The sequence below is a fragment of the Helcococcus kunzii ATCC 51366 genome (genome assembly GCF_000245755.1).
Lineage (GTDB): Bacteria > Bacillota > Clostridia > Tissierellales > Peptoniphilaceae > Helcococcus > Helcococcus kunzii.
Window position 1 is genome coordinate 157,265 of sequence record NZ_JH601088.1, and the last position, 53,714, is coordinate 210,978.

The 53,714-nt window shown below is 29.8% G+C and carries 50 protein-coding genes, 1 tRNA gene and 1 other RNA gene (1 of these 52 cut by a window edge); 42 read left to right on the forward strand and 10 right to left on the reverse strand.

Annotation, left to right across the window (positions count from 1 at the left end):
- Positions 1-129: the final stretch of a hypothetical protein gene (locus HMPREF9709_RS00680; RefSeq protein WP_005396970.1), read on the forward strand. The gene continues 1,539 nt to the left of window position 1, outside the view; 129 of the gene's 1,668 nt are visible here — the last part of the coding sequence; its start codon lies beyond the left edge, outside the window; its stop codon occupies positions 127-129.
- 183 nt (positions 130-312) lie between these two features.
- Complete coding sequence (locus HMPREF9709_RS00685) at positions 313-1,869, forward strand: glucosyltransferase domain-containing protein (protein ID WP_005396971.1); 1,557 nt, start codon at positions 313-315, stop codon at positions 1,867-1,869.
- A gap of 51 nt (positions 1,870-1,920) precedes the next feature.
- Here HMPREF9709_RS00685 and HMPREF9709_RS00690 read toward each other — a convergent pair whose 3' ends face one another.
- A complete protein-coding gene (locus HMPREF9709_RS00690) occupies positions 1,921-3,516 on the reverse strand; it encodes a glucosyltransferase domain-containing protein (RefSeq protein WP_005396982.1) in 1,596 nt (531 codons plus the stop codon).
- 191 nt (positions 3,517-3,707) lie between these two features.
- On the opposite strand from HMPREF9709_RS00690, the gene HMPREF9709_RS00695 reads away from it, so the two are divergent.
- From HMPREF9709_RS00695 to HMPREF9709_RS00780, 18 genes are all read left to right on the forward strand, one after another.
- Positions 3,708-4,616, forward strand: a complete 909-nt coding sequence (locus HMPREF9709_RS00695) for a DnaJ domain-containing protein (protein ID WP_005396985.1) — start codon at positions 3,708-3,710, stop codon at positions 4,614-4,616.
- 508 nt (positions 4,617-5,124) lie between these two features.
- Complete coding sequence (locus HMPREF9709_RS09420; RefSeq protein ID WP_005396988.1) at positions 5,125-6,384, forward strand: MSCRAMM family protein; 1,260 nt, start codon at positions 5,125-5,127, stop codon at positions 6,382-6,384.
- 49 nt (positions 6,385-6,433) lie between these two features.
- A complete protein-coding gene (locus HMPREF9709_RS00705; RefSeq protein ID WP_005396990.1) occupies positions 6,434-7,378 on the forward strand; it encodes a class C sortase in 945 nt (314 codons plus the stop codon).
- Positions 7,375-8,217, forward strand: coding sequence for a class C sortase (locus HMPREF9709_RS00710; RefSeq protein WP_005396992.1), 843 nt, complete (start codon positions 7,375-7,377; stop codon positions 8,215-8,217). Before HMPREF9709_RS00705 ends, HMPREF9709_RS00710 begins: the two co-directional genes overlap by 4 nt.
- Before the next feature lie 1,169 nt (positions 8,218-9,386).
- Positions 9,387-11,960 (forward strand): ATP-dependent chaperone ClpB, encoded by a 2,574-nt coding sequence (clpB, locus tag HMPREF9709_RS00715; protein ID WP_005396994.1) that lies wholly within the window; start codon positions 9,387-9,389, stop codon positions 11,958-11,960.
- A 119-nt stretch (positions 11,961-12,079) separates the two neighbouring features.
- The gene (locus tag HMPREF9709_RS00720) at positions 12,080-12,592 is read left to right on the forward strand and encodes a GNAT family N-acetyltransferase (RefSeq protein WP_005396997.1); all 513 of its coding nucleotides are present in this window, start codon (positions 12,080-12,082) and stop codon (positions 12,590-12,592) included.
- A gap of 283 nt (positions 12,593-12,875) precedes the next feature.
- Positions 12,876-14,405: an ATP-binding cassette domain-containing protein gene (locus HMPREF9709_RS00725; RefSeq protein WP_005396998.1), complete on the forward strand. Its 1,530-nt coding sequence runs from the start codon at positions 12,876-12,878 to the stop codon at positions 14,403-14,405.
- Positions 14,406-14,466: 61 nt separating this feature from the next.
- The gene (locus HMPREF9709_RS00730) at positions 14,467-15,390 is read left to right on the forward strand and encodes a DNA-methyltransferase (RefSeq protein WP_005396999.1); all 924 of its coding nucleotides are present in this window, start codon (positions 14,467-14,469) and stop codon (positions 15,388-15,390) included.
- Between the two features lie 569 nt (positions 15,391-15,959).
- A complete protein-coding gene (locus tag HMPREF9709_RS00735) occupies positions 15,960-16,676 on the forward strand; it encodes a cytochrome c biogenesis CcdA family protein (RefSeq protein ID WP_005397000.1) in 717 nt (238 codons plus the stop codon).
- Positions 16,677-16,687: 11 nt separating this feature from the next.
- The gene (locus HMPREF9709_RS00740) at positions 16,688-17,251 is read left to right on the forward strand and encodes a redoxin family protein (RefSeq protein WP_005397001.1); all 564 of its coding nucleotides are present in this window, start codon (positions 16,688-16,690) and stop codon (positions 17,249-17,251) included.
- Positions 17,252-17,262: 11 nt separating this feature from the next.
- A complete protein-coding gene (msrAB, locus tag HMPREF9709_RS00745) occupies positions 17,263-18,405 on the forward strand; it encodes a bifunctional peptide-methionine (S)-S-oxide reductase MsrA/peptide-methionine (R)-S-oxide reductase MsrB (RefSeq protein WP_005397002.1) in 1,143 nt (380 codons plus the stop codon).
- A 5-nt stretch (positions 18,406-18,410) separates the two neighbouring features.
- A complete protein-coding gene (locus HMPREF9709_RS00750) occupies positions 18,411-19,163 on the forward strand; it encodes a response regulator transcription factor (protein WP_005397004.1) in 753 nt (250 codons plus the stop codon).
- 10 nt (positions 19,164-19,173) lie between these two features.
- Entirely contained in the window at positions 19,174-20,841 is a 1,668-nt protein-coding gene (locus HMPREF9709_RS00755) for a cache domain-containing sensor histidine kinase (protein ID WP_211204491.1), read from the forward strand.
- A gap of 182 nt (positions 20,842-21,023) precedes the next feature.
- A complete protein-coding gene (locus tag HMPREF9709_RS00760; RefSeq protein WP_005397007.1) occupies positions 21,024-21,392 on the forward strand; it encodes a DUF3139 domain-containing protein in 369 nt (122 codons plus the stop codon).
- Between the two features lie 326 nt (positions 21,393-21,718).
- Positions 21,719-21,916, forward strand: a complete 198-nt coding sequence (locus tag HMPREF9709_RS00765) for a PLDc N-terminal domain-containing protein (RefSeq protein WP_005397010.1) — start codon at positions 21,719-21,721, stop codon at positions 21,914-21,916.
- Positions 21,917-21,918: 2 nt separating this feature from the next.
- Positions 21,919-22,833, forward strand: coding sequence for an ABC transporter ATP-binding protein (locus HMPREF9709_RS00770; protein ID WP_005397011.1), 915 nt, complete (start codon positions 21,919-21,921; stop codon positions 22,831-22,833).
- Positions 22,830-23,600: an ABC-2 transporter permease gene (locus HMPREF9709_RS00775; protein WP_005397013.1), complete on the forward strand. Its 771-nt coding sequence runs from the start codon at positions 22,830-22,832 to the stop codon at positions 23,598-23,600. The genes HMPREF9709_RS00770 and HMPREF9709_RS00775 overlap by 4 nt, the downstream gene beginning before the upstream one ends.
- Before the next feature lie 13 nt (positions 23,601-23,613).
- Positions 23,614-24,726, forward strand: coding sequence for a helix-turn-helix domain-containing protein (locus HMPREF9709_RS00780; RefSeq protein ID WP_005397015.1), 1,113 nt, complete (start codon positions 23,614-23,616; stop codon positions 24,724-24,726).
- Between the two features lie 54 nt (positions 24,727-24,780).
- Here the strand turns inward: HMPREF9709_RS00780 and ffs are convergent.
- The 4 genes from ffs to tyrS form a co-directional block, all read right to left on the reverse strand.
- Positions 24,781-25,046: signal recognition particle sRNA large type (gene ffs / locus HMPREF9709_RS09760), an RNA gene on the reverse strand.
- Positions 25,045-25,137: transfer RNA gene (locus HMPREF9709_RS00785), tRNA-Ser, on the reverse strand. The genes ffs and HMPREF9709_RS00785 overlap by 2 nt, the downstream gene beginning before the upstream one ends.
- 137 nt (positions 25,138-25,274) lie before the next feature.
- A complete protein-coding gene (locus HMPREF9709_RS00790) occupies positions 25,275-26,531 on the reverse strand; it encodes an AI-2E family transporter (RefSeq protein WP_005397017.1) in 1,257 nt (418 codons plus the stop codon).
- A 17-nt stretch (positions 26,532-26,548) separates the two neighbouring features.
- Complete coding sequence (tyrS, locus tag HMPREF9709_RS00795; protein WP_005397018.1) at positions 26,549-27,790, reverse strand: tyrosine--tRNA ligase; 1,242 nt, start codon at positions 27,788-27,790, stop codon at positions 26,549-26,551.
- Positions 27,791-27,919: 129 nt separating this feature from the next.
- On the opposite strand from tyrS, the gene HMPREF9709_RS00800 reads away from it, so the two are divergent.
- From HMPREF9709_RS00800 to HMPREF9709_RS00810, 3 genes are all read left to right on the forward strand, one after another.
- Positions 27,920-28,600 carry an acyl-[acyl-carrier-protein] thioesterase gene (locus HMPREF9709_RS00800; protein WP_005397020.1) on the forward strand — a complete coding sequence of 227 codons (681 nt, stop codon included), beginning with the start codon at positions 27,920-27,922 and terminating at the stop codon, positions 28,598-28,600.
- Between the two features lie 9 nt (positions 28,601-28,609).
- Positions 28,610-29,086 (forward strand): glutathione peroxidase, encoded by a 477-nt coding sequence (locus HMPREF9709_RS00805; protein WP_005397022.1) that lies wholly within the window; start codon positions 28,610-28,612, stop codon positions 29,084-29,086.
- A gap of 138 nt (positions 29,087-29,224) precedes the next feature.
- Positions 29,225-30,496 carry a glycoside hydrolase family 140 protein gene (locus tag HMPREF9709_RS00810; RefSeq protein WP_005397024.1) on the forward strand — a complete coding sequence of 424 codons (1,272 nt, stop codon included), beginning with the start codon at positions 29,225-29,227 and terminating at the stop codon, positions 30,494-30,496.
- Between the two features lie 55 nt (positions 30,497-30,551).
- Here HMPREF9709_RS00810 and HMPREF9709_RS00815 read toward each other — a convergent pair whose 3' ends face one another.
- Complete coding sequence (locus HMPREF9709_RS00815; RefSeq protein ID WP_005397026.1) at positions 30,552-31,577, reverse strand: LacI family DNA-binding transcriptional regulator; 1,026 nt, start codon at positions 31,575-31,577, stop codon at positions 30,552-30,554.
- A 224-nt stretch (positions 31,578-31,801) separates the two neighbouring features.
- Between HMPREF9709_RS00815 and HMPREF9709_RS00820 the strand changes: the two genes are divergently transcribed.
- The 12 genes from HMPREF9709_RS00820 (at position 31,802) to HMPREF9709_RS00875 (ending at position 44,484) form a co-directional block, all read left to right on the forward strand.
- Positions 31,802-33,223 (forward strand): L-fucose/L-arabinose isomerase family protein, encoded by a 1,422-nt coding sequence (locus tag HMPREF9709_RS00820; protein ID WP_005397028.1) that lies wholly within the window; start codon positions 31,802-31,804, stop codon positions 33,221-33,223.
- Positions 33,224-33,238: 15 nt separating this feature from the next.
- Positions 33,239-34,066, forward strand: a complete 828-nt coding sequence (locus HMPREF9709_RS00825; protein ID WP_005397030.1) for a transketolase — start codon at positions 33,239-33,241, stop codon at positions 34,064-34,066.
- Positions 34,059-34,994, forward strand: coding sequence for a transketolase family protein (locus tag HMPREF9709_RS00830; RefSeq protein WP_005397035.1), 936 nt, complete (start codon positions 34,059-34,061; stop codon positions 34,992-34,994). Before HMPREF9709_RS00825 ends, HMPREF9709_RS00830 begins: the two co-directional genes overlap by 8 nt.
- A 1-nt stretch (position 34,995) precedes the next feature.
- Entirely contained in the window at positions 34,996-36,423 is a 1,428-nt protein-coding gene (locus tag HMPREF9709_RS00835) for an FGGY-family carbohydrate kinase (RefSeq protein WP_005397037.1), read from the forward strand.
- A 16-nt stretch (positions 36,424-36,439) separates the two neighbouring features.
- A complete protein-coding gene (locus HMPREF9709_RS00840) occupies positions 36,440-37,708 on the forward strand; it encodes a PTS sugar transporter subunit IIC (protein WP_005397038.1) in 1,269 nt (422 codons plus the stop codon).
- A 13-nt stretch (positions 37,709-37,721) separates the two neighbouring features.
- On the forward strand, positions 37,722-38,624 hold the full coding sequence (locus tag HMPREF9709_RS00845; RefSeq protein WP_005397039.1) for an alpha/beta hydrolase: 903 nt from the start codon (positions 37,722-37,724) through the stop codon (positions 38,622-38,624).
- A gap of 22 nt (positions 38,625-38,646) precedes the next feature.
- On the forward strand, positions 38,647-38,964 hold the full coding sequence (locus tag HMPREF9709_RS00850; RefSeq protein ID WP_005397040.1) for a PTS sugar transporter subunit IIB: 318 nt from the start codon (positions 38,647-38,649) through the stop codon (positions 38,962-38,964).
- Between the two features lie 994 nt (positions 38,965-39,958).
- Positions 39,959-41,920, forward strand: a complete 1,962-nt coding sequence (gene metG, locus HMPREF9709_RS00855; protein ID WP_005397041.1) for a methionine--tRNA ligase — start codon at positions 39,959-39,961, stop codon at positions 41,918-41,920.
- Positions 41,920-42,711: a TatD family hydrolase gene (locus HMPREF9709_RS00860; RefSeq protein ID WP_005397042.1), complete on the forward strand. Its 792-nt coding sequence runs from the start codon at positions 41,920-41,922 to the stop codon at positions 42,709-42,711. The genes metG and HMPREF9709_RS00860 overlap by 1 nt, the downstream gene beginning before the upstream one ends.
- Positions 42,699-43,247, forward strand: coding sequence for a ribonuclease M5 (gene rnmV, locus HMPREF9709_RS00865; RefSeq protein ID WP_005397043.1), 549 nt, complete (start codon positions 42,699-42,701; stop codon positions 43,245-43,247). Before HMPREF9709_RS00860 ends, rnmV begins: the two co-directional genes overlap by 13 nt.
- Positions 43,248-44,114, forward strand: a complete 867-nt coding sequence (gene rsmA, locus HMPREF9709_RS00870) for a 16S rRNA (adenine(1518)-N(6)/adenine(1519)-N(6))-dimethyltransferase RsmA (protein WP_005397045.1) — start codon at positions 43,248-43,250, stop codon at positions 44,112-44,114.
- 139 nt (positions 44,115-44,253) lie between these two features.
- Positions 44,254-44,484 (forward strand): glutaredoxin family protein, encoded by a 231-nt coding sequence (locus HMPREF9709_RS00875; protein ID WP_005397046.1) that lies wholly within the window; start codon positions 44,254-44,256, stop codon positions 44,482-44,484.
- A 68-nt stretch (positions 44,485-44,552) separates the two neighbouring features.
- On the opposite strand, the gene HMPREF9709_RS00880 is transcribed toward HMPREF9709_RS00875, so the two are convergent.
- The 4 genes from HMPREF9709_RS00880 to HMPREF9709_RS00895 are packed head-to-tail and all read right to left on the reverse strand — an operon-like array spanning position 44,553 to position 47,791.
- A complete protein-coding gene (locus tag HMPREF9709_RS00880; protein WP_005397047.1) occupies positions 44,553-45,923 on the reverse strand; it encodes a sulfatase-like hydrolase/transferase in 1,371 nt (456 codons plus the stop codon).
- A gap of 32 nt (positions 45,924-45,955) precedes the next feature.
- Positions 45,956-46,825 carry a formylglycine-generating enzyme family protein gene (locus HMPREF9709_RS00885; RefSeq protein WP_005397048.1) on the reverse strand — a complete coding sequence of 290 codons (870 nt, stop codon included), beginning with the start codon at positions 46,823-46,825 and terminating at the stop codon, positions 45,956-45,958.
- Between the two features lie 42 nt (positions 46,826-46,867).
- Positions 46,868-47,572 (reverse strand): O-methyltransferase, encoded by a 705-nt coding sequence (locus tag HMPREF9709_RS00890; RefSeq protein WP_005397049.1) that lies wholly within the window; start codon positions 47,570-47,572, stop codon positions 46,868-46,870.
- Between the two features lie 12 nt (positions 47,573-47,584).
- A complete protein-coding gene (locus HMPREF9709_RS00895; protein ID WP_005397050.1) occupies positions 47,585-47,791 on the reverse strand; it encodes a DUF1858 domain-containing protein in 207 nt (68 codons plus the stop codon).
- A 185-nt stretch (positions 47,792-47,976) separates the two neighbouring features.
- On the opposite strand from HMPREF9709_RS00895, the gene HMPREF9709_RS00900 reads away from it, so the two are divergent.
- The 7 genes from HMPREF9709_RS00900 (at position 47,977) to whiA (ending at position 53,353) form a co-directional block, all read left to right on the forward strand.
- Positions 47,977-48,219 (forward strand): Veg family protein, encoded by a 243-nt coding sequence (locus HMPREF9709_RS00900; protein ID WP_005397051.1) that lies wholly within the window; start codon positions 47,977-47,979, stop codon positions 48,217-48,219.
- Positions 48,220-48,298: 79 nt separating this feature from the next.
- Positions 48,299-49,099, forward strand: coding sequence for a glutamate racemase (murI, locus tag HMPREF9709_RS00905; RefSeq protein ID WP_005397052.1), 801 nt, complete (start codon positions 48,299-48,301; stop codon positions 49,097-49,099).
- Positions 49,100-49,242: 143 nt separating this feature from the next.
- Complete coding sequence (locus HMPREF9709_RS00910) at positions 49,243-50,193, forward strand: D-alanyl-D-alanine carboxypeptidase family protein (protein ID WP_005397053.1); 951 nt, start codon at positions 49,243-49,245, stop codon at positions 50,191-50,193.
- A 15-nt stretch (positions 50,194-50,208) separates the two neighbouring features.
- Complete coding sequence (murB, locus tag HMPREF9709_RS00915; RefSeq protein WP_005397054.1) at positions 50,209-51,114, forward strand: UDP-N-acetylmuramate dehydrogenase; 906 nt, start codon at positions 50,209-50,211, stop codon at positions 51,112-51,114.
- A gap of 14 nt (positions 51,115-51,128) precedes the next feature.
- Positions 51,129-51,971: an RNase adapter RapZ gene (rapZ, locus tag HMPREF9709_RS00920; protein ID WP_005397056.1), complete on the forward strand. Its 843-nt coding sequence runs from the start codon at positions 51,129-51,131 to the stop codon at positions 51,969-51,971.
- A 36-nt stretch (positions 51,972-52,007) separates the two neighbouring features.
- Positions 52,008-52,421 carry an NUDIX hydrolase gene (locus HMPREF9709_RS00925; protein WP_005397058.1) on the forward strand — a complete coding sequence of 138 codons (414 nt, stop codon included), beginning with the start codon at positions 52,008-52,010 and terminating at the stop codon, positions 52,419-52,421.
- Entirely contained in the window at positions 52,421-53,353 is a 933-nt protein-coding gene (gene whiA, locus HMPREF9709_RS00930; RefSeq protein ID WP_005397060.1) for a DNA-binding protein WhiA, read from the forward strand. The genes HMPREF9709_RS00925 and whiA overlap by 1 nt, the downstream gene beginning before the upstream one ends.
- Positions 53,354-53,714 lie beyond the last annotated feature (361 nt).

The following is a 53,714-nucleotide window of genomic DNA, read 5'->3' on the forward strand; positions in this document are numbered from 1 at the left end:
GTAATTTTAATTATATTTTTGATTTTTAGACATCTAAGTAAAGGAAATATTAAATTAGATAATGATGTAAAAATGGATGCAGAAAATACTGAAAAGAAAGATAAGTCTAAGAGAAAGACTTTGGATTAGATTATGGGGAATTAATTTTTGTATCGCAGTATGTAATAATATTAATAATTTTTAATAAACGAAAAGATGGTCAAAAATAACAAAAAATTAACAGGTGAGAACGATTATCAACGCTATTATTGCTAATTATAAAGATACATGTTATAATAATAAGACTATTATAATTATTATTAGGAGTAAAAGTTGAAAGAATATTTTGAAAAACAACGGAATGTTATCTTATCTAAAAAGGATTTAATAGTGCCTTCTATAATTTTTACGGTAATTTTTCTTTTATTTGCACATGTTTATTTACTAGTTAATGATATTAGAAACCATGATAGTTTACTGTTTAATGGTTATGGAGCGGGTATAACGTCAGGGAGATGGGCATTACAATTTATGGGAGAGACCGTTGATAAAATTTGGGGAGGATACAATATACCATTTTTTAATACTGCAGTTTCTTTAATACTTATAACAATTATAAGTGTTTTATTGATACTAATTTTTGATATTAATAAAAAAGTTAATGCAATATTTATTAGTGGAATTTTTGTAGTATTTCCTTCTTTAACCGCAACTTTGATTTACACTTTTACAGCACACTACTATATTTTCGCAATATTATTAGTATTTATAGCGACTTATATTATAGATGAATCAAAGATTTCATTTATTATTTCAACATTATTAGTGGCATTTGCAATTGGGATATATCAAGCTTATTTGCCTTTTTACATTTCTCTTTTATGCTTAAAATCTATAAATGATTGTATTAAAGGAGAGGATTTTAAAGATATCTTAAAGAGAGGAATAAAATACCTTGTTTCAATTGTTTTATCCTTGGTAATATACATGATTATATTAAAAATAGTTTTAGCTATTACAGGTTTGACTCTATCATCATATAGAAATATTGATACAATGGGAAGCGTTGGTGTTTTTGAACTTTTACGTAGGATGTTAATTGCTTATGTTGATATAGTTAGACTTCCATTCCACATGATATTTAGTGTGAATAAAACTTTAATAATAAAATTCTCAATTTTAATTTTATATATTGTTTCTTTTATAATGGTAATATTTACACTAAAAAAGATGAAAGAAAAGAAATTAAAATTACTATTTTTAGCATTGATATTGGTCTTACCATTTGCACTTAATAGTTCAGTTATCATGGCAAGTAGAGGATACACATATTCATTAATGTCATATACTCTGGTGTTTATATTTATCTTACCTTTACTATTTTTAGATAAATATGATTTTGATATCAAACTAATAAAAGTATCAAATATGGTAACATATTCTATTCTAACTTTAGCTATTATTAATTATATTTGGTCATCAAATGGTAACTATTTAGCGTTGAAAACAAAGATGAGTTATGCAGAACATTACTATAATCGTTTAATATCTAGAATAGAATCAACAGAAGGATATATTGAAGGAAGAATGATTGCTTTGGTTGGAGAATTTTCAGATAAAAGTGAAGTTGATTTATGGCGAAATCCTGATTTATCGTTTAATTATGATATAAATACGGATACATTCTTAAGAGAAAATATCAGATTAACATTTATTAAAAATTTTGTTGGTAAAAAAATTCATATAGTGAGTAATGAAGATGCTAAGAAATTAGCAAAACGTAAAGAAGTTAGAGAAATGCCGCCATATCCATACTATGGATCGGTAAAGCAAATTGACAATGTTATGGTTGTTAGATTAAGAAATATAGATAATTTATTTGAGCAATAAAATAGCCCCGCAAAAGTTGAGTTTTAAGTTTCAACTTTTGCGGGGATTTTTTTATTTTATATCCTTAAACTTAACATAAATGGTATCATCAATCATTTGAATTGAGTTATTCGCCGGATACAATGGCATATTTTCAATTACATTTCTCAATGGTTCTAATTCTTCAGTGATTTCATCATAGTCTTTAATCACATTGTTAAATCCTAAAAATCTTGAAGGATAATATTTGAATGAATAAAGTCTTGTTAAATGATTTGCAATTATAAAAGGTTGTACATCTCTTGGGTCGTAGTTTTTAGTAAAATATGTTCTAGAGTCAGGATTGCCTAAAAATACAACTTTTGTCTTTTCGGTATAACCATCAACCATTTCTATTCTTGAAATTATTCTATTTGCATAGTTTTCAGAGTTTTGATTAGTCACTCCGACCTTGAAATACGCCTTATTGGTCACATAAATATTGTTATATACAGCAAGTGAAGAAATCACAGTTAAAAATATCACTGCGTAATATATTAAATGTTTCTTTTTATAAGTATTTTTTTCTTCTGATTTTTTTAATTCTATATCAGAAAATTGTACGTCGTTATTTAAGTTTTTATAAATATAGTCTATCAAAATTAAAGGTAGCATAAAGGCAACGGTATAACCGTAAACCATTCTTAACATTACTCCTGCTTGCCATGACATCACATAGATGATGTTTACTGCAAGAGGAAATAGTGCGATAAGGATTAGTAAGAATGTGACCTTACGTTTTTCCATTGCTGATTTTTTAGCAATATAGTAGATTAGATAAAGTGTAAGCACAAATCCTATTAAAAATAGATATGGCATAAATACAAAGTGATAATTAAATTCGTATCCTGCAAAGAAATCAAACATTCCCTTATATGCGTTAAAAATAATTATATGAAGTTGATTTAGTGGTAAAGATCCCATAGTGTCAAGACCTTTATAATCAACTAGTAAATGTCCAAATATTCCTCTTGAAATTATTAGGTAAATAATTAAGGATAAAACAAATGAAATGGCAGTTTTTGCAAATAATATTAGCATTTCTTTGTAGTTGTCCTTGTTTTTAAATAATTCTAACATGATATAAATTAGGATTAAAGCGCCAGCGTATCCTAAATATGTCTGATATATCCCAAGTGACAAGGTCAGCAGAATGGTAGAAATAATATATCCATTTTCCTTTTTTACAAGTAAATATGCTGCAATCCCTGCAAGCATTGCACCAAATTGATAAGAATCTTGTGTGTTCATAAAAGGCATCAATGCACCAATCGTTGGGAATGTAATTATAATCCCGGAAATCAGTATTGTGCTAATTTTTGATTTAATATCAAACATGGCAACAATAAGTGAGGACATAATCGCAGAGTATAGTATTGTAAGTAAGCCATTCAGCCAAGGTAAACTAAAATCACTACCAATCGCAGAAGGAAACATTAAAAACCATCTTCCTGAAGATGTTCTTTCCATATTATCAACTAATTGGACAATATCGTCTAAATTTACCCATTTATTCGTCATCATATATGCATGGCAGATAAGCCCTAGTATAAAAGTGGATACAAATGCTATTTTTATATTTTTCGGTAACTCTTTGTACCATTTTGAAACTCTATTTTCTAGAAACATAACAACTCCTTTAAAATTTCTTAAATTCATTATATAAGAAATGGATAGAGATTACCATATCACAATTATTAAATATTAGTAACAATTCTACTTGTAATTGGAGCTTGATTTATGTATAATATTATTAGTCAGAGATAGTCAAACAATCTTTTGAACTATAGTTTCATTATATATAGATTGGAGGTAATTATATGAAGTATAAAGATTATTATGAAATACTTGGTGTTGAAAAAACATCAACTCCGCAAGATATAAAAAAAGCATATAGAAAATTAGCGAAAAAATATCATCCAGATTTAAATAAAGGCAGTGAAGAAGCTGCAGAAAAATTAAAAGAAGTTAATGAAGCATTTGAAGTGTTGTCCGATCCAGAAAAAAGAAAAAAATATGATCAATTTGGATCTGCATATCAAGATGGTATGAACTTTGACCCATCACAATATGGTTATGAATACACAACAAGTAGTGGAGACTTTTCAGACTTTTTCGAAACAATTTTCGGTGGAGGATTTGGTAATGCCGGTAGAGGCTTCGGTGGTTCTGGAAGAGGATTTTCAGCGTCCGATATATTTGGAAACTTTACAACTAATAGAAAAAGAGCAAGAAATAGATATGAAATTGACCAATATATCACTCTAGAAGAAGCGTATAAAGGTGGTTCAAAGCAAGTCCTTGCATCACTTGGAGGAAATCAAACAAAAATTGATGTTAAATGGCCTGCAGGTATTACAAATGGTAAAAAAATAAAGATTAATGGGGATAAATTTGGTATAGACGGTGATATCTACGCAAAGATTCACATAGATTCTAAAGATAAATTAGAAGGTGTAAATATCACTAAAGATATTGAAATATACCCATGGGAAGCATATTTTGGTACAAAAAAAACTGTGCAAACACTTGAAGGTAAAATAAAAGTAAACATTCCAAAAAATATCAATACAGATCAAAAAATAAAAATTGCTAAAAAAGGATTCAAGGATATGAAAGGTAATGTTGGCGACTTATATTTACAAATAAAAATAGTAAATCCAAAAACACTTGATAAAGAAACAGAAGACTTCTATAAAGAACAAATTAAAAAAGAACACATTTCTTAAACATATATAAGAAAAAATGAAATGAGTTCAGTATAATTTACGTAATTTAACAATCATACTGTCAACAAGAAAAATTGTTCAGTATGATTTTTATTTTATGGATTTATACTGCTTTTATTATCAAAAATGTCAGCATAATATTTATTTTTTGTTTTTTTACTGTCTTTTTTTAGATCTACAAAGGTATAATTCAGCAGTTTTCCTTAACTTATCAAATTATACTGACATTTTAAGAAAAATATTCAGTACAAAATCAATTTACTATATTTATACTGCTTCAAATTTTTTTCATTCAGTATAATTTTCAAATCTTCCATTCATACTGAACTTTAGCAATTTCTAAAAGATAATTTCCGTAAATTCTCATTTCCTTATTTCAAATTATTACTATTTCGCAAAATTATATTTCTTTTCATAATTTTTGATAAAAAACAGTTAATGAATTGCCTCATCCTGTGTTATAATATTAGTAAATAAAAACTAATAGGACTCTCAATTGGAGGTATTCGTGAAAAAAACTATAAGAAATGTATTTTCAATTATATTGGCATTTCTCCTGATTTTTACAGTAATCATTCCACATAAATTATTCGCGTTAGGCGATAATTCTTTAGAATTTGAAATAAAAAATTATGACATGGTTAGCGTAGATAAAGACGGGAAAAGTGTTGGCATAAAGTTACAATATTGGAAATTAGATGAAAAGGAATTTTCTAATTTAAAAAGAAAAGATATTGAAAAGAAATTATTTGGTTTATCAAATCAAGAACTAGATGATAAATTTGGTAAATCAACTGAAACAGAGACATTTAATAAAGAAACTTTTAAATTGGATAATTTAGAAAATGGGATTTATTATTTTAGAGAAGTTGAGGATGGCAATAAGCCATTCATTATGATTCCTTTTGTTTATCCATTGCCATTTGATGTGAAGCATGGAGAAATTTTCTATAATATTGATGGTATGAAAAAAGGAAAAGTTGATCCTAAATTTACAGAAATTGAATATGGCGAAGAATATGGTGATGTAAAACTGGTTAAGAAATCTGATGACGGAAAGACATTAAAAGGTGTTGGATTTAAGCTGTTTTCTATAAGTGAAAATGGAGAACAATCAGTGCCATTAAATGATGCGGGAAATTATTCCCCTCAAGGACAAAAAGATAAAGTTCTATTTACCGATGAAAAGGGTGAAATTGTAGTTTCTGGATTGCCTGTAGCTAATTATATTTTTAGAGAAGTTAAAGAACTTGAAGGCTATTCAATTGTCAAAAAAGATAATAAATTTGAGATTAAGGCGAATACTTTAACAGAGTTAGAAGTTATCAATAAAAAAGTTCCTGGAAAAATTGGTGGATTTAAGTTTTTAAAGATTTCAAATGATAAGGCGAAAACTCCGCTTGAAGGTGCACAATTTAAGGTAACTAAAAAGGTAAATGATAAATACGAAAATGTGTTAAAAGACGGAAAGATTTATTATGTTGAAAGTGATAAAAATGGAGAGTTTCAAGTAGAAAATTTGCCTTATGGTGTATATTATCTATGGGAGACAAAAGCTCCAAAAGATCACGTTCAGTTAAATAGTTATATTAAATTTGAAGTTGGAATGGACTCTACTCAAAAAGTTCTTGTAGTAAAAAATAATAAGAAACCACCAATTGACATTCCTAAGACGGGTGATATGATGGTAATTGCTCTATTAGCTTTCAGTGCAATTATCTTTGGAGTAGGCTATAAACTTTCAAAAGATAGCAAAAAACAAGTATAATCAATAGGGATTTTCTGAGGAAAATCCCTTTAGTAATTAAGAGGACAAAATGACAGAAGAAAAGAAAAAAAGATTGAAAAGAAAAAGAATTAGAAATAATATTTTATTTACTATTGTTTTTCTTATAGGATTATTTGTGCTTGCTTATCCGCAAATTTCAAGAATCTATTATAGAATTGAAGCGAATGAACAGGTCGCAAATTTTGAAAAAGGGAAATCTGAAATCAATCAAAAAGAGATTGATGAGAGAATGAAACTTGCAGAGGCATATAACCAAAGCTTAAATAATAAAGATTTGGAAGATCCATATGATGAAGAAACTAGAAAATTAGGTATGGCGCATTACGCGAAGATGCTGGAAATTCATGAAAAGATTGGTGTTGTCGAGATACCTACTATTGATATAAAAATTCCGCTATATGCTGGTACTTCAGAAACAGTGCTTCAAATGGGTGCGGGGCACCTAGAAAATACTTCACTTCCAATTGGGGGAAATAGTACGCATTCTGTAATCTCAGCACATTCCGGATTACCTACCGCAAGACTTTTTTCTGATTTAGAAAAGGTAAAAATTGGTGATAAATTCTACATTCACAATATTAAAGAAACTTTAGCATATGTAGTTGATGATATCAGTGTAATTGAACCTACAGATTTTTCAAAACTTCTAATCGTTCCTGGTCATGACTATGTCACATTACTTACTTGTACTCCATATATGGTAAATACACATAGACTTCTAGTTAGAGGACATAGAGTTGAATATGTGCCAGAAGTAGAAGAAAGAATAATTGCTGAAAATAGAACAAGCTTCACATATAAATATCTATTCTATGGTGCTTTAGCAATTATAGCATTGCTATTATTCTATTTATTCCTACTAAGAAGAAAAAAGAAAAGAGCGGAACAAGAGATAAAAGCGGCAAAGAAGAGACAACTAGAATTAGAAAATTCTAAAATAGAAGAAAATAACGAAGAGAGAAGGGATCTATGAAAAAATCCTTAAAAAAATTTGCTCCATTACTTCTATTTTTGGTTGGGGGATTAATCGCTCTTTATCCGCTAATTTCACAAAAATATTATGAAATAGAATCAAGCAATCAAATCATAGACTATATAAATGAAGTTGATGTTATGGAGCAGAAAGAAATTGATAGAAGATTAAGATTAGCTAAAATCTACAATGGAATATTAGATATTACAAAATTAGCAGATCCATATTCAAAAGAAGAAAAAGAAGAAGCAGTTACAGAATATGCAAACATGTTAAAAGTTCAAGAAAAGATTGGATTTATAGAAATACCAAAAATCAATCAGAATTTACCAATCTATGCAGGTACAAAGGAATCCATTCTTGAAAAAGGGGTTGGACATTTAGAAGGTACTTCATTGCCAATTGGCGGTGAAAGTACCCATACAGTGCTTACAGCACATAGAGGGCTACCGACAGCTAAGCTCTTCACAGACTTAGACAAAATGGAAAAAGGAGATGTATTTTATATTCATTCCCTAAACAATGTCCTAGCCTATGAAGTAGATCAAATCCTAACGGTAGAACCAACAAACTTTGATCCGGTCCTAGTAGTCGAAGGTAAAGACTATGCAACCCTACTAACATGCACACCATACATGGTAAACTCGCACAGGCTCCTAGTTAGAGGAAAGAGAATAGATTACACACCACCAGCTAAAGAATCAATCATAGAAAAAGCAAAAAGCAAAACAAACTATGAAATCTACCTATACATTGCTTTAGCCTTTATACTAATTCTCCTAATATTAATTTATCTAACAAGGAAGAAAATTAAAACAATCAATACAAGCGAAAAATAATATTGAAGACATCAGCGGCTAGACTAGCAGCGGATGTCTTTGCTTTATGTGGGGATAAGGGAATTTTATTTGCTAGTTGATGTTGGTTTTTATATGGGGTTTAAGGATTTGTTGGAATGTCCTGTCGATGCTATAACAATTTTTGTTGGAATGGGATTGAATTTTAAAAATCTTCATTTTTTATTTCAATAAAATTATTTTTGTCATTGTGGACCCTAGCGGATTTAAATTTCTGCATTTCGCTAGGGTCGAAAAACCTCTTTTAACCCTAGTTAAATCGACAATTTTAAATTTGCAGGGGCGAAAAATGCGCTTATAACCCTAGCTAATTTAGCAATTTCCAATTAGCAGGGGCAAAAATGCAACTTTTTACCCTAGTGAATGTAAAAATTCTGAAATTGCAGGGGTAAAATCCTCAAATTTGACCCTGGTGTTTTACTTTTTTTGTAATCCGCAAGGGTCACATACTTCTAATGTCGATGGTAATATAAAAATGTACAATTTATTTATTGAAATCTTTATATCCGAAATTTATTTAAAATTTACATTTGTTAAGCTAACATTGGATACGCCAACATCCCTAATAAGTAACTACTCAGCCAAAAGAACCAGAACTTCAACTAACTCAAGATGCACCGGCGCCCTAAATATCCACTATCCAACTAAAACAACCACAATTTCAACTACCTTAGCTACACTCATCCCTTTAGTAGTCACCACTCCGCCAAAAGAATCACCACCCCAAATGCCCCAGCTACACCCATACGCCTAATACCTTACAAGCCAGTCAAAAGAATTCACCACCCGTCGCGCATTTGTAGAAATATTTTACGCATAAAATCCCCAAAGAATTGTTCTAACACGACGATTAGTTTCCCAACTCGAGGATGTCTGATCTTACGCAGTAAGCGAGTTCCGCAGAGATGGACGAAACTAACAAGTGTTAGAACAATTTTACAGGGGGATTTTTCTAAGTAAAATATTTCTACAAACAATTTCTACAAATAATTAATTGAGTTGATATTTTCCTCAAAAGTGGGTATAATAAAACTAAAGTCAAAGATAGTCAGGAAATAATTTTATCAAGAAAATTTTAGGACTACATAATAGATTATTGGTAAAAAATATCCAAGAAACTTGACTTAATTTAATAATTAAAGGAGTACACAATGAATTTAGAAAAATTTTCAGAGAGAGCTTTAGAAGTTATTCAAAATGCTCAAAATATTGCAATTAAAAATTCAAATCCACAGTTAACAGAAAATCATTTAGCATATGCTCTATTTATGAACTCAGATTCATTGGTATATAGAGTAGTAAATTTAATTGGAGCGGACAGCTCTAAAATAAGAGAACAATTAAAAAGTATTGTAGATAATATGCCTAAACAAACAGGAGCAGATAATGTTTATCCAAATGCTACATTCCAAAGAGTGGTATTAAAAGCAGAAGATGAAATGGCAGAATTAAAGGATAATTATGTTGGTTTAGAACATATATTTTTAGCGTTATTGAAAGAAAAAAATACTTCAATAGAAAAAGTATTTAACAGTTTCAATGTAAATTATAAAAACTTTAAGGATAAAGTGATTGAATTAAAGGCTAATAAACCAGAAGGAAGTAGTGAAGAGTTGGGAGAAAAATCATCATTAGAAAAATATACAATAGATGTAACTAAGGAAGCTAGAGAAGGAAAGATTGATCCGGTTATTGGAAGAGAAGATGAAGTAAGAAGTACAATTAGGATTTTATCTAGAAGGACTAAAAATAATCCGGTATTAATTGGTGAACCTGGTGTAGGTAAGACCGCTATAGTTGAAGGTATTGCTCAAAGAATAGCAAATAACGACGTACCAGAAAATCTAAAAGATATTAAACTATTGTCTTTAGATATGGCAGCATTGATTGCTGGCGCAAAATATCGAGGAGAATTCGAAGAAAGATTAAAAGATGTATTGAATGAAATAGAAAACTCTTCAGGACAAATTGTTCTATTTATCGACGAAATGCATATGATTGTTGGAGCTGGTAAAACAGATGGTGCAATGGATGCAGGAAATATTATGAAACCTGCATTATCCAGAGGATTGATAAAAGTTATCGGTGCAACAACCCTAAATGAATATAGACAATATATTGAAAAAGATGGGGCATTAGAGAGAAGATTCCAAAAGGTGATAGTTGATCAACCGAGTGTTGAAGATACAATTTCCATTCTTCGTGGTATAAAGGAAAAATATGAAATCCACCATGGGATAAGAATTTCTGATGCAGCGGTAATTGCAGCTGCAACTTTATCTGATAGATATATTACAGATAGATTTTTACCAGATAAGGCGATAGACTTGATGGATGAAGCGTGCGCTATGATTCGTACAGAAATTGAATCTATGCCGCAAGAAATCGATGATTTGAGACGTGAGCTATTGCAAATGCAAATTGAGATAACAGCATTAAAGAAAGAAGATGATGAATTTTCTAAGGAAAGATTGGAAAATCTAAATAAAGAATATGCTGAAAAGAATGATCTATACAATGAGCTATTTGCAAAATGGCAAGATAGTAAGAAAGTCTTAGAAAAAGAAAATGATGTAAAAACAGAAATTGATAAAACAAAAATTGAAATTGAACAAGCAGAAAGAAATTACGATTTTGAAACATTATCAAGATTGAAATATGGTAAATTGCCAGATTTAGAAAGACAACTTAAGGAATTGCAAGAAAGATCAACTGAAGAATCAGGATTAAAAGAAGAAGTTGGCGAAGATGAGATTGCGGAAGTTGTTGCAAAATGGACAGGAATTCCAATTAATAAGCTTGTAGAATCCGAAAAAGAAAGATTATTAAACCTAGATAAAGAACTTCATAAAAGAGTTATCGGGCAAGATGAGGCAGTTACAGCTGTTTCAGATGCTATTATTAGGGCTAGATCAGGACTTAAAGATGAAAATAAACCAATCGGTTCATTTATATTCTTAGGGCCAACTGGTGTAGGTAAGACTGAGTTATCAAAAGCTTTGACACAATTAATGTTTGATGATGAAAGAAATATTATCAGAATTGACATGTCAGAATACATGGAAAAATATTCCGTATCTAGATTAATTGGTGCTGCGCCTGGTTATGTCGGCTATGAAGAAGGTGGTCAGCTAACTGAAGCGGTAAGAAGAAAGCCGTATTCAGTAATCCTATTTGATGAAATTGAAAAAGCGCATCCAGATGTGTTCAATATATTATTGCAAGTATTAGATGATGGAAGATTGACAGATAATCAAGGTCGTACAGTAAACTTCAAAAATACTATTATCATTATGACATCAAATATTGGTTCACAATATCTTTTAGATGGCATTGATAACAATGGGGAAATCAAGGAAGATGCAAAAGAAAGTGTACGAGAAGAATTAAAGAGAAGATTTAGACCAGAATTCTTAAACAGAGTGGACGAAATCGTAATGTTTAAGCCACTTGGAAAATCTGAAATTTCAAGCATTATCAATCTTGAATTAGAAAAGATTCAATCTCGTTTAGCAGATAGAAAGATAGAAATTAATCTTGATGAATCAGCCAAAGACTTTATCATTGAGAATGCTTATTCACCAATATATGGTGCTAGACCAATAAAAAGATTCTTACAAAAAAACATAGAAACTGCACTTGGTAAGAAAATCATCGCGGGAGAAATATCAGATAAACAAGAAGTTAAGATCAGTGCCGATGGAGAAAAAATAATAATTGAATAAAAAAGTTTTTACCAGAGACTTGTGAAAGGGTCTCTGGTTTTTATATTAATTTTTACTAGACTTTCTACTTATGGGTATACATAAAATAACTATTAATCAAAAAGAAAGGTAAAAATCCCATGAAACAACTACTTACAGAAAGACTAATTTTACGAAGTCCTAAGGAAACGGATGTTGATGATATCTATATCGTTTATAATCAAGATTTTGTAATGAAAAATAATGTTATGAATAAGAAAAATAGAGATGAAATTATTGACATGCTTGAAAAAGATAAACATTCCAACACTTGGTATATGGAAGAGAAAAATACTAAAAAGGTTATTGGGATAATAAATAAACGCAGTGATAGTTTGAGATTTGAGACAAATACTTGTGAATTGTCCTATTGGCTTGGAGAGCAGCATTCAAATAAAGGGTATATGACAGAGGCTTTGCGTGAGGTTATAGATTATCTTTTCAAAGAGGAGAACATATCAGGTATCACTTGTAGAGTTTTTGAGGATAATGTATACAGTGCTGCATTATTGAGAAAGCTTGGTTTTGCGCAAGAGGGAAGACTTGAAAATGCAGTTAAGTCAACGGATGGAGTTATTCACAATGACTTACTGTTTTATTTGGTGAATAAATAAGAGTTTGAATGTTAAGTGAAAAAAAGTTATAATGTAATTACAAATAAAAAAAGGAGAGTGAGAATGATTATTTTATAAAATGGATTATTGTACTAAATACTTATTTTTTTACAGGACAATTTGTGCCTGTGCTGTTTTAGTATGCCATTTTATAGGATATCATTTAGTTCGCAAGCTATCTGTTTATTCATATAAACAGATTTTTTATGTCTAAAAATCTAATTCTACAATTTTAAATATCCAATTATCATGGCATACATTTCCAAATTTATAAGGAGGATTTATGCTGCAAATAAATAATTTAAGTCTATATTTATTGGAGGATTTACGCCCATTGCTTGAAAACTTCACTTTTTCACTCAATAAGTCCGATAAAATCGCGCTTATCGGCGAAGAGGGTAATGGTAAATCAATGCTAATTAAGGCGATATATGATAAAAATATGATAGAGGATATTTGTTCTATTTCTGGTGAAATATATTCTGATAATGAAAAAATCAGCTATTTGCCACAATCAATCGATGATGAAGTATTAAGAAAGACAACTGAAGAATATTTATATGAGAATGTCCCATTGGATATTTTTGACTATAATCTTTTTTATAAACTGATTGGTGAATTTAATTTTGATGAAGAGCTGATTTCTCGTGAGAAATACATTTCAACCTTATCCGGTGGTGAAAGAATTAAATATATTTTATTGATAGAAATGTTGAAATCACCAACTTTGCTATTAATGGATGAACCAAGCAATGATCTTGATTTAGACTCGGTCGAATGGCTTGAAGATTTTATGAAAGATTTAGACATCCCAATAATTTTTATCTCGCACGATATTAAACTTTTGTCAAATGTTGCAAATAGGATAATTCATCTTGAACAGATAATGAGGAGAACTAAAGCAAAACATACAATTGTTTCAATGACTTATCCAGAATATATCGAATATAGGTCGGCCAATATCTATAATCAGACAAAGCGTGCAAATAAAGAGCAGGAAGAATTTGAAAAGAAAATGCATCGATATAGGAAAGTTCATGATGCGGTGGAGCATGCATTACGAGATACCAAGCCAAATAATCCAGAAGTAGGTAAAAACTTGAAAGATAAGATGCATACGGTTAAGTCTATGGGGAAAATGCTAGAAAAGGAGAAAGAAAACCTTGCAAAGGCACCCGATTATGAAGAAGCAATTTCAATTGATTTTGATGAAAATATTAATGTGCCAAATGGAAAAGTCATCTTAGATATGAGTTTAGATAAACTTGAAATTAATGGAAAAATTTTATCTAAGGATATAGTTTTAAAAGTGTTTGGACCAGAAAAAATTTGTATCATCGGTAAGAATGGTGCAGGTAAGTCAACTTTATTAAAAGAAATAATTAAGGAATTAGAAAATCTCAATTTAAATGTTGGTTATATGCCTCAAACTTATTTTGAATTAAAAGAATACGATATGAATGCTTTAGAATATTTATCTAAGACATTTACAAAAGAGGAACATTCCCACATTTCAACGTATCTTGGTGCACTAAGTTTTAGAAGAGAAGAGATGTATAGAAAGATAAAGTCTTTATCGGGTGGACAAAAAGCCAAGCTATTTTTTGCAAAAATGAATTTGAATAAATGCGAAGTTTTAGTTTTGGACGAGCCTACAAGAAATTTATCTCCACTTTCTCAACCAGAAATTATAAATGCTCTCAAATCCTTTAATGGTGCGATAATTTCCGTTTCTCACGACAGAAATTATATAAAAGAAGTTTGTGATAAAACTTATGAGCTTGATGAGAATGGATTGCATTTTTTAGGCTAATCTACTTGTTATTAGTTTTCATATACTTTAAAATATAAGTAGAATACTAAAAGGAAGAGATATGAAGATAAAATCAGACAGAAATAAAACGATAGATTTTGGTTTGGAAGAGGGAAAAAAGTACTTACAAAATGCAATAAGATTTAACCAAAATCTTAAAGTTGATGAAATAATAAATAAAAATATTATCGGAGATACATTTGAAGCGCTAGATTTAATCGAGGACAATTCAATCGATTTAATAATCGTTGATCCGCCATACAATTTACGTAAAAACTACCATGGAAATGTTTTTACTGAGAAAAATGCAAAGACATACGAGGCATATACCATCAAATGGGTGGAGAAAGTAAAAGATAAATTAAGGACCAACGGCTCGATTTATGTGTGCTGCGATTGGAAATCTTCTTTAATGATTGGTCCGATTTTGGCTAAATATTTCAACATTAAAAATAGGATAACTTGGGAACGAGAAAAAGGGCGTGGAGCAAAAACGAATTGGAAAAATGCTCTTGAAGATATTTGGTTTGCGACAGCATCAGACGAATATACTTTCAATGTTGAAGATGTAAAAAAGAGAAAGAGAGTTATTGCCCCTTATAAAGAAGATGGAATGGCGAAAGATTGGAAAGAAAGTGACAAAGTAAAATATAGGGACACCTATCCCTCTAATTTTTGGGATGATATAACAATTCCATTTTGGTCAATGCCAGAAAATACAGCCCATCCAACGCAAAAACCCGAGAAACTTATTGCGAAATTGATATTAGCTAGTTCAAATGAAAATGATTTAATCTTAGATCCATTCATGGGATCCGGTACAACATCAGTCGTTGCGAAAAAACTAAACCGCAGATTTATTGGAATAGAGCAAAATGAAATCTATGTAGCCTGGGCAGAAAAAAGATTAATCGATGCTGAAAAAAATAAAGAAATACAAGGCATTAAAAATGGTGTATTTTATGAGAGGAATTTTAATGTTTAGCGTTTTTTGATAGCTACCCTAATGTTAAATGTAATTAATAACTCTATTCCTAAGATAGAATTTGATTAATTATGGCTAAAAGAAGATGTTGTCTTTCCAAGATCATATACATAAAACTCCATTAATTAGATTTTATGTATAAAATAAAAATGATCGTATACATAAAACTAGTTTTCAAAAATATATGTATAAAAATTTTCCGGATTTTATACATATATGCTTCATACTATCCAATATGTGTATAACAAGAGCTGGTGAACTTATACATATGTACTTAAAATCATCAGAATGTGTATAAAATTTTTGAAAATCTTATACATAGAAAAGAAAAATTAGGATTTATGTATAAACTCTTCTTTGACTTTATACATAAATTTTCAAATCAGCAAAAATATGGATAAAATATTATGTTCTAAAAAAGGAGTTGTTACAGAATGACGAAAAAGTTATTTTGCAACAGCTCCTTTTAAATATAAGATTCCTAACGAAATTAAAGTTTTTACAAACTATATTCTATTATAATAAAAATCCAATATAGTATAATTTAATTAACAAATGAGGAGGTAAAAATGATACAAGATCAAATAATAGTTAGTTCGGTGTTTTTTGCAGGTATGCTATCATTTTTTGCTCCATGTACTTTTCCATTAATCCCTGTATATATTGGATTTATGACGGATGAGGCTGGGGAATATAAAAAGATTAAGGTTTTAGGTTTGGAGATAAATATTGGTGCGCTGATTAAGACGATGGCTTTTGTATTAGGTATTTCAACAAGTTTTGTGATATTAGGTTTTGGTGCAGGTTTTTTAGGAAGTTTTTTAAATAATAAATGGGTACTGACCATTGCTGGTTTATTAGTGATTTTATTAGGCATTCATCAGATGGATATCATACATTTGAAAAAAGTGGATAGGATGAATGGTGTACGATTAAATGTTAAAACAAAAGGTGTGCTTGGCACATATTTGATGGGTGTGTCCTTTAGTTTAGGATGGACACCATGTGTCGGTCCAGTACTTGCTTCAGTTTTGATAACTTCTGGAAGCAGCAATACTCAATGGTATGGAGCATTTCTAATGTTAGTCTATGCTATTGGTTTGATGATACCATTTTTAATAATGGCGATAGCATCAAGCGCTATAATCAATAAATTCAGCTTTTTTGAAAAACATTTGATTCTGATTAAGAGAATCGGTGGTTTTCTAATAGTAATCATGGGAATAGTGCTGATGAGCAATCAGTTACCAAATGTTGTAGCGTTTTTTAATAATATATTTATGTGATGGAGTGAGATATGAAAAAATTATTTTTAGTGGGAATGGTTCTTTTGTTTGCATTAGTTGGATGTAGTAATGCAAATAATATTAAAGAAACTATGTCAGAAAAAGATATGATGAAAGATAAAAAGATGAAAGAGACAAAAAAAGAGGAAAAAATGAGTGATGCAACAAGCTCAAGTGTTGTTTTAGAAGATATGGAAGGTAAAGAATACAAATTAGGTGGAAATGGCAAAAAAACTTATGTGAAATTTTGGGCATCTTGGTGTCCAATATGTCTTTCAGGTCTAGATGAATTAAACAAATTATCTATGGAAGATAAAGATTTTGAAGTCATTTCTGTTGTTTCTCCTAATAATCTAGGTGAAAAAAGTAAGGAAGAATTTAAAAAGTGGTTTTCTGGATTAGAGTATAAAAATATTAAAGTTTTATTTGATAATACTGGAGATTTTATCAATAAATATGGCATTAGATCAGTGCCAACAAGTGTTGTGATTGACGCAAAAGGAGAAACTGTAAAAACTATTCCGGGACATGTACAAAAGGATTTAGTAGAAAGTATTATGAAAGAAGTTAATTGATAGGAGATGCTATGAAAACAAAAGTTATTGCGGTTATTCTCGTATTAGTTGGCATACTTACAGCTTGCTCTAGAAATAATGGCAATGTGACAAAAGAGGATGAAAATATGAATTCAAGTGAAAATATATCTGAAAAAATATATAAGATTATCAGTGAGAGACATTCAGAAGTAACAAATCCAAATGATGGTGTGGACTATTCTAAAGCAAAACTTAAAACTATCTATTTAGCTGGTGGTTGTTTTTGGGGAATAGAAGCGTATATGGAAAAAATCTATGGTGTTGCCGATGCTATAAGTGGATATGCAAATGGAAATACAGAAAATCCTAGTTATGAAGATGTTTCCTATAAAAATACTGGTCATGCAGAAACGGTAAAAATAGATTATGATCCAGAAAAAGTGAGTTTGGAAAATTTATTAGACTACTATCTAAGAGTTGTTGATCCTACAAGCTTAAATAAACAGGGCAATGACAGAGGCACTCAATATAGAGCGGGTGTATATTTTATAGATGAAAATGATAAGAAAATTATCGAAAATAGACTAAAAGAAGAACAAAAGAAATATGATAAAAAAATTGTTGTGGAAGTTGAAAAACTAAATAATTTTTATAAAGCTGAAGAATATCATCAAGACTATTTGAAGAAAAATCCGGGAGGATATTGCCATATTGATTTAATCAAGTCAGATGAGCCCATCATTGATGTAACGAAATATCCTAAACCTTCAAAGGAAGAGTTAAAGGAAAAATTGACAGATATTCAATACAAGGTAACACAGGAAAATAATACAGAATCAGCATTTTCAAATGAATTTTGGGATAATCACGACAAAGGCATTTATGTAGATGTTGCAACAGATGAACCACTATTTTCATCAGCAGATAAGTTTGATTCTGGATGTGGTTGGCCATCATTTAGCAAGCCAATTTCTAAAGATGTTATTAAATACAATGAAGATTTAAGTTATAATATGAAAAGAACAGAAGTAAGAAGCAGGAGTGGGGATTCCCATCTTGGTCATGTTTTCGAAGATGGACCAAAAGAATTGGGTGGACTTAGATATTGCATTAATAGTGCTTCTATAAAATTCATCCCATTGGAAAATATGAAAGATGAAGGATATGGATATTTAGAATATTTAGTAAAGTAGGAAGAATGTTTAATTTATTGTTAGTAGATGATGAACCTTTGATGAGAAGAGGTGTTAAATCGCTTATAGATTTAGAAAAATTGAATATAAAAAATGTTTTTGAAGCTGAAACGGGAAGAGATGCTATAGATATAGCAAAGCATGAAGATATCGACATTATACTGATGGATATCAATATGCCTGAAATGGATGGTTTGACAGCCTCTGATTTAATAAAAAAAGAAAATCCCAATGTCTATATAATCATTTTAACTGGTTATGACTATTTCGAATATGCTCAAATGGCGATAAGAGCAAAGGTTGATGACTATATACTAAAACCTATTTCTAAAAAAGACATCGAATTTGTCTTAAAAACGACAGTGGATAAATTAATTCAAAAAAAGAAAATTCAAAATTTAGACATTCCACATGTGATAAATACAGGAGAAGAAGACATTTTTGGCAGTTATCTTGAAAATAATTTATTTGATAAAGAGTTAAGTCTTAGTAAAATGGCGAAGGATATAGGCTACAATCCAAATTATCTGAGCGTCTTATTCAAAGAAAAATATTCAATGACATTTCAAGATTACATTTATAAAGTAAGAATGGAAAGAGCGAAAATTCTATTACTTACAACAAAAATGAGAAATCAAGAAATCGCAGATGAAATAGGTATAGAGGATGTAAACTATTTTATAACCCGGTTTAAGAAATATTTCAATAAAACGCCAAAACAATACAGACAAGGAATTGTAGATGAAGAAGATGTTTAAGAAGCTCAATATGAAAATTAGTATATACTTTTTTATAATCTCGATGATGATAGTTTTCTTCATCTCTTATACAGGATACAAAAATTCGGTTGAGTTATTAATAAGAAGCAAGAGAATTCAGACAAAACAAGAGTTAGAAAATGCCGGCATTTATATTTCCTCCTATTTAGATAAGATAAAATCGCTGGCAAATCTAATCTCTATGAATGATGAAATCAAGATGATTTCAGATAAACAATATAATGATTTTACTTCGCTAAAAAATTTCATTTCTATAATACAGAAAAATGACAATTTAATTGAAAACATCATTATTGCGTCAAAAACGGGGAAAATAATCTCCTCTTCTAAAATAGATCTATCTCAATCACAGCAATTAGATAAGGAAGAATGGTACCAAAAATCACTTCAATATAAAAATATGCCATACATTACAAATGAAAAGCATAAATTAACTTCTGAACAAGAAGGTAATCTCATTTCAATAACAAGTGAAATAAAGGATGCGTCAAATAATCACCAAGGTATAATCATTATAGATTTATCACATAAGTTTATTGAAGACTATATTACAAAAATGAATTTTGGCGACAATGGTTATGGATTTATTGCGACATCTCAGGAAAAACTTCTTTTTGATACAAATACTCTATCAGAAAATAAGAAATACATTGAGCTTTTAAAATCCAGAATGAAATCATTAGAAGGAGATTTTATAGGAGAAACATTTAACATTCCAAATACAGATTGGATAGCCGTAGGCGTAACCTCGATGGAGGGCATAAACAGCTTAAAAAATGTACTCATTACAAATACAATCTTTTGGGCGATAATCGTTTTAATAATAAGCATATTTATTTCACTATTAATCTCAAATAGGATAACTAAACCCATAAGAAATCTTATTAAAAACATAAAAAATACGGACCACAAACTAACGCCTTTACCATCTGATAAAAAATCCTCCAGTGAAATACAAGACTTAACTACAGCATTTAACCAACTTCTTTCCAAGGTATCGGATTTAACACTAAGCATTGCTGAAAAAGAAGAAGCAAAAAGAATATTTGAGCTAAAGGCTCTACAAAGTCAGATAAATCCACATTTCATTTATAACACATTAGATACAATCATGTGGTTAATAGAATTTAATGAAAATGAAAAAGCCATCGAAGTGACAAAATCTTTAGGAAAAATTCTAAGGCTAACACTTGGTATAAATCAAGACTTCGTACGACTAGAAGAAGAAGTCGCTCATGTAAAAAATTATCTAGAAATTCAAAAAATCAGATACGACGATAAATTCGAATATAAGTTTGACATTTCAAAAGACACAGAACAACTAAAAGTCCCAAAACTTATATTACAGCCGATAGTAGAAAATGCCATCTATCATGGTATTAAACCATTAAAAGGAAAAGGCGAAATTACCATTAAATCCTACCTTGAAGATGAAACTCTATTCATCATTGTTGAAGACAATGGTATAGGACCACAACAAGCTAAAGACAAAAACATCAAAACAAAACTTAGCGGAATAGGCATGTCAAATGTCGACCAACGAATTAAAATATTAAATAATGACAATTGTGGGATAAAATTAAGCAGGGAAAATGGAGTAACTAGAGTGGTGTATGGATTGGAGATTAATGAATGTAAAGTTTGGAGGAAAAGTTGAATTTCAGAACGCTTAAAAGATTAGGAGAGTTAAATATTTAATTATATTTAATCATTATTAATGATGAAAATGTATTGACAATACTTTCACGAAAAGTTATAATTTTATTAGATTATAATCTAAAATGTATATATACTTATGATATTCCCAAATTAAACTAATTAATTTATTTGGAGGAAAAGTTGAAAAATAAAAAAATGAAAAAATATATTTATATTATAGCTATTTTATTTATAGCTGTTTTTCTATATTTGACAATTATTACTAAGATGGTATTTGAAAATAATATAAACTCATACTTAAATAAGGAAGGAATTACTAACGAAGAAATATTAGAGAAGAAAATATATAGAAATAGTAAACAAGGTGGATATACTGCGGAAATAAAATTCAAAAAGGATCCAAAGTATACATACGAATTTACGCTAAATGGATACAATCCTTCTCAATATTTAGATTATAGAAAAATAAACTTATCTATATATGATGAAAAAAATGTTGAATTTAACCTTATTAAAGACAATACCAAACCTGTATATTTTATTAAATGATCGAGGCGAAAAATATGAAATCTTAACAAAGGTGTGATTATAGGTTAATAAACTAGTTAAGTAAATTTCGAAATTCTGTGGTACGTAAATACTCGGCGAGGGTATGTTACGGACCATATTTTTTTAAAATGGTTTATTTAATATAGTCTGAAATTTTAAAAAGACAATAGAAAATTAAAGGAAATTTATTCCTTTGTAATAAAAATATACCATTAGTTGACTTTGCAATTAAAAGTATAATATAAGTTTCTTGATAGTTAACTAAATTAACCATTATACTAATTATATAGAGTTCTATAAAAAAATTATTATATGAGGGGTTATAAATGGAATTTTTGAAAGAATATTTACCTATAATTCTTCCAATTATTTTGTTGGAAGTTATATTAATGTTTATTGCTTTAAGAGATGTACTAAAAAGGGAAAATTATAAATATGGGAATAAAACTATTTGGATATTTGTAGTAGTATTTATTATGATTTTTGGACCAATACTTTATTTAACAACTGCAAGGGAAGAATAGTCATGAATGTTTTAAGAATAGATAACCTATATAAATCATTTGGAAAAGAAAAAGTTATTAATGGTTTAAGTTTTGAAGTTCCAGAAAATGAAATATTAGGCTTTCTTGGAAAAAATGGTGCTGGAAAAACAACTACAATGAAAATGATTTTAGGCTTTGTAAAACCCGATTCTGGAATTATTGAAGTTTGTGGAGAAAAAGTAGAATATGGATTTTCAAAAACTAATAGATTTATTGGTTATCTACCTGATGTACCAAATTTTTATGGATATATGACATCAAAAGAATATTTAATGTTATGTGCAGATATTACAGGATTACAAAAAGATTATGCTTTTAGAAGAATTGAAGAATTACTTAAATTAGTTGGATTAGAGAATAACGATAAAAGAATAAATGGTTTTTCTAGAGGTATGAAGCAGCGATTGGGAATAGCACAGGCATTGATAAATAAACCTCGAATTTTGATTTGTGATGAGCCAACATCAGCTTTAGATCCTGTTGGTAGAAAAGATATTTTGGATATATTAAATAAGATAAAAAAGAATACCACGGTTATCTTTTCTACTCACATATTATCTGATGTAGAAAGTATTTGTGATAGTGTAATAATTTTAGATGAAGGAAAAAATATCTTAGAAGGTTCTATAGAAGAGTTAAAAAGTATTAAAAAAATAAATGAAATAGTTATTAAATTTAAGGAAAAAAATCAATCAGAAGAATTTGGTAAAAAATTATGCTTAAATAATATTATTTACGAGATAAACGATGATAAAATAATAATTAAAAACGATTCTAACCATAATATTGAAAAAAGAATTTTAGAGCAACTTTGTATAAGTGGATTTTTTCCAATAGAAATGAAAGTTAAAGAAAGCACTTTACAAGATATTTTTATGGAGGTGATAAAAAGATGAGAGCATATTTATCACTAATAAAAAAAGAAATTATAGAAAGTTTAAGGACGCATAAAATATTGGTGAGCTTTATTTTATTTGCTTTTATAGGATTAATTAGTCCTCTAACTGCAAAATTAACTCCATTAATTATTGAATCAATTTCAACAGAGGGAATGGAAATTAAAGTTACTAATCCTGTTGAAATTGATTCATGGATTCAATTTTTCAAAAATATTAATCAAATTGGAATGGTTGGTTTAGCATTGTTATTTAGTGCGCAAATTGTCAATGAATTTCAAAATGGTACTTTAATTAATTTACTTGCAAAAGGATTAGATAGAAAAGCAGTTATATTATCAAAGATTTCTGTTAGTATTATTATTTGGATATTATCGTATGTGTTATGTTTTTTTATATCATTTATCTATACCGGATATTTTTTTACTAACAGTTATAGTTTTAAAAGATTAGTATATGCATGGATGATGCCTTTAATATTTGGATTTTTCATATTATCCATAGAAATTTTAGCTAATGTAATTACTTCTAATATAATATCTTCTTTAGTTATATTAGTAACTTCAATAGGTGTACAATTTATATTAAATTTTATAGAAGGTGTTAAAAAATATTTACCAATTTCATTGCTGATTAAACCAGATAAATTAATTAAAGGAGTTGAAACTTCTAAAAATTATCTTATTCCTATGACTTTTACGATAATGATTAGTATAATATTAATAGTTCTATCAGTTATTATTTTTAATAGGAAGGAATTTTCTTGAGAATGGGGTTAAAATGTATAGTATAAAATTATCTGAAAATATTCTTAGAAAAAGAAAAGAAAAAAACATTACACAAGAAGAGTTAGCAAATTTTATGATGGTAACAAAAGCTTCTGTTTCAAAATGGGAGAATGGTCAAAGTCATCCAGATATATTGTTGTTGCCGAATTTGGCTAGTTTTTTTAATATTACTGTTGATGAATTAATCGGTTACGAATCTCAGCTTTCAGAAAGTCAAATAAGAAAAATAATACGTGAATTAAAAAACGAAATTTCAAAAGAGAACTATGACGATATTTTTAATAAAAGCAAAAAAATGGTTAAACAATATTATTCTTGTTTTTCTTTTATTAATTCGATTGCAATATTTTTATTCAATCATTTAGACTTAGTAGATAATAAAGAAAAAGTTAGGCGATATTTATTATATATATTAGATTTATTTGATCGAGTATTAACAGAATCAAGTACCTATTCATTAAAAAATATCTCTGCATATATGAAGTCTGCATGCTTGCTAAGCCTTTCAAGATTTGATGAAGTATTAGAAATTCTACGCGATACAGAAGATGAAATGTCTACTGATATTTTAGCTATTTCTGCATATCTAAATAAAGGAGAATTAACTAAGTCTCAACAATTATTAGATATATCTATGTATAAAAAAATTATTGAGCTTAGTAATCTTTTGATTATGAAGATTCAATTAAATAATGAATCATGGGAAAAATCAATTAATAAAATGGAATCTTTAAATAAAATATATAATATTGAAAATATGAATGTAGGAGTTATTATAAACTTTTATATTATTGCTGCGAAAAGCTATATTATACATGATAAGAGTGATATAGCTGAAAAATATATTGTTAATTTACTAAAAGTTTTATCAAATATAATAAAAAGTGAACCAGTTTTAAAAGGTGAAGATTGTTTTATGGATGTGGAAGCTTGGCTAAACAATAATTTAATATTATCTAGTAATTCGTATAGGAGCTCTAAAACGATAGTTAATTCAATTATTGATCAAATAAAAAAAGAAAAACTATTTGTTGAGATACTAAATAGACCTAAAGTTATTAGCTTGATAAAAATATTAAACAATAAATATAGAAAACAAATTTAAAAACAAAAAAGACAGTACTAAAAAAGGGAGACAGTACTGTCTTTTTAATATGTACGCACACCCAGTATCGGTTTATCTTTAGCTGTTGCTTTCGAAACAGTTAGCTCAGAAACGGCTACCTTACGGCACATAGGAGGCACTGCTTAATGCTGCTTCCTTCCGGACCTGACATGGTTCACAGCTTCCTATTGCATAAGACCGATTCGTCAACACCACTTATTAAGCGCATCTCAGCTATCAATAAGTCTCAATCTGGGAATTCAACCCTACTATAGCGGATTGTAGGTTACAGGGCACCGCTACTACCCCGTCTAGTGCTGGCGGAGAGTGAGGGATTTGAACCCTCGGTACGACTAAACACCGTACACATGATTTCCAATCATGCACCATAAGCCACTCGGACAACTCTCCATAATTTTGTCTTCATTTTATGTTTATAAACTAAAGGCTAACATTAATTATAATAAAATTGTTTTTATAAGTCAAATAAATAAAAATGCTGTAGAAAATTGCTAAAAATTCCTACAGCATTTGTTAATTTAGATTAATTATTTATTTTTTCTTGCTTGTTTTGCTTTCTTTCTTGCGATTGCTTCTTCTTTTTCTTTATCCTTTGTAAATATTGGTTGAATGCCATTTATTTTTAATTTTACAAATTGATATAGAATATTGATGGTGATAACTATTGGTACGGCTAGGATCATTCCCCAAACTCCAAAGGTACCACCTCCGATTATGATTGAAATTAAAACGACAATTTCATGTATACCAGAAGATACACTCATCAATTTTGCACCAACTATATTTTGTTCAATCCATTGCAATAACATGGATAGAAAGCCAATCCATAGAAACGTAATTGGTGATTTGATAAAGGCAAAAATAAGTGCAGGAGCAGTCGCCAAAACAGGTCCTATATATGGGATAACATCACAAATCATTGTAAGTATACCTATAACTAGTGCGAATGGTATACCGAATAATTCTAACATTAGCCATGTCGCAGCCCCGATAAATACTGCCATTAATAATCTACTTCTAACAAATTCTGACATTCCAAAGTTTATTTCTTTATATAGATATATGGCATCAGCTTTATATTTTTTTGGGATTAACTTGTATCCTTTTTTTAATATTTTATCTTTATCTGTTAATAGGAAGAATGTGATTATTGGTATAAGCACCATTACGACCATTGTTGAAAAACTTCCAGCAATAGTATTTAACAAGCTTGTTGTTAAACCTGGTAAATAGGCTGTAAGATCTGTTAGAGCCTTGTTTACATTTTGTTGAATGGTATTTAACATATCAGCATTAATGTTCCAATTTTCTAGCGTATTATTAATTGTAACCATCACGTTATTTATCGAACTTGGTAAGTTTGATAAAAATTTTGAACTTTCTTCAACCAAAGTTGGCACTATAGATATACCTAAAAGTGCAAATATAGCTACTATTGCAATATATGCGATTATTGTACCTAAAGACCTTTTAATGCCTTTTGATTCTAGTTTATTTACAATAGGATTTAGTAAAAATGCTAGAATAATGGCTAAGAAGACGGCGAAAGTCGTACTTCCAAGTATTGGATACTTCTTATATAAAGAAATGACGACAACTGATAATAGAATGGTTAATAATATTTTCAGTAATCTATTCCAATTGATGGTGATTCTTTTATCTTCGTCTAAATGTTTGTTACCGATATAGATAAGATAATAAATACCAATGATTACGCCGATTATAATTAAAATATATAAAGTATATTGAAATACGGGAGCTATTGTGCTGTTTCTAAGAAACATAGGGCCTCCTTATTGTGTTATTTTAACACGACTCTATGAAATACTTTTTTACCCTTTTGAATGATTAAATCATTCTTAAAGTCGTCTTTTGTTAATTCATAAGAGAAGTCTTTTAATTTTTGTTCGTTTAAGCTAATCCCGCCTTGTTGAATCAATCTTCTTGCTTCACCATTTGATTTAGTCAAACCTAAGAATGTTAACATATTTAATACACCTTTATTTTCTTCAAATGTATTTTCATCAATTTCTGTTGTAGGCATATTTTCATCGACCGCCCCTTTATTAAATAGAGATCTTGATGTTTCCAATGCTTTTTGAGCCTTTTCTTCACCGTGAATTAGTTTCACAATTTCAAAAGCTAAAACTTCCTTAGCGTGATTCATTCTTTCATCTTGATATTTTGTTAGTTCTTCAATCTCTTCAGTTGGTACAAAAGTTAATAGCATTAAGAATTTCTTAACATCTCTATCATCGCAATTTCTCATGTATTGGAAAAGTTCATAAGGAGAAGTTTTTTCTTCATCTAACCAGATAGCACCATTCATGGATTTACCCATTTTTTCTCCGTCTGCTTTAGTCAATAACTTAAATGTCATCGCATAAACTTGTTCATTTTCGTGTTTTTTAACAAGTTCAGCACCACCTAAAATATTTGACCATTGATCTGAACCACCCATTTGAATCTTTGCGCCATATTTTCTATGTAAAACTAGGTAATCATAGGACTGCATCAACATATATGAAAATTCAAAGAATGTTAAACCTCTATCCATTCTATTCTTATATGCATCTTTTTTTAGCATCTCATTTACATTAAAATGAACACCTATTTCTCTCATAAAGCTTAAGAAATTCAAATCTAATAACCAATTAGCGTTATTATCCATTATCGCTTTTCCATCAGAAAAATCGATAAATCTTTGGAATTGTTCATAGAATCTTTGAGCGTTATAATCAATTTTTTCTTTTGTCATTACCATTCTCATATCTGATCTACCGGATGGATCTCCAATCATGGTTGTACCGCCACCAAGTAAAGCAATTGGGATATGACCGTGGGCTTGCATTCTCATCATAACCATTATTTGAATGAAATGGCCAATTGTCAATGAATCTGCAGTAGCGTCAAATCCGATATAGAATGGAACTTTCTCTTCTTTTAGTAACTTTTTCAAATCTTCTTCGTATGTGCAATGTTCCAAGTATCCTCTTTCGACTAACTCGTCATATACACTGTCATGTTTAATTTTGTATTCCATTCTTTCCCTCCATTGTTTAAATATATACATTCATTATATTTTATGATAAATATATAGTCAAATACATAATTTCTACATATAATTATAATATCAAATAATTGAATAAACTTATTAAAATTTGGAGGGTAAATGAAGAGTAAATACACATACAAAATCCCTTTTTATCTATGCAATCAAAATTTACATTTAAGAGCGGACGGGCTTCTAAAACTCTTAGTAGACGCATCTTCAAGAAATACAGCTGAAGTTGAGGGAGACATTGAAGGCTACCACTGGATCCTATATAGATGGTATATCAATATCTATGATAAGATATTAAGTGAAGACGAAATCGAAATAGAAACATATTCCAGAAAAATTGACAGATTCTTTGCTTACAGAAATTTCTACATTTATAAAAGTGGTGTCAAAATTTTAGAAGCAGACTGTAAATGGCTACTTGTAAATGATGAAGGAAAGATTGTAAGAATATTTCCAGAATTAATTGAAAAATATGGTCAATCAGAAGGTTTTGCAATGCCAAAATCCGAAGTTAAACCATTAGAAAACTATTCAAAAGTGCAAAATATTCACATCCGAAAATCCGATATAGATGTCAATGGGCATGTCAATAATTCCAACTATTTACAATATATAGAAGATGTAATCAATTTAGAAAATAAATCCATAAAAAACTTAGACTTAATCTATAAAAAAGAATTAAAATATGTTGATCAACCTAAAATCCACTATTCACAAAATAACAATATTTTTGAATGTGCCATTTCAACAGACAACATTCATACAATTGCAAAAATAGAATTAGAATGAGGAGGAAAAATGACAAGTATATATGATTTCAGAGTAGAAGATATAAATGGAGACGAATTTGATTTAAATTCACTTAAAAATAAAGTTGTATTAATAGTAAACACTGCCAGCAAATGCGGATTTACCCCACAATTTGAAGGTCTAGAAAATCTATACAAGAAATACAAAGACCAAGGATTTACAATTATTGGCTTCCCATGCAATCAATTTGGTGGGCAAGATCCAGCCGAAAACTCAAAAATTGCATCATTCTGTCAATTAAACTACGGTGTTACATTCCCAATGATGGCAAAAATTAAGGTGAATGGAAAAGAAGAACATCCACTTTACACCTACCTAAAATCACAACAAGGCGGAATCTTAGGCGAGAGAATAAAATGGAACTTCACTAAATTCCTAATATCCAGACAAGGTGAAGTCGTTGCAAGATTTGCACCAAAGACAAAACCGGAAGAGATAAATGGGGAGATAGAGGAATTGTTGTAGGTATTCGATAATATAAGAAAAACGCGGGAATAGTTTACTAAACTAAAACTAAACATTTGATTAATTTAATTTATAATGTTAAACTAAAGAAAACGTATTATTGTTATTTTAGTGAAAATATTATGTGAGGAGAATGAAATGTTTAACATTAAAAATAAGGTTTTTTGTTCAAATGGTGAAGAGCAATTTATATTAGCTGATACATGCTGGAGTGCATTTACAAATGCTACAATAGAGGATTGGAAATACTATATAAACTATAGAGCAAAGCAAGGATTCAATGTTATACAGGTAAATTTATTGAGACAATGGGATGCTAGTGCATCAGATTTAGGATTACATCCTTTTGACGTTAATGAAGATGGTACTTATAATTTTAGCGAAGTAAACGACAAGTATTTTGATAGAGTATATGAAATGGTGAAATTCGCAAAGCAAAAAGGTATTACTGTAGCTTTAGTGTTATTTTGGGTTAATTATTTACCTGATACTTGGGCGACTAAATTGAAAAAGACAAGCCTATTTCCAAAAGAACTTGTGGAAGAATATATAGATTTTGTTGTTGAAAAATTTGGGGAACTTGAACCTATATTTTTTATAAGTGGAGATACTGATTTTCCATCATCTGAAGTCATAAATGAATATTATAATAAAGCGTTAAATCGATTAAAAGAAATTTCTCCGAAATCCCTAGCTGCATTGCATATTAGGGGGAGAGAACCAAAAATTCCTGATGATTTAAGATTAAATAATAATCTAGATTTTTATATGTATCAATCAGGTCATAATATAGAATATCAATACATGGCGTATACATTAGCTGAGAAATTTAATTCAACAATACCTAAAAGACCTGTTATTAATTCTGAACCATGTTATGAGTTGATGGGATATAGTAGAAGAGTTTATGGTAGATTTTCTAGAGAAGATGTGAGAAGAGTTGCTTGGCAAAGTGTATTTAGCGGAGCTAATGCAGGTATAACATATGGAGCGCACGGGATTTGGTCATGGCATAATGAACAACTTGAGTTTGATTCAAGTGTAGGCGAAGCTTTTGAAACACCATATGATTGGAGAGATGCATTAAAATTTGAAGGTGCTTGGGATTATTCTTTTTTAAGAAGATTTGTAGAAAAAGAAAAAATATTTCATGGTGAACCAGATCAATCAATTTTGTTGAATGATACAGATGAAATTAGAGTAATTAAAGTTAAAGATAGGATTTATGTTTACATTCCTTCAAATATTAAAATAAGGCTTAAAGGACAATATAATTCAAAAAATATATATTACATTGATCTAGAAACTAAAAATGTGGAAAATGCTAAAGTAGAATATGTTGAAGATGAAAACAAAACTAATATACTTATGCATGGATTCACAAGAGATACTGTATTAGTTATTAAATAAAAAAAGGCTAAGATATGAATTTATCTAAAAAGATTTTTCATACTCTAGCCTTTTTTTATATACTTCTACTTGAAGCTCTTATTATTAGATTGTTACTTACCAAAATTTGAGTTGGAATGTGATTTTTATCTTTAATTTTATCAATTATTTTATTGATACTTTGTCTAACAATTTCTTTAGAATTTACTTCTATAGTTGTTAATTCAGGAGTTATTACTCTTGATTCAGAAATATTATCAAAACCTACAACGGAAACTTCTTCAGGAACTTTTATGTTATTTTTTTGAAGTGATTTTATTAAAGAAATAGCAATATAATCATTATCACATACAAATGCTGTAGGTAAATCTTTTATGTCTAAAAAATCAATTTCTGAAGTGATTTCATTTCCTGGTAGTTCATAAATATAGTTTTCATGTATTTGAATATTATTATCATGCATCGCTCTTTTATATCCAGAAAATCTTTGAGAAAAGTTTGGAATAGTTGGTTTCCCTTTTAAGTAACCAATTTTTTCGTGCCCTTTGTCTATTAAATGTTTTGTTGATATATATGATCCATGAAAATTATTCATAGAAATATAGTCGTAATTAGAATGTAGATGACAGGAATCTATGATTACAGTATTTGGAAATTTTTCTATAAATTTATCTATGAAATCTGAACATAAAGAAGTCCCCAGTAATATTATTCCATCAGCTTTTTGTGCGTTGTCTAGTTCGTTTAACTCGTTTTCAAAATTTTCTAAAGAAACTGAACTAATAATTAGTGAAATAGGATAATCTTTTGAAAGCTTGGACATATCTTGAAGAAGTTCACTGAAGAATGGGGATGATTGATAATTATTTGTAATAAATTCATCATTTGTGCATGCTACAAAACGTATTGTAAACAGTTCTTGATGTTCATCTTCTCTTGAATTTTGTTTAGTTTTTCTAAGTGGAATATAATTATTGTCTTTTGCTATTTTTCTTATTTGTTCTCTTCTTTCATCACTTATACCAGGTTTATCATTTAGGGCTAGAGAAACGGTAGCTTTCGAAACGCCAGCTATTTTAGCGATATCTTCTAGTTTAATCATTTATACCTCCATAAATATATTTATGTATATCATAAAATTAAGATTATCATTAATTCATTAAAAAATCAAGTTAGTTAAGTTTGTTTTAGTTATTTAATGAAATTTTGATTATAATATGTTAAATTTTATCAGATTTAATAGTAAAAAAAACTAAAATTAAGTTGACATAACGTTTTCCTAATGGTAAACTTAAGTTAATTTAAGTAAACTAAAAGGAGGATTCAATGGAATTAAGTAAAATAAAATTAGGTTTTGCTCCGACTAGAAGAAATTTGTTTAGTGCGGATGCTGCGATAGAGTATGCAAATTATACGAGAGAAAAAATGGATCAACTAAAGATAAATTATGTTGATATTACTGATATTAATGATGAGGGACTGATTTTTGATGATAAATCAGTGATTTTAGCAGCTGAAAAATTTATAAAAGAAAAAATTGATGCCTTATTTATTGCTAATGTAAATTTCGGAACAGAATATTCTGTAGCTAGATTAGCGAAAAAACTAAATGTACCTGTTCTTTTATGGGGACCTAAAGATGAACATCCAGCAGAAGACGGTTCAAGACTAAGAGATTCACAATGTGGAATATTTGCGATTGGGAAAGTTTTAAGAAGATTCAATCTGAAATTCACATATATACAAAACTCTGATATTGATTCAGAAGCATTTGAAAGAGGTTTGTTGGATTTTCTAAAAGTATGTAATGTTGTAAAAACGTTTAAGAATACAAGGATTCTTCAAGTTGGTCCTAGACCATTTGATTTTTGGTCAGTAATTTGTAATGAAGGAGAGTTATTAGAAAAATTCAATATTTCTTTATCTCCAGTACCTTTAGAAGAATTAATGCAAGAAATTAAAAAAGTTGAAGCTGAGAGTGATCCGAAAGTTAAACAAGCTATAGACTATTTTAATGAAAATACAAAAGTTGAGATTGAAAATAGTGATCTAGTTAAAATTGCTAAGTTAAAAGTAGCTTTAGAAAATTTGTGTATTAAATACGGGTGTAATTCAGGGGTTATACAATGTTGGACAGCTTTACAGGATTTAATTGGTATACTCCCATATGCTTCTCTATCCTTGCTTCAAGAAGAAGGGATACCTTTTGTATGTGAGACTGATGTGCATGGTGTTATATCCGAGTTATTAGCTGAAGCGGCATCATTTGGTGAAGAAAAAGCAATATTTGCTGACATAAATTGTAGACATCCATATGAAAAAAATGGCGAATTGTTACAACATTTAGGTGTTTTTGCTTTTTCTACATCTGAAGAGAAACCTATTTTACCTATAAGACATTTCGTTTTTGATTATCCTGGTTCAGTTGCTTTTAAGGCGAAAGAGGGAGAATATACATTATGTAGATTCGATGGTGATCATGGCGAATATAATTTACTGTTAGGAAATGCTAGAACTATTGAAGGTCCTTATAATCAAGGAACTTATGTATACATGGAATTTGAAAATCTCAATAGATTAGAATTTAAGTTGGTTTATGGCCCATACATTCATCATGTGGCTGCGGTTAAAAATGATGTAGTTCCTATTTTGTATGAAGCTTGTAAATACTTAAATATTAATCCTGACTTTTATGATCCGATTGAAGAAGAGGTTAAAGCGTATTTAAGAGGTGATGATTTAATTTAGAAAAGGGAGTATTAAATGAATGAAGTTTTAAGATTAAAGAAAAAAGCTGCTGAATTAAGAAGTTTAGTTTTTGATATTATTTATGAAGCGAAAACTGGACATACAGGATCTGATCTTTCATGTACAGATATTCTTACTGTTCTATATTATAAAATTTTAAAAAATGATCCAAATAATCCAGATGATGAAAATCGTGATAGATATATTCAAAGTAAAGGGCATGCAGCTGAGATTTTATGGGCTATATTGGCAGATAGAGGATATTTTGATAAAGAAGAGTTAAAAACTTTTTCTAAATATAAATCAAGACTGATGGGACACCCTAACAATAAAGTTGAGGGTGTTGAAATGAACACTGGTTCTTTAGGTCACGGGCTTGGTCTTTCAGTAGGTGTTGCATTAGCTGCTAAGATTGATAAAAAAGATTATAAAACATATACATTAATGGGAGATGGAGAATTAGCTGAAGGTTCGGTATGGGAAGCGGCTATAGCTGCATCACATTATAAATTAGATAATCTTACTGCTATTATAGATAATAATGGACTTCAAATAACTGGAACTACAACAGAAGTTATGATGACAGAACCGTTGGCAGAAAAGTGGAGAGCATTTGGATGGTATGTTTTAGAAGTAAATGGTAACGATATCGAAGAGTTAATAAATGCTTTTGAAGATAATTCGAATGTAGATAAACCAAAAATGATTATAGCTCATACTGTTAAGGGGAAGGGGTTTGATAAATCTGAAAATCAAATTGGTTGGCATCATAGAGTTCCTAATGAAGAAGAATATTTAGAGGCGAAAAAACAATTTAAAGTTCAGGAGGGAAATTATGAATAATATTCCTAATAGCAAAATGATGTGTAATGTACTTATAGAATCTGCAAAAAAAGATAAAAATATTCTAGTGCTTACAAGTGATTCAAGAGGATCTGGTAAACTTGCTGATTTCGCTGATGCATTTCCTGAAAATATCATTGAAGTCGGGATAGCTGAACAAAATATTGTCAGTATAGGTGCGGGTTTAGCACATTCCGGAAAAAGAGCATTTGTGGTTTCTCCTGCGGCGTTTTTAAGTATGAGGAGTATCGAACAGGTTAAAGTTGATGTTGCATATTCTGAAACAAACGTGAAATTAGTTGGTATAAGTGGAGGAGTCAGCTACGGTGCTTTAGGTATGACTCATCATTCTTTACAAGATTTTGCAGTCACAAGAGCTATACCTAATTTAAGGGTATATTGTCCAGCCGATCAAGTTGAAACAAAAAAACTTTTTGAGCAATTAGTAAAAGATGATAAACCAGCGTATATAAGATTAGGCAGAAATGCCGTGCCAATTTGTTATGATGAAAATTACTCATTTGAGATAGATAAAGCGACAATAATAACAGAAGGAAAAGACATTCTATTAATTGGTATTGGAGAATGCTTAAATGAAGTTATAAAAGCTGGTAAATATTTAGAAGAAGACGGGATTAGCTCTACTATATTAGGTATTCATTCAATTAAACCTCTTGACACTAAAACTATATTAAAGTATAGCAAAGAAATAAAAAATGTGATTTCTGTTGAAGAACATAGTATTTACGGTGGATTAGGATCTGCAATTGCAGAAATTTTGAGTGAGGAAATAGGTATAAAACAAAGAATTATTGGATTACCTGATGAAGCACTGGTTACTGGTAATTCGAAAGAAATATTTCATCATTATGGTCTAGATGCCAAATCTATTTACGAAAGTGCAAAGGATTTATTATCAGGTAAGTAAGATGGCATATAGAATTGTGGTAGATCAAAGTACTACCAATACAAAAGCTATTTTATTTGAGATAGAAGGTAATGGTAGACAAGTAAATAGAGTTGATAGGGTAGACATTCCTCATAAACAAATTTATCCTAAAAAAGGATTTGTGGAACATAATCCAAAGGAAATAATTGAAAATACTATAAAAGTTATTGATGCTGTAATAGATAATAATAAATTAAAATATTCTCAGATAAAAAGCATTTCTATTACTAATCAAAGAGAGACAATTTTAGTTTGGGATAAAATTACTGGTAAAACATATGGAAATGCAATGGTTTGGAAATGCAATAGAGGTATTGAAATATGTGAAAAACTTATAGAAAATGGTTTTGAAGATTTAATAAGAAATAAAACGGGGTTAAAAATTGATCCGTATTTTTCAGCTTCAAAATTAGCACATTTCTTTAAGAATAATAAAATTTGTGAATTAGAAAAGAAAAATTTAGCTATTGGAACAATGGATTCTTGGCTCATTTGGAATCTTTCAGAAGAAGGAAACTTTTATACAGAAGAAAGCAATGCTTGTAGAACTCTTTTATTTGATATAAGAAATAAGAGATGGGATGAAGAACTTTGTAAAATTTTTGATGTGCCTATTAATGCTTTACCTAAAGTGGTTGATTCTAATACTGATTTTGGTGCGTATAAAGGAATAAAAATTTCTTCAGTATTGGCAGATTCTCAATCGGCGCTACTAGGTAATAAATGCCTAGAAGAGGGTCAAATTAAGGCGACCTTAGGTACAGGCTCATCAATGTTGTTAAACTTTGGAAATAAAATATGTAAAAATGAAAGAATTGTTACTACAATAGCATGGAATAAAAATGGAAAAACTACATATGCTTTAGAAGGAATAATAAAATCCTATGGAGATATCCTTAATTGGGGAAAAAATAAATTAAATTTATTTTCTAGTTATGATGAAGCATCGAAACTAGCTTTAGAAGATAATAATAAAACGGATGTGATATTTGTTCCTGCTATTCAGGGGTTAAGCGCTCCATTTTGGAAACCTAAAGCGAAAGGGGCTTTTTTAAATATGTCAATTACTAGTACAAAAAAAGATTTAATAAAAGCGATGTTTGATTCTTTAGCGTTCCAGACTAGAGCGGTGATTGATTTATATGCTGAAGTTCTAAATAAAGAAATAGAGGAAATTTTTCTGGATGGTGGATCTACAAAGAATCCATTCTTTATGCAGCTATTAGCTGATGTAACACAAAAGAAATTATTTGTGATGGATATAGAAGAAGCTTCAGCTTTAGGAACTTTGGTGATAATGGATGGGATGGAGAATTATACTCCAAAAGTTAAGAAAGAATACATTCCTACTAAAAGTTATGAAAGACAATATACAAAATGGAAAGAAATAATAAAAAAAATATTTTAATGATGGAGGTATCATTATGAATTTTGTAGAAAAATTTACAGAAAAAGGGCAAATGATTGCTGGAAAATTACAAGCGAATAGATATATGAAGTCAATATCTGAAGGTTTGATGTCCTTGTTACCAATTATGATGATTGGTGCTTTTTCAGTTCTTTTATCTGCCATGCAATGGGAAACGTATCAGAATTTGATAGCACCAATAAAAGCATATATTGCACTTCCGGCTAAATTTACAAATGACGCACTAGCTTTATATGCTGTGTTTTCTATATCATATAGACTAGCAAAAACTTTTGATATAGATGGATTGGTGCCTGGATTTATTGGGCTATTTAGCTTTTTAGTTGTAACACCAATTACAGAATTTGCTGTTGAAGGCTCTGAAATGCCAGTAGGTGCATTGACTTTTGATTGGTTAGGAGCAAAAGGATTATTTGCTGCTATGATTATTGGTCTTTTATCAACCAGACTATATGTTTTATTTGTAAAACGAAATTGGACAATTAAAATGCCTGATGGAGTGCCACCAACAATAAGTAGAACTTTTTCAGGTTTAATACCTGCAATAATGGTTGGTATAATATTTACTATAGTATCAGCGATATTTAGTAAAACTTCTTTTGGTAGTGTACATCAGTTTGTTTACACATTAATTCAAACTCCACTACAAAATTTAGGTGGTTCAATTTGGTCAATTACAATTGCTCTATTCCTAATGCAATTACTATGGGTGTTTGGTATACATGGCGGTATTGTTATTTTAGCGATTATCAGACCAATAATAACAGCATTAGATTTAGAAAATCTCGCAGCATACCAAGCTGGACAACCAATGCCAAATTTAGTATCAGGTGGTCTTTGGTCAACATATGCTAACTTTTCACCTATGATAGGATTAGTTATAGTTTTACTATTTATGAGTAAAAGTAAACAGTTTAAAACTATAGGAAAATTAGGTGCGCCAGGATCATTATTTGGTATTCATGAACCTTTGATTTTTGGTTTACCAATTGTTATGAATCCAATATTAGCCATTCCATATATTTTGGCTCCAATCGTATGTTTATTACTAGGTTACTTCTTGACTGTTATTGGAATACTTCCAATCCCTATAGGAATGCAAGTGCCATTTGGAGCACCAATATTTGTATCTGGATTACTTCAAGGTAGCTGGAAGTTAGGAGTGGCACAAATTTTAATGATATTTGTCACTACTGCATTATATTATCCATTTGTAAAAATTCTTGATAAAAGAAATGTTAAAGCGGAACAAATGAATAACTAAAAGAGGGGAAGATATGAAATCTTTAATTGAAAATATAGATAATAATGGTGCTTATGTAAAATATTATTTACAAGAACCAAATAAAGAAATTGACATAGATAGAAAATATCCCACTATTGTTATTTGTCCTGGTGGAGCATATTTTTGGACGTCATATAGAGAAGATGAATATGTTGCATTAAAATTTTTATCAGAAGGCTTTAATGTAGCTGTAGTTCACTATGCTACAGAAGGTTTAGAAGCAATGAATGTAGAAAAAGAAGAGGATTTACCAAAGAATCCAGTTTCAAAATTCCCAAATCCACTGATTTCTTTAGCTAAAGTTGTCAAAAACATTAGAGAACATTCGAAAGAATGGTCGGTTGATGAGAATTATATAATAGTAGGAGGCTTCTCAGCTGGAGGAAACTTAACTGCACAATACGGCACTCTTTGGAATCAAAAATGGCTTAGTGAAAAATTAGAATGTGATAGTGAGTTGCTAAAACCTACACATCTAATGTTGGCTTATGCTGCATTAAATCTAAAATATGAAAAAAATGATAAGAATAGAGTTATATATGCAGCAACTGGTAAATTCAATCCTACAAATGAAGAATTGCAATACATTAATCCTATAAGAAATGTATCAAAAGATACACCTCCATCTTTCATTTGGCATACTTTGGAAGATGTATTAGTACCAGCAACTGATTCTTTAGAATTTGCATTAGAATTAAATAAATATGAAATTCCTTATGAACTTCATATTTTTAATAAAGCGAAACATGGTTTAGTATTAGGTGATTTAATGACAGGAGTTAAAGCAGATCAAGCAAATGCCCAAGTTTATAAGTGGGTAGATCTATTCATAGAATGGCTTTCTCCATATAAAACAATCAGAAGAAGCTTTTATAAAGGTATAGAAAAGAAATAAAATAAATTCGAGGAGTAGAGTAATGGACAAAAAGGTAATTATGTTAGCTTGTGCTGGAGGTCTAAGTACAAGTATGTTAGTAACTAAGATGCAAAAAGCTGCATTAGAAAAAGACATAAATGCAGAAATATTTGCAGTATCAACATCTGAAGCGATAAACAAAATAAAAAACAATGATAAAATAGATGTCATACTTTTAGGACCTCAAGTTAAATATCAAGAAAAAGAATTTAAAAAACAAGTAGAAGGAACAAGTATAAAATTAGCAGTCATTAATATGATGGATTATGGAATGATGAATGGTGACAAAGTACTAAATAATGCCATGGAAATGATTTAAATCAATAAAAAAGTGAGAGCTATTGCAAAATGAGAATGTATATTGCAGTAGCTCTTTCTTTATAAAGCAAAATTTTATAAGTTAGAGTTGTAAAATTATTTTAGGAATGTATATTAAAATTTTTATGGTCTAGTCATACTGTTTTATTATATGTGAAATAAGTGGGGGATTGGAAGAATTAGTGATAAATTAGATTCTATTTTTATTTGTTTTAGATAAATTAGTTGATTTTATATTAAATAAGCTGGATAATATCAGGCTATAGATTAAATTGGCTCACAAATCAAATATGGCTACAATTTCACATGGTCCGTATATACCTCACCCCGGTATGTTACGGACCATACCTTATTTTTTTATGGTCCATATATACCCCTCCCAGGTATATTTAGGACCATAAAATTCTAGGAAAATTTAGAAACTATGGTCCCAAAATACCCCACCCCCGTATATTTAAGACCATAAATCTATAGTTTTAAGTGTTAATATAAAAGGAAAACTTGAAAAACATGGTCCGTATTATACCCCCTAGGGGTATATAGGGACCATAATTTTATAACTTATGTTCTTTTAAATACCCCCCGGGGGTATATGGACCATACTTTTAAAAAATATTAGTAAGTCCACCTAAAAATGTATTCTCATTTACAAAAAAATTCAACTCCTATAGGAATGTGTAAATCACAACGATTTGTTTAGCTAACTAATGTGGGGCGCACACTAGTCTCACTCTAGAAAATTACATTCCCTCAACAATCCCGATCCCACGCTAAGCCCAAATCTTAAACATTTCCATTTCCACCCACACTAACCCTCAAACCCACACCTCCCAAATCTTCAACAACCCAAATCCAATCTCAGCCCCGCCCCAAAAAAAAACATTCCCACCAAACCATCCCATTTCCCATAGTTTTGTATTCATCATATTTTATTGCTTCTTATACTATGATATAATAAATTTATTATGATTATTAATTAGATCAAGGAGGGCAGAATGGATAAAAATAAGAAACCATTTTATATTACAACACCTATTTATTATCCAAGTGGTAATTTACATTTGGGGCATACATATACGACTATTGCTGCAGATGTTTTGAAGAGATATAAAAATATTCAAGGTTTTGATGCTTATTTAGTAACTGGTACTGATGAGCATGGACAAAAGATTAAGGAAGAGGCTGAAAAAAGGGGACTTACTCCTTTAGAGTTTACTACAGATATTGTTAAGTCTGTTAAGAAGTTATGGGAAACTTTAGAGATTGATTATGATACATATGTGAGAACGACTGATGAAAATCATGAAAGAAATGTTCGTGATATTTATCAAAAGCTTTATGATAAGGGAGAGATTTATAAAGGGGTTTACGAGGGATATTATTGTAAACCAGATGAAGCTTTTTGGACTGAGACACAATTAGATGAGAATGGAAATTGTCCAGAATGTGGTAGACCAGTTGTAAAACAAACTGAAGAATCTTATTTCTTTAGATTGTCCAAATATACTGACAAGATAAGAAAAATTTATGAAGATATGCCAGAGTTTTTACTTCCTGAAAGAAGTAAGAAAGAAATGATTAATAATTTCCTTGATAAGGGATTGGATGATTTGTCTGTTTCTAGGACAAAGAAATCATTGAGTTGGGGGGTAGAATTACCTTTTGATGAAAATCATGTTGCATATGTTTGGATTGATGCGCTTTCTTCATATTTGACTGGTATTGGTTATGGTGAAGATGAAGAGAAGTTTAATCACTATTGGCCTGTGGGTATTCATTTGATGAGTAAGGAAATTGTGAGATTCCACACAATAATTTGGCCAGCGATTTTAATGGCGCTAGATTTACCTATTCCAAATAGAGTGTTTTCACATGGTTGGATATTATTTGATGACATCAAGATGAGTAAATCTCTTGGAAATGTTGTATATGCAGAGCCATATATTGAAAGATATGGAATCGATGCATTGAAATATTTTGTTTTAAGAGAGTTTACATTTGGACAAGACGGATCATTTACAAATGAAAAATTCTTAAATAGGGTTAATTCTGATTTGGCAAATGATTTAGGAAATCTTGTATCTAGAACAGTTTCTATGATTGAAAAATACAATGATGGAATAGTTGTTGAGCCAACTAAAGAAGGCGATTATGACGATGATTTAAAGAATATTGCCAAAAATGTTATTAATAATGTAGAAAAACATATGGAAGAATTACAATTTTCATATGCTTTAGAAGATATTTGGACACTTGTAAGAAGGACAAATAAATATATTGATGAAACTTCTCCTTGGATTTTAATCAAAGAAGATAAAGAGAGATTAGATACTGTTTTATACAACTTGATTGAATCTATTAGGATTATCGCTCAATTGATAGAACCATTCTTGCCACATACTTCAGAAGAGATATTTGGTCAAATCGGAGTGGAAAACAAGGGATGGGATTCTGCAAGAGAATTTGGCGTGTATCCTGTTGGAAATAAAGTTGAAAAGAAAGATAATCTATTCCCAAGATTAGATATTAAAAAGGAATTAGAAGCGATTCAAATTGCAAATGATGAACTATTTAAGAAGAGAGTAGGAATGGTGAAGGAAGAAGCTAAGGGTGAGGAAGAAATAGAAGAAGTTGAAAATATCGAGTTTTCTGAGTTTGAAAAATTGGATATGAGAATTGGTAAAGTTATTTCTTGTGAAAAACACCCAAATGCTGATAAATTATTAGTGTTTAAAGTGAAAGTTGGAAATGAAGAAAGACAAATAGTTTCAGGTATTAAAAAATGGTATAATCCTGAAGAATTAGTTGGAAAGAACTTAGTTGTCTTGATGAATTTAAAACCAATTAAATTAAGAGGGGTAGAATCACAAGGTATGCTTTTAGCTGCTGAAAAAGATGATAAATTATCTCTTCTTACACCATTAAATGAAGTTGAAAATGGAGCAAAAATCTCATAATGAAAGAATATATAATTGATTCACATGCACATTTAGATCATGAAAGATTTGATGAGGACAGACAAGAAATAATTGATAGATTTGAAGAAGATAAGGTACTTGCGATGATAAATCCCTCTTGTGATTTAGAGTCTGCCTTAGCTTCAATAGAACTTGCGAAAGAAAATGAAAGGGTGTTTGCTATGGTGGGCACTCATCCTCATGAAGCTCAATATTATAATGAAGAATTGAGACAAAAATACAAAGAATTGGCTTTTGAAAATAAGAAAGTAGTAGCTGTTGGAGAGATAGGTTTAGACTATCATTATGATTTTAGTCCAAGAGATAAACAGATTGAAGTGTTTATTGATCAGATTAAATTAGCTAAAGAACTTGATTTGCCGATAGTTATACATTCCAGAGAAGCGTTTGAAGATACCTATAAAGTTTTAAGCGAGCATGCTAAGGGTATGAAAGTCTTGCTTCATTCATTTAATGAAACATGGGAAGAATGTCAAAAATATCTAGAATTAGGTTATTATATTTCTTTAGGTGGAATGATTACATTTAAAAATGCGAAAAACTTGATTAAAGTGGTGGAAAATGTACCTATTGATAAACTTCTTTTAGAAACTGATGCACCATATCTGACACCTGTTCCAAATAGGGGGAAGAGAAATGAGTCAAAATACACTCACTTGGTTGCAAAGCGTGTTTCTGAGATGAGAGTTGAAGATTTAGAATATATTAATGAAACGACAAATAACAATACTATTGAATTTTTTGGGTTGGATTTGCCATGGATAAAATAAAAGAGATAATTGTCGTTGAAGGAAAAAGTGATATAATCGCTGTAAAAAGAGCTTTTGAAGGTAATGTAGATGTTGTCGCGACGCATGGACTAGGCTTGGATGAGAAGCTATTAAACGAACTTGTTTTATTGCAAGAAAAAAGAGGTTTAATAATTTTGACGGATCCGGATTATGCAGGTAAAAGAATTTCAAATATTATTAGAGAATATGTGCCTAATGCTAAGTTTGCATCTATTTCAAGGAAATCTTCTACAAAGAATTCTAATGTAGGGGTAGAAAATGCTTCGGATGAAGCAATCATTGAAGCGATAAATAGAGCAAGACCGAGTTATACTGAATCAAAAGAAAGATTCACTCAAGATGATATAATTGATAATAGGCTTGCGGGGCTACCAAACTCTAAAGATAGGAGAATAGCTCTTTGTGAAAAATTAGGTATCACATATTGTAATGCAAAACAATTGTTAATTAGATTGAATTCTTTTGAAATTACACGAGAAGAATTTAATAAAGCAATTGAAGAAATAGGGGATTAGATGGAAAGAGACAGACTATATTCACCAAAAGTAGTAAAAGAATTAAAGAAGTTTTTTGATTTTAATTTTTCTAAAGGTTTGGGACAAAACTTTTTGATTGATGGAAAAGTTGTAAGAGCAATCTCTGAAGGTGCAAAGATTTCTGCTGAAGATAATGTTTTGGAGATTGGCCCTGGTTTTGGTACACTTACAGAAGAATTATTATTAAAAGCAAAAAAAGTAGTCGCAGTTGAACTAGATGAGAGGCTAAATGTAGTGCTTTCACAAACTGTTGGTCATTTTGATAATTTTGTATTAGTCAATGCCGACATATTAAAAGCAGATTTAAAACAATTAGTTTCAGATCAATTTGGTGATGAGCCTTTCAAAGTAGTAGCAAATCTACCATATTACATCACTACACCAATTATTGAGCTTTTTTTAGAATCAGAACTAAATGTAAAATCATTGACATTTATGGTTCAAAAAGAGGTAGGCGATAGGATTTTAGCAAATCCAGGTAATAAAATATACGGTTCATTGACTGTGTTTGTTAATTTTTATTCTGTGCCAAGTTTAGTAGTAAAAGCACCAAAAGAAATATTTATGCCACGACCAAAAGTAGATAGCGTGGTAATTAATTTGGAAATGAAAGAAAAATTACCGGACGTAGATAAAATAAAATTCTTTAAGTTAATGAGAGGTGGATTTACTAAAAGAAGGAAAAATCTGTTAAATTCATTAACTACGGATGTTTCTTTAGGTATAACAAAAGAAAAATTAAGTCAAATTTTAGAAGAATTAGAAATTCCTTCCAATTATAGGGCGGAAGATTTATCCCTAGAAGATTTTATTAATATTACAAATTTAATTGATAAATATGTTTAATAATAAAAATTGTGGGTAAAAAAGTGAATGAAACGATAATAGGTTGCATTATGACTATGTTTTGTTGTATATTAAAATATAGTTTGCAATACTAAACAGTTTACAACATATATAATATAAATAATAAGGAGAAAGACCAATGGAAAAAGTAGTAGTATATTCATCAGACACATGTCCTTACTGTGTAGCAGCAAAGGATTTTTTAAAGGAAAATAAAGTAGATTTTGTAGAAAAAAATGTAACAACTGATACAGAAGCTAGAAACGAATTAATCGAAAAAGGTTATAGAGGCGTTCCTGTTATAGTTGTTGGTGATGAAGAAATCGTAGGTTTTGACAAGCCAAGATTAGAAAGTCTATTAAATTTATAAAATAAATAAAAAATAAGACTGTTGCAAAATGAATTTATTTTACAACAGTCTTTTTTTATATATTTAATTTATTTTCTATCTATAGTTGGCTTCTTTTCACCAGCTTTCACCATTTCTTCTTTTAATATTTCACAAAGTTGATCTCTTATTTCTGAATATTCTTCATCGTGAACAACATTGTTAAGTTCAAAAGGATCTTTCTTTAAATCATATAAATAATCGTCAAGATAATAATCGCTTGAAGATTCTTCAAATCCATCTTTACCTGGTGCGTATACAGCGTATAGATAATCTTCCGTTCTAATCGCTCTACCAACTCTACTTTCACTGATTTGTATAAATGCTAAGTTGTTTCTGCTTACTTTTGATCCGTCTATGATTTTTGTTAAGTCCTCACCAATCATTTTATCACCGACATCATAACCAGCAATTGATAAAATAGTTTTTGGAAGAGATGCAGTTGAGATGATATCATCAATTCTCTTTCCGCCCTTAAATCCTGGACCGTAAATGATAAATGGTACGTGACTTGCTGATGCGTGTGCAGTTCTCTTGTAGTCATCAGCACCATGTAAGTGTTCGTCATTGTTTCTTGTTTTGAAATGAGAACCATGATCGGAGATGAAGATGATAACAGTATTGTCAAATAGGTCTTCCTTTTTCAATCTATCAATTATTCTTCCTAAGTTATCATCGATTGATCTAATTTGACCTAAATAATCAGGATATTCTTCGTGCGCATCCGCTTGTGGATAAACTTCGGATAAAACTTCCAAGTCTTTAGGTAATACATAATCCTTAAATCTTTCTTTTGAGCCTTCTGGTCCTTCGTATGTGTGTCTATCATTTTGGTGATGAGGCTCAATATGAGAAATAGTTAGGAAGAATGGTTTTTCTTTATCATATTGATCAAAAAACTCTAAACCAAAATCGGTAATTTTATCAACTCTATATCCCTTAAATTCTAATTTATTATTATTTTCATCAAAAACATAACCATCATAGCCGTGTGAGGTTTCTTCAAGTGCGTCAGCAACACGCCAAAATCCTTTATATCCACCTCTAAATTCCATAGGAATGGCAGTAGTTGAATGATAATATTCAAAATTACCTTGTGGGTCGGCTTGACTAGCTAAATGCCATTTACCAACATAAGCATTTTCATAACCTAAATCTTCCATATAGTTGGCAAGAGTTTTAATATCATGTGGCAACATAATATTGTTTCTATACGTACCAATTGTTGTTGGATATTGTCCAGATTGAAAAATGGATCTTAATGGTCCACAAACTGGTTGTGGTGAAAAAGCATTTTCAAATAATACACCATCTTCGGCTAATTCATCAACTACAGGGCTTACATCAAGTGGATATCCATAAGATCCAAGCGTGTCCCATCTTTGTTGATCTGTAAAATAAAGCAAAATATTTTTTTTCATTCTTCTCTCCTAAATTAATTTGTTATTTCCGTTTATTTACATACTCTAAATCCACAGTTACTTGCTGTAGAGCTTGCAGAGTTACCATTTCTTGCACCTAATCTATATCTATTGCAATAGCTTGGGTGGCATAAAAATGAACCGCCTCTTGTAGCAAATTGTGAATTATCATTTACATTTTCCAAATTATATGGTGGATAAATCTTATAATCTACAGTCTTAAATGTTTCTAAATCTAAATATCTTGGATTCATACACCATTCCCACACATTTCCAATCACATTATAAAGTCCAAATTTATTAGGACTAAAATATTTTGCTGGGCAAGTTCCTAAAAATCCATCTTTTTCAGTATTGGTATGAGGGAAGTCACCTTGAAATATATTTGCCATATATTTTTCGTCTTGAAGGAATGTATCTCCCCAAGGCCATTTGTATTCGGAGCCTGCTCTAGCAGCGTATTCCCATTCTGCTTCAGAAGGTAGTCTATAATTTCCCCATTCACAAAATGCCAATGCATCAAAATATGAAATGTGTACCACTGGGTGATCTAAAATGTCATCTATATTTGAATCAGGTCCAAAAGGATGTTTCCAAGATGCTCCTTTTACATAATACCACCATAGAGTTCGCTCAACCTTTAGTGAATTTTTCTTTGTTTCTTCATCTAAAAGTAGATGAAACACAAATGATCCTCCGTAAGTTTCCGCTGTCGTAGTATAATTTGTTTTATCAACAAATTCCTTAAAATGTTCATTGGTGATTGTTGTATCGCTGATTTGAAATTCGTTGATACTCACAGAAACCTGAGGAGTTTCTTTATCAAGAGGGTGCCCTTCATCAGTTGTTGCGCCCATTTTAAATGTACCGCTAGGTATATTCACAAAATTTATTTTACTCATATCATCCTCCATAATGATTTATCAAATAAGCTTGGAAAACTGTTATTTTAATTGTGTCAAGATATAGCTATAGTCTTTTTCTTCTAATTTTTGAATCATAGCAATGCCATCTCCTAAAGGAATTAGTGTGGTTTTTATAGCATCGTCACCTTGTATAAAATCCAAAAATTGATTTAATCTTCTATGAATTTTTCTCCATCTTCTAGCAACACTTTTTTCATCATCTAAAATAGTGCCACCTTGAAAGATATCATCAACAATCATTATGCCACCTTTATTAAGGAGTTTCATGCAAATTGGGAAAAATTCAATATATTTTGATTTTGCACTATCCATAAAAATGAAATCAAATTTTTCATTTATTTCTGGAAGAATGTCTCTCGCATCACCTTCAAATAACTTTATTTTCTCTTGTAGCTTAAATTCTTCAATCTTCTTTTTTGCCCTTTCTGACATTATATCATGTCTTTCAATTGTGTATATGATTCCCTCAGAATCTAAGTGTTTAGACATCAGTATACTTGAGAATCCCACAGCAGTTCCGATTTCTAAAATCTTTTTTGGTTTCAATAATCCTAATTGAAAATCAAGAAATACGGCTGTTTCATGAGGTATGATAGGTATTCTTTTTTTATTGCACCATTTTTCCAGTTTATCTAAATCTTTGTCAAATCTTCTTTGAGATTTTCTCATATATTCAACAACATTTTCTTTTACAATGGGTCTATCCATCATTTCATTTAACATACTACCTCTAATTTATTTGTTTAATTGTTCAAGTAAAAAATCTATTTCAATACCGTGTACCATTGCGGCTTCCTCAACGGTTTCCAACTGGCTTACTGGACACCCTATACATGCTAAACCAAATGATAATAAAGTGCCAAGTGTTTGTGGTTTTAATTGTATTACATCTGCTAATATCATATCAGAAGTAATGATTACTTTATCTTTCTTATCTGTCATAATTTCCCCCTTTTTCTAAGTATTATATAATATAATGCCCGAAAATTAAAATTATTAATCAGCAAAATAAAATAAAAAAATTTGACAATAATTTATATAATTAGTATAATTTAATATTTATTTGACTAGTTTCGTTTATTGTGGTACTATAGAGTTGTCAAAATAAATATGAAGGATGTGAAGAAATGAAAAGATCGGAAGCATTAACAGCAATCAGGAATGAGGTTGAAGAAATTATCGGAAAGAAGGTTCAATTGAAAGCTGATAAAGGACGTAAAAGAATTGTTACTAGAGAGGGATATATTGAAAGTACATTTCCTAATCTATTTACAGTAAGGGTTACAAATGATTTTGATGAAAATTTAACTGTATCCTATACATATTCAGACGTTTTGACATCAACTGTACAAATAAAAGTAGTAAGTTAGTATTATGTAAGCATCGATTGTCGATGCTTTTTTTATGTGCTAAAATAAAAACATAAAAGTATGAGAGAAGGATAATTTTATGGATAAAAGAAATATGCCGATAGGAGTATTTGATTCAGGAATTGGCGGTATTACAGTTTTAAAAGAGTTAAAGAGAGTATTACCAAATGAAAACTATATTTATCTTGGGGATTTGAAAAATAGTCCATATGGAGAAAAAACTGGAGATCAAGTATTTGAATTTACAAAGAATAATATCAATTTTTTGATATCAAAAAATGTCAAATTGATAGTTTTTGCGTGTAATACAGCTTCTTCATACAGAGTTGAAGAATTGAGAGATATGTTTGATGTGCCGATAATTACTATTATTGAGTCAGCAATAAATACAATTGATATTGATGATAAAAAAATACTGTTGGCAGCCACAAAAGCGACAGTTAATTCGCATTCTTATAATAAAAAAATGCAAGAGAGAAATATTAAATCAGAGATTTATTCTCAAGCATGTTCAGAGCTTGTTCCTCATATAGAAGCCGGAGATTTATCGCAAGAAGAAACACAACATCTTGTAGATTCATATATTAAGAAATATCGAGATAAAGAAATAGATTTTTTATTGCTAGGTTGTACGCATTATCCTATATGGAGACAATATTTTAGCAATGCAATTGGTGAGAAAACCAAAATAATTGACCCTGCAATTCAAATAGCACAGGATGTAAAAGCTTTGCTTGAAAATGAACAATTATCAAATGTTGAAAATACAAGTGATACAGCGTTTTATGTAACGGCAGATTTAGAAAAATTTCATAAAAATATTAATCTTTTATTGGGTGATATTTCAAAAGAAAAAATTAAACTTGTACATTTAAAATAAAATAAAAAAACTTTATCGATAAAAATATCTCAAAACAGCAAAATAATTGAAAAAAACTTGTATTTTCGTCTTTAATTATATAACTATATATAGTATAATTGTTTGAGACAAGAGATTATGTGAAAATATAAAAAGGCGATTAGATGAGTGACATTAGAAGAAATCAATTTTTAAGAAAAAAAATTAAAGAAAAAAAGAAAAAGCAAGAGAGAAGGATATTGGTGGCACTTGGATTAGTGGTTACTATAACCTCATCAATTGCTTTAATTTCTTTATCAAATACTAAAAACGTAAATGCGGACACTGCTCAACCGATTACCATTCAAGAAACAAGATCAGAAACTAAGAATGAAACAGAAAAAGAATCGGTTAAAACTGAAAAATCAGGAGCTGTTGACACTAAAAAATTCAACGATAAAATAATTGGGTATAAAAAGGTTGTTGAAGATTCAACTGTTTTGGAAACAATTAGTGAAAATCCAAAGAGATTATATGATGTAGTTGCTGGAGAATATATTGAATTTTTAGGCGAAGAAAATGGATGGTCAAAAGTTTCATATAAAGACATTGTGGGATATATTGAATCATCTGTTTTAGAAGATACTAAAGAAAATGAACTTAAAGTAGTGGATGGAGTGCTATTAGCTACTAAAAACTTTACCATTCCAACAGATTTTAAGACAAGGTTTAATGTTGAAGCAGAAAATGCTATGATGGTTATGTTTGAAGCTATGAAGAGAGATGGTTTAGAAATTAGCCTATCAAGAAAATATATTGAATCAGATGAAAATATTGAGGAAAATGCAGATACTAAATATCCATTCCCAAATATTGAACAACACGAATTAAGGACAGGAAGATCGATAGAATTTAGCATTCCAAATAGTGCTACAGCAATTAATTTTGAAGATACAGCACAAGGAAAATGGATTAAAAATAATTCTTATAAATTTGGATTTGTACAAAGATATCCAAGTGGAAAAGAAAATATAACAGGATTCATCGAAAATGATAGGATATATACTTATGTTGGATCTGAGATAGCTACAGAGATGCACAAAAATAATTTAACTATGGAAGAGTATTTTAGATAAGATTAGAGGTCATTTATGGATAAGACAATTATAGAAGAGTTACTAGGAAATAAGTTTGGAAAAGCTAGAGAAAATGTAATGTTAAATAAATACACAACATTTAACATTGGTGGGCCAGCAGATATATTAGTTGAGCCAGAAACTGAAGAACAAATTTCAAGTCTAGTAAAATTCTGTAATGAAAAAGAAATACCATTAACTGTAATAGGTAAGGGATCAAACCTACTTATTAAAGATAAGGGTATTAGAGGTGTTGTTATAGCTTTAAGAGAAAACTTTAGCGATATAACAGTTGACGGAAACATCGTTACTGCTCAGGCAGGAGCTTCATTGAGAAATACGTCAATAAAATCTTTTGAAAATAATTTGACAGGTATGGAAGCTGTAAGTGGTATACCGGGTTCAGTAGGTGGAGCAATCATTATGAATGCTGGAGCTTATGGCACTGAAATGAAGGACATTGTAAAATCCGTAAGATGCATGCATCGTGATGGAGAAATTGTTGAATACACAAATGAAGAAATGGACTTTTCATATAGACATTCATTAGCATCAGAAAATGAATATGTCGTTATCTCCACTTCATTTGAACTAAAAGAAGGAAATAAAGAAGAAATTTATGCTGCTTTTGAAGATTTTGATTACAAAAGAAGCTCAAGACAACCATTAGACAGACATTCAGCAGGATCTACATTTAAAAGACCAGAAGGTCATTATGCATCAAAGCTTATAGATGATGCTGGATTAAGAGGATTTACCATTGACAAAGCACAAGTTTCAGAGAAGCATTGTGGATTTTTAATAAATATTGATGATGCAACATGTGAAAATATGTTGACATTGATTAAAGAAGTACAAAAGAGAATAAAAGATGACTTTGGTGTAACATTAGAAACCGAAGTAAAAATTATAGGCGAATAAAATTTGGAGGATTTATGGATATTGTAATAATAACAGGTATGAGTGGTGCGGGTAAGACATCCGTATTAAATATATGTCAAGATAATGATTATTACAGTATTGACAACATTCCTCCTAAATTAATCAACGAATATTTTGACTTAATAAAAGATGATAAAGGCCATTATAATAAGTTTGCATTTGTAATAGATGTTAGAGTAGGTGGATTTTTAGAAGATTTAGAAGATGAAATTATAAAACTAAGAAATGACGGTCACAATGTAAAAGTCATTTTTTTAGATGCTTTAGACGAAGTACTTATAAGAAGATTTCAGGAAAAGAGAAGACCGCATTATTTTAAATCTTTGACTTTAAGTAATGCGATTGCTCTTGAAAGAGAAACTTTATTAAATGTAAGAGAATTTACAGACATATATATAGATACATCTGGGAATAATTTATCTGCTTTAAATTCTAAAATGCTAGATGTATTGGGTGTTGGCAATGAGGCCAATATTCAAATTGTGAGTTTTGGTTTTAAATATGGTACACTTATAGAAGCAGATTTTTTATTTGACGTTAGATTTATTGATAATCCGTTTTACATTCCAGAGATGAAAGAAAACACAGGAAAAGATAAAAATGTTAGTGAATACGTCTTGGGATTTGAAGTTACAAAACAATTTTTAGATAATGTGGAAGAATTAATCAATACGGTTGTGCCACATTTTGTTCAACAAAGTAAAAATAATCTAGTAATTGGTATAGGTTGCACAGGTGGTAAACATAGATCTGTTGCAATTACAGAAGAATTAAATCTAAGACTAAGTAGAAAATATAATACATCTGTATTTCATAGAGAAAGAAAAAATTGGTAGACTAAAATTAATTATTAAAGAAAAGGAGGTGGTTTTATGAGAGAACATAGCGCAGGTGGCGTTGTAATTAAAAATGGGAAAGTTCTACTTCTAAGAAAATATTACGGCGACTGGGTGTTGCCTAAAGGTAAAATGGAAACTGATGAAACCACTGCCATAACAGCAATGAGAGAGGTTAGTGAAGAAACCGGTATAAAAGCAGAGATAGTTTCTAAAGTTGGATATGCTCGTTACTATTATTATAATCACAACAGCGAAAAAGTATCTAAAAGAGTAGACTATTATCTAATGAGATTTAAAGGTGGTGAACTTATACCACAGAAAGAAGAAGGATTTGCCGTAGCTGAATTTGTTGATTATGACAGAGCGGTTGATATACTTAAACATGATTCTGAAAAGAACATGGTGATGAATGCAATGAGATTATATGATCAAAATAAGGAAGAATGATGTCTTTTTCAAATAAAGTAAAATTGGAGCTTTCCGAGCTTGAAATTACAAATAAGCTTGAGGCACTATTAGAACTATCATCAATATTAAAGGTAAATGCAAGCATTTCTATAAGGAATGCTTTTATTAATATAAACTTTACTACAGAAAGTGAGTATGTAGTAAAAAGGATATATAAACTTATAGATTTTCTATATGGTTATGAATGCATAATCGGTAGGGTAGAAAATAATAATTTAATGAAAAATGGTTTGTTTACTCTTATAGTAGAAGATGAGAGTATAGTAAATAGAATAATGAATGAATCAGGTTTCGACTTTTATGGTAATTATGTCGAATCTATTAATAAGATGTTTTCTCGTATAATTAGCTCTAAGGAGAAAGGTGTATCTGCCTACCTAAGAGGCGTTTTTTTAGGTGCTGGTAGCATAGTGGACCCTAATAAAAATTATCACTTAGAATTAATTTTAACGAGCGATGAAGATGTAAAGTTGTTAGAAAAGGTGTTAGACTATTCATATATAGAAACGCTATTTAATAAAAGAAAAGATAAAAATATCGTTTATATAAAGAATTCAGAAATGATTGCTGATTTTTTAAATAGAATAGAAGCTACACGTGCGTTATTAGAATTGGAAAATGTAAAAATAAAAAAAGATCTTCGAAACAATATTAATAGAAGAATGAATTTTGATATGGCAAATATTAATAAGACGGTAGAAACTTCCATGAAACAAATTTCTTATATAGAAATGATTGAAGAAAATTCTACTATGCCAGAAGATTTAATTGAGATTGCAAATTTAAGAAAATTATATCCAGAGTATTCTTTAAAGCAACTTGCGGATATCCATAATCCAAAAATAACAAAATCGTCAGTCTCATATAAGATGAAGAAAATAGAGAAAATAGCCAAAAAACTAATGAATTAAAAGACTTCTAAAATTTTTAGAAGTTTTTTTTAATTTAAACTTGACATTCAAGATATATCTTGCTAATATAATAGAGCACCACAAATTGAGTGAAGCGAAAAAAATATTGAAAAAAATATTTTGAAAAAAAAAGCTTGACAAAATAAAATGATGGTGTTAATATAATAAAGTCGCATCGAGAGAGACTCTTGAGAGACTTAAAAAAATAAAGAACCTAAACAAGTAAATAACGTCAATAACTTTTGAGTAATAATTTCAAAAAATAAGCTAGATCAAACTTTAATTTGAGAGTTTGATCCTGGCTCAGGACGAACGCTGGCGGCGTGCTTAACACATGCAAGTTGAACGAGAATTTTTCAGT

Bases quoted from the DNA above. Each gene is read 5' to 3' on its own strand.
- HMPREF9709_RS00800 (WP_005397020.1), top strand. From the start codon at position 27,920: ATGAAGAGTAAATACACATACAAAATCCCTTTTTATCTATGCAATCAA.
- HMPREF9709_RS00725 (WP_005396998.1), top strand. From the start codon at position 12,876: ATGCTGCAAATAAATAATTTAAGTCTATATTTATTGGAGGATTTACGC.
- HMPREF9709_RS00750 (WP_005397004.1), top strand. From the start codon at position 18,411: ATGTTTAATTTATTGTTAGTAGATGATGAACCTTTGATGAGAAGAGGT.
- tyrS (WP_005397018.1), bottom strand. From the start codon at position 27,790: ATGGAATACAAAATTAAACATGACAGTGTATATGACGAGTTAGTCGAA.
- HMPREF9709_RS00790 (WP_005397017.1), bottom strand. From the start codon at position 26,531: ATGTTTCTTAGAAACAGCACAATAGCTCCCGTATTTCAATATACTTTA.
- HMPREF9709_RS00895 (WP_005397050.1), bottom strand. From the start codon at position 47,791: ATGACAGATAAGAAAGATAAAGTAATCATTACTTCTGATATGATATTA.
- HMPREF9709_RS00770 (WP_005397011.1), top strand. From the start codon at position 21,919: ATGAATGTTTTAAGAATAGATAACCTATATAAATCATTTGGAAAAGAA.
- metG (WP_005397041.1), top strand. From the start codon at position 39,959: ATGGATAAAAATAAGAAACCATTTTATATTACAACACCTATTTATTAT.
- msrAB (WP_005397002.1), top strand. From the start codon at position 17,263: ATGAAAACAAAAGTTATTGCGGTTATTCTCGTATTAGTTGGCATACTT.
- HMPREF9709_RS00695 (WP_005396985.1), top strand. From the start codon at position 3,708: ATGAAGTATAAAGATTATTATGAAATACTTGGTGTTGAAAAAACATCA.
- HMPREF9709_RS00820 (WP_005397028.1), top strand. From the start codon at position 31,802: ATGGAATTAAGTAAAATAAAATTAGGTTTTGCTCCGACTAGAAGAAAT.
- rapZ (WP_005397056.1), top strand. From the start codon at position 51,129: ATGGATATTGTAATAATAACAGGTATGAGTGGTGCGGGTAAGACATCC.
- HMPREF9709_RS00690 (WP_005396982.1), bottom strand. From the start codon at position 3,516: ATGTTTCTAGAAAATAGAGTTTCAAAATGGTACAAAGAGTTACCGAAA.
- murI (WP_005397052.1), top strand. From the start codon at position 48,299: ATGGATAAAAGAAATATGCCGATAGGAGTATTTGATTCAGGAATTGGC.
- murB (WP_005397054.1), top strand. From the start codon at position 50,209: ATGGATAAGACAATTATAGAAGAGTTACTAGGAAATAAGTTTGGAAAA.
- HMPREF9709_RS00710 (WP_005396992.1), top strand. From the start codon at position 7,375: ATGAAAAAATCCTTAAAAAAATTTGCTCCATTACTTCTATTTTTGGTT.
- HMPREF9709_RS00910 (WP_005397053.1), top strand. From the start codon at position 49,243: ATGAGTGACATTAGAAGAAATCAATTTTTAAGAAAAAAAATTAAAGAA.
- HMPREF9709_RS00875 (WP_005397046.1), top strand. From the start codon at position 44,254: ATGGAAAAAGTAGTAGTATATTCATCAGACACATGTCCTTACTGTGTA.
- HMPREF9709_RS00735 (WP_005397000.1), top strand. From the start codon at position 15,960: ATGATACAAGATCAAATAATAGTTAGTTCGGTGTTTTTTGCAGGTATG.
- clpB (WP_005396994.1), top strand. From the start codon at position 9,387: ATGAATTTAGAAAAATTTTCAGAGAGAGCTTTAGAAGTTATTCAAAAT.
- HMPREF9709_RS00780 (WP_005397015.1), top strand. From the start codon at position 23,614: ATGTATAGTATAAAATTATCTGAAAATATTCTTAGAAAAAGAAAAGAA.
- whiA (WP_005397060.1), top strand. From the start codon at position 52,421: ATGTCTTTTTCAAATAAAGTAAAATTGGAGCTTTCCGAGCTTGAAATT.
- HMPREF9709_RS00880 (WP_005397047.1), bottom strand. From the start codon at position 45,923: ATGAAAAAAAATATTTTGCTTTATTTTACAGATCAACAAAGATGGGAC.
- HMPREF9709_RS00805 (WP_005397022.1), top strand. From the start codon at position 28,610: ATGACAAGTATATATGATTTCAGAGTAGAAGATATAAATGGAGACGAA.
- HMPREF9709_RS00830 (WP_005397035.1), top strand. From the start codon at position 34,059: ATGAATAATATTCCTAATAGCAAAATGATGTGTAATGTACTTATAGAA.
- HMPREF9709_RS00840 (WP_005397038.1), top strand. From the start codon at position 36,440: ATGAATTTTGTAGAAAAATTTACAGAAAAAGGGCAAATGATTGCTGGA.
- HMPREF9709_RS00900 (WP_005397051.1), top strand. From the start codon at position 47,977: ATGAAAAGATCGGAAGCATTAACAGCAATCAGGAATGAGGTTGAAGAA.
- HMPREF9709_RS00740 (WP_005397001.1), top strand. From the start codon at position 16,688: ATGAAAAAATTATTTTTAGTGGGAATGGTTCTTTTGTTTGCATTAGTT.
- HMPREF9709_RS00850 (WP_005397040.1), top strand. From the start codon at position 38,647: ATGGACAAAAAGGTAATTATGTTAGCTTGTGCTGGAGGTCTAAGTACA.
- HMPREF9709_RS00825 (WP_005397030.1), top strand. From the start codon at position 33,239: ATGAATGAAGTTTTAAGATTAAAGAAAAAAGCTGCTGAATTAAGAAGT.
- HMPREF9709_RS00890 (WP_005397049.1), bottom strand. From the start codon at position 47,572: ATGTTAAATGAAATGATGGATAGACCCATTGTAAAAGAAAATGTTGTT.
- HMPREF9709_RS00730 (WP_005396999.1), top strand. From the start codon at position 14,467: ATGAAGATAAAATCAGACAGAAATAAAACGATAGATTTTGGTTTGGAA.
- HMPREF9709_RS00775 (WP_005397013.1), top strand. From the start codon at position 22,830: ATGAGAGCATATTTATCACTAATAAAAAAAGAAATTATAGAAAGTTTA.
- HMPREF9709_RS00720 (WP_005396997.1), top strand. From the start codon at position 12,080: ATGAAACAACTACTTACAGAAAGACTAATTTTACGAAGTCCTAAGGAA.
- HMPREF9709_RS00755 (WP_211204491.1), top strand. From the start codon at position 19,174: ATGAAAATTAGTATATACTTTTTTATAATCTCGATGATGATAGTTTTC.
- HMPREF9709_RS00925 (WP_005397058.1), top strand. From the start codon at position 52,008: ATGAGAGAACATAGCGCAGGTGGCGTTGTAATTAAAAATGGGAAAGTT.
- HMPREF9709_RS00885 (WP_005397048.1), bottom strand. From the start codon at position 46,825: ATGAGTAAAATAAATTTTGTGAATATACCTAGCGGTACATTTAAAATG.
- HMPREF9709_RS00765 (WP_005397010.1), top strand. From the start codon at position 21,719: ATGGAATTTTTGAAAGAATATTTACCTATAATTCTTCCAATTATTTTG.
- HMPREF9709_RS00835 (WP_005397037.1), top strand. From the start codon at position 34,996: ATGGCATATAGAATTGTGGTAGATCAAAGTACTACCAATACAAAAGCT.
- rsmA (WP_005397045.1), top strand. From the start codon at position 43,248: ATGGAAAGAGACAGACTATATTCACCAAAAGTAGTAAAAGAATTAAAG.
- HMPREF9709_RS00705 (WP_005396990.1), top strand. From the start codon at position 6,434: ATGACAGAAGAAAAGAAAAAAAGATTGAAAAGAAAAAGAATTAGAAAT.
- rnmV (WP_005397043.1), top strand. From the start codon at position 42,699: ATGGATAAAATAAAAGAGATAATTGTCGTTGAAGGAAAAAGTGATATA.
- HMPREF9709_RS00815 (WP_005397026.1), bottom strand. From the start codon at position 31,577: ATGATTAAACTAGAAGATATCGCTAAAATAGCTGGCGTTTCGAAAGCT.
- HMPREF9709_RS00845 (WP_005397039.1), top strand. From the start codon at position 37,722: ATGAAATCTTTAATTGAAAATATAGATAATAATGGTGCTTATGTAAAA.
- HMPREF9709_RS00860 (WP_005397042.1), top strand. From the start codon at position 41,920: ATGAAAGAATATATAATTGATTCACATGCACATTTAGATCATGAAAGA.
- HMPREF9709_RS00810 (WP_005397024.1), top strand. From the start codon at position 29,225: ATGTTTAACATTAAAAATAAGGTTTTTTGTTCAAATGGTGAAGAGCAA.